We start from the raw sequence: 53,834 nt of genomic DNA on the forward strand, positions 1-53,834 counted from the left end.
GGGCTTCGGCAAGCTCCTCGCGGGTGAGGCCGATCAGCGACTCCTTGACGGGCGCAGCCGCGCGGGCGCGCAGCGCGTCTCGGGTAGCATCGGTGGTGAGGTCGAGCGAAAGGGTCATTCGGGCTCAGCTAGGTTCATATCGCGGCAAATGTAGGATTTTGGGGCGACATATCACAGGTCTGTCGCCGCGTCACGTTTTGGCGGCCATGCATTTGTGCCGCAGCTTTGCACTCTGTTAGGCATTGGCCGGGATGCTGGGCCGATGAGCAACATCTTCCATATCGTCATGGTGGTGCTCGCCGTCAACGGCGCTGCGTTCGCCGCTTTCTGGCTCGACAAGCGATGTGCACGCAATGGGGCGCGGCGAATCCCCGAAAAAACCCTGCTCTGGCTCGCCTTTGCCGGCGGCAGTCTCGGTGCGGTCGCGGCCCAGCATTTGTTCAGGCACAAGACGCGCAAGGAGCCGTTCCGGTCGCGTCTCTATGGCATCGTGTTGCTACAGGCGGTCGCCGTCACCGCATTGGCGATCTGGCTGATCGCGCCGCAATGGGTCGAAGGGCTGATGTTGCTGTCGCGCGGGCCGACAGTTTCTTGAGCCTTTCAGGCCAGGGGCAACACATAGCGCTTTTCCAACCGGCCGGTGCGGGCGTGCGGCACCGGCACTCCGTCGGCATGCCAGCCCATGCGCTCGTAGAGCCGCACGGCGCGCTCGTTGTCGGCATAGACAGATAGGCGAACCTCGTGGAAGCCGCCCCGGCGCAGCGGTCTCGGACACCAGCAGCAGCGCGTCAGGCCCGAGCACCCTCTCGATGACCGGCCGCGCCTCCTCGAGCGTCGCCGGATCGTCGTCATTGTCTCGGGCGGCGGTAGCTCGCGCCCAGATCGATGCTGCGGCATCGAGATGCGTCCGGGTGCCGTCGATGACCTTCAACTCGTTCCCCCAAAATGAAAAAGCCGGGCATTTGTTGCCCGGCTCTCGTGGATCCGCTTGTTTTGCGGTTCTTACTTGCAGGTGGCGATCGAGCCGAGCGCGGCTGAAATGCCCTTGAGCGAGAAGACATAGGTGGTGGGGTTGCCGCGGCCCGATTTGGCCGCCACCTTCATGTCCGAACCACCGCGCATGGCAGCAATCAGGGCCGGCTCTTCCGCAGCGTTCTCGACCCAGGCGGACTTGCCCTTGGTGAACATCGAAAACGACTTGTCACCGATGGTCACGGAGACCTTGGAGTTTTCCTGGAAATTGTAGCCGGCGATGAACTGCGGCTCGAACGAGACCTTCTGGCCCGGGCGCTGGCTGACGAAGAAGAACATGTCGCCATGGTCGAGCGTCGGCGGCTGCTTGTCGGTCGGCACCGTCAGCACGTAACAAACCTTGCCGTTCTGTGCCTGGTAGCTGTAGGTGCCCCAGGCGTTGTGCTGACCGATCTTGGTCGCCGACTGGGCGAGCGCCGGCATTGCCGACACGGCAAGCACCAGACCCGAAATTGTAGCTATCAAACCGCGCATCGCTTTTCCTGTACCTAAAATGGAGCGGGGCAGGCCGACTGCGCGCCCGCCCGTTCGCTTCATTTTGATTTAATCTGGGTTACCAAAGGGTGAATGTCCTTGCACAAAGGACACGCCGCCATGTGGAACCCCGCCTAACTGCCTGTCGAAAAACAGGCAACTTGTCCCTGATACGGTTGAAAACCACGAAAACGGCAACAGTTTGACTTTTCGTTTCAGGGTGAAACAGGCCGGCCCATGCCTTACCAGTCCTGCGACAGCGCTTCCCTGGCGGCAAGCCGGTGCGCGGGAGTCATGTGCGCGCGCACCGCGGTGATCGCTGCCGTCAACACGGCGATGTCGTCGGTGAAGCCGAGGCCGAGGATGACGTCGGGGATAGTGTCGACAGGCAGGATGAAATAGCCGAGCGCTGCCAAAAGGATGCCCTTGGCACGGAGCGGGGTCTGTTTGTCCATGGCGCAATAATAGGCCGCAACGACTTCTTCCATGAACGGCACATGACGCGCGGCGCGCTTGGCGGTGCGCCAGAACTTTTCGCGCACTTCTTCCTCGCTTGGCGCAGCATCGTTGGTGCCGCCGCGGAAGCCGTCAAAGCCAGGGATTTTCACCATCCAGACAGTCTCCTTTGTCCGAACCTATTTGCCATGGATGTGGGAAAGTCGAGGCCGCGCTGCAAGATGCCGCCCTCAGGAACCGAAATAGCTGTTCATGCGCTTTGCCAACTTGAAGTCGAGTTCGGTCAGCCCGCCGGCGTCATGGGTGTTCAACTTGACGTCGACGGTCTTGTAGACGTTGGACCAGTCGGGATGATGGTCCATCTTCTCGGCGACAAGTGCCACGCGGGTCATGAAGGCGAAGGCCTCGCTGAAATTCTTGAACACGAAGCTGCGCGACATCGACAGCCCATCGGCGGCTAGCGTCCAGCCACCGAGCTCCTCAAGGGCTCGTTTCAGTTCGGCGGGTTCAAGTTTCTCTCTGGCCATTTCACGCTCCCGTGGTAATCGAAGTCCCCCCTCACCAGCATAGCGCGGGAACGATGAGCGAGAAGCCGGTAAAATCCATCCTCTTCGTCTGCCTTGGCAATATTTGCCGTTCGCCGCTGGCCGAGGGCGTGTTTCGCGCCGTACTTGCCGAACGCGGCCTGGAAGACGCTTACACGATCGATTCCGCCGGAACCGGCGGCTGGCACGCCGGCTCGGCGCCCGATCCGCGCTCGATCGATATCGCCGCACTGCACGGCATCGACATATCGGCGCAGCAGGCGCGCAAGGTTGTGGCCAGCGATTTCGACAGCTTCGACCTCATCCTCGGCATGGACCGCTCGAATGTCGACGACCTCAACGCGCTCGCACCGCAACAGGGCAGTGGGCGGGTTGCGCTTTTCCTGGGTCACGCCACAGGCCGGGCACAAGACGTGCCCGATCCCTATTACGGCGGTGAAGACGGGTTCGTTGCGGTCTACCGCATGATCCGCGAGGCCTCGGAGGCGCTTGCCGAACGGCTCGCCGCGCGAGCGTCCGTGCCATTGAGCGGCCACGCCTCCTCGACGATGTAGGGACCGCCGCCGACCGAGTCGCGCGACGACATCAAGACGAAGCGGCCGACACGGAAGGGCAGGGTGGCGAAGTTGCCGCGCGCCGACAGGTAGTGCGCGACGTCGAGCGGGCTGGTGTTCCTCAGCCGAGCCAGCGTGACATGCGGAGTGAACTTGCGCGGATCAATCGGCAGACCGAGGCGCTTGCTGATGCGCTCGATTTCGGCCTGCAGAGCATTCAGGCCCGGTGACGGCATGACGCCCGCCCAGACCGCATGCGGCTTTTTCTGTCCGAAGGCTCCGACCCCCGACAGCGTGAGCGAAAAACCGGCGCGGTCGACACGGTCGAGCGCATCGACGATCTCGTCGGCGACATGGCCTTCGATATCGCCGAAGAAACGCAAGGTGAGGTGGTAGTTCTCGACATCGATCCAGCGAGCGCCCGACAGGCCGCCCCTGAGCAGGGACAACGATAGTGCGGCGTCACGCGGAATCTCGAGGGCGGTGAAAAGTCGCGGCATGGCCAGGCTCCCTTCCTCGAATCGCAATCCGTAGCCTCAGCGAATCATCGATCGCGGCGCTCGGCAAGTGGTTTGTTCAGCACTTGCTGTTTCGTTGCTACACGTGGTGTGTTGCAACGTCGCATTGTACAGTTCACTTGGTCGCAATTGCTTTCTCCACCGTCGGCAGCGCATTCTCGACCATGCGCTCGATACCTTCGGCGCTCGGGTGCATGCCGTCTTCGAGCAAAAGCTTCCGGTCGGCGACGACGCCGTCGAGGAAGAACGGGTAGAGCGCGACACCGTATTTTTCGGCAAGGCGCGGATAGATGCCGTCGAAGGCCGCCTGGTAGTCGGCGCCGAGATTCGGTGCCGCGCGCATGCCGGCGAGCAGCACCGGGATGTTGCGCTGCTTGAGGCGCGAGATCATCGCGTCGAGGTTCTTTTCGGTGATTCCGGGCGCGATGCCGCGCAACATGTCGTTGGCGCCGAGTTCGAGTATCACCAGTTGCGTGCCGTCTGGCACCGACCAATCGAGGCGCGAGAGCCCGCCGCTGGTGGTGTCGCCCGACACGCCGGCATTGGCGATCACCACATCGTGACCGCGGGCGCGTAGCGCGGCTTCCAGTTTTTCGGGAAAACCCTCGCCAGGGCCAAGGCCGTAGCCGGCCATCAGGCTGTCGCCGAGTCCTACGATACGAAACGGCTCCGCCGACGCCGGCGCGCCCAGAGCTGTAGCAAGAATAAACAGGGCGGCGGCGAACAGTTGTTTGAAAGCCATGAATTAGACCCGATATGACGAAGACGGTCCCCGCCCAGCAATTTTCATATAGGACATATTTGCCGTGACAGAAGCAGTCATCGAACTGAGAGACGTATCGCTGACGCTCGGCACGGGGCCCTCATCAGTTCACGTGCTCAAGGGCGTGAGCCTCGACGTTGCCGCCGGTGAGGCGACCGGGATCGTCGGACCTTCGGGATCTGGCAAGTCGACGCTGCTGATGGTGCTGGCCGGTCTGGAGCGGGTCGATTCGGGAACGGTACAAATCGCCGGCGAGCTGCTCAACGGCCGTAGCGAAGACCAGATCGCATCGTTTCGTGGCCGCAACATCGGCATCGTGTTCCAGTCTTTCCACCTGATCCCCAACATGACGGCGCTCGAAAACGTCGCCGTGCCACTCGAGCTGGCCGGCAAGCGCGACGCTTTCGCCATCGCCGCGCGTGAACTGGCAGCGGTCGGTCTCGCCGATCGCGTGACGCACTATCCCGGCGAACTGTCGGGCGGCGAGCAGCAGCGCGTGGCTATAGCGCGTGCCCTGGCGCCGGAGCCGCGCATCCTGATCGCGGACGAGCCGACCGGCAATCTCGACCAGGCGACTGGCCGCCAGATCGCCGACCTTTTGTTCGCCAAGGCAGCCGAGCGTGGCATGACCCTGGTTCTGGTTACGCACGATCCCGCTCTCGCCGCCCGTTGCGACCGGCAGGTGGCGATGCGCTCCGGGCGGATCGAGGTGCCCGCCGTGGCCCAAGTTGCCGAGAAAGTGCGGGCATAGACAATGGACGACGTGACCTACTCATTCGGCATTGCGGTGCGCCCATGCTGAAGGACCTGCCTCTCGCCTTTCGCTTCGCCTCGCGTGAAATGCGCGGCGGTCTGCGCGGCTTCCTGATCTTCCTGACATGCATTGCCCTTGGCGTGGCCGCCATCGGAGGGGTCAATTCGGTGGCGCGTGCCATTACCGCCGGCGTTGCCAGCGAAGGCCAGGCGCTGCTCGGTGGCGATATCCGCTTCCAGCTGATCCAGCGCGAGGCGACCACCAAGGAGCTGGCTTTCCTCGAAAGCCTCGGAACCGTGTCGCACAACGCCGGCATGCGCTCGATGGCGCGGCTGGAGGACGGTTCCGACCAGTCTCTGGTCGAGGCCAAGGCCGTGGACGGCGCCTATCCGCTCTACGGGGCGTTGATCACCGAACCGGCGCTGCCGCGCGACCAGCTGTTTGCCGAAAAGTCGGGCGTCTTCGGCGCCGTGGCGCCGGACCTGTTGTTCGAACGGCTCAATCTCAAGCTCGGTGATCGCATCAAGCTTGGCGGCTCGACCTTTGAGCTCAGGGCAACGCTCTTGAGCGAGCCCGATGCGGTTTCTGACGGCTTTGGCTTTGCGCCACGCTTGCTGGTTTCCATGGAGGGCCTGACCGCTTCCGGCCTGGTCCAGCCGGGCAGCCTTGTCGAGCACGCCTACAAGATCCGCCTGCCAGTGGGCACGAGCGAGGCCGAGGTCAACGCTGTGCGCGAACGCGCGAAGGCCGAATTCCCCGAGGCCGGCTGGAGCGTGCGCACCCGCACCAACGCCGCACCGGCACTTTCGGCCAATATCGAGCGCTTCACCGAGTTCCTGACTCTGGTCGGGCTGACGTCGCTCGTGGTCGGCGGGGTCGGCGTGGCCAACGCCGTGCGGGCCTATCTCGACGGCAAGCGCGGCGTCATCGCTACCTTCAAAAGCCTGGGTGCCTCGGGCGGTTTCGTGCTGAGCGTCTATCTCATCCAGATCCTGCTGATCGCAGCCGTCGGTGTTGTCATCGGGCTCGTGCTCGGCGCGCTGATGCCGTTCGCGGCAAGTGCCGCGCTGCAATCGGTCATCCCCGTTCCGGCCGAAGCGGGCGTCTATCCCGCCGCGCTTGCCATGGCGGCGCTGTTCGGCATCCTGGTCACGCTTGCCTTTGCCATTCTGCCGCTCGGCCGTGCCCGCGATGTACCCGCGACAGCACTTTTCCGCGAGATGGGGTTCGAGGGTCGCGGGCTGCCAAGGCTTGTCTATATCGCGACCGCGCTAGGCATTGCGGCTCTGCTTGCGCTGCTCGCCATCTGGTTTGCCGGCGACCGCCGCATCGCCACCATCTTTATCGGCGCCACCGTCTTTTCGTTCCTGGTGCTGCGTGCCGTGGCCAGTGCCGTGCAATGGCTGGCGCGCAAGAGCCCGCGTGTGCGCTCGACGGCCCTTCGGCTGGCGATCGGCAACATTCACCGGCCGGGCGCGCTGACGCCGTCGGTGGTGCTGTCGCTCGGTCTCGGGCTGACGCTTCTCGTGATGCTGGCGCTGATCGACGGCAATCTGCGCCGTCAGATCGCTGGCAGCCTGCCCGAACGCGCGCCGAACTTCTTCTTCGTCGACATCCAGCCAGGCGAGGTCGATGCTTTCGCCAAATTGGTCGAGGCCGAGGCGCCTGGCGGCAAGCTTGTGCGGGTGCCGATGCTGCGCGGCCGTGTCATGGCGCTCAACGGCACCGACGTGCAAAAGCTCAACGTGCCGCCGGAAGGCGCATGGGTGCTGCGCGGCGACCGCGGCCTGACCTACGCGAAGAACCTGCCGGAGAATTCGACTCTGTCGCAAGGCACGTGGTGGCCGGCCGACTATTCGGGCGAGCCGCTGGTGTCGTTTTCCGCACAGGAAGGGCGCGAACTTGGCCTCAAGCTTGGCGACATGGTGACGGTCAATGTGCTTGGCCGAAACGTCAGCGCCAGGATCGCCAATTTCCGCGAAGTGCAGTGGGAATCGATGGGCATCAACTTCGTCATGGTGTTTTCGCCCAACACATTCGCCGGTGCGCCGCACAGCTGGCTCGCCACGCTGACCGAAGACAAGGCGGCACCGGCCGACGAATCGCGCATCCTCAATTCGGTGACGCGCAGCTATCCCACGATCACCACGGTGCGGGTGAAAGACGCGCTCGACGTCGTCAACCGGCTCGTCGCCCAGCTTGGCACGGCAATCCGCGCGGCTGCCGGCGTGGCCCTGATCGCCTCGGTACTGGTGCTGGCCGGCGCGCTCGCCGCCGGCAACCGCGCGCGCATCCATGATGCGGTGATCCTGAAGACGCTGGGGGCGACGCGGCGGACGCTGATATCGGCGTTTTCGCTTGAATACATGCTCATCGGCCTTGCCACGGCGGTGTTTGCGCTTGCCGCCGGCGGGGTCGCCGCATGGTTCGTCGTGGCCCGAATCATGACGCTGCCATCGTCGTTCCTGCCCGAGGTCGCGGTCGCAACGATCGCCTTCGCCCTGGTGCTGACGGTCGGCTTCGGCCTCGTCGGAACCTGGCGCGTGCTTGGCCACAAGGCGGCACCTGTGCTGCGCAACGAGTAGCAAAATGGTTCTTTGGGCTGGACTTCAACGACATTTGTATGAGAAATGTGCCCTCACAGCGGGTTTCAAGCCGTAACGGGCCTTGTTTAGACCAGAAAGAACCATCATATTTCGCCGGAGGCATGCTGGAGTCCCGCCAGCGGCGCCTGGGTTTCGGCCTGACACCCGACGGGGCAGAAGCAACAGAGGAAACCATGTCCGACTTTAGAAACTACCAGACGCGCATGGCGACGGCAGGAAGCCGCATCGACGCGTCGATCGACGAGGGCCTGCGCGCCTACATGCTGAAGGTTTACAACCTTATGGCACTCGGTCTCGTCATCACCGGCCTGGCTGCGTTCGGCACTATGATGCTGGCGACCACCAATGATCCGGCCACCGCCGTGGCAACGATGGGCAACGGCAAGATGCTGACCAGCCTCGGCGTCGCGCTCTACGGTTCGCCGCTGAAGTGGGTCGTCATGCTGGCACCGATCGGCATGGTGTTTTTCCTGAGCGCCCGCATCCAGTCGATGAGCGTCTCCGGCGCGCAGACCGCGTTCTGGGTCTTCGCCGGCCTGATGGGCCTGTCGCTGTCGTCGATCTTCCTGGTCTACACCAGCGCAAGCATCGTGCAGACCTTCTTCGTGACCGCTGCCGCCTTCGGCGCACTGTCGCTGTTCGGCTACACGACCAAGCGTGACCTGACCGCCATGGGCTCGTTCCTGATCATGGGCGTGTTCGGCATCCTGATCGCGATGGTGGTCAACATCTTCCTGCAGTCCTCGGCCCTGCAGTTCGCCATCTCGGCGATCGGCGTGCTCGTGTTCGCGGGCCTGACGGCCTACGACACGCAGAAGATCAAGGAGATGTATTTCGACGGTGACGACGTGCTCGTTTCCGGCCGCAAGGCGATCATGGGCGCACTCACGCTCTATCTCGACTTCATCAACCTGTTCTCGTTCCTGCTGTCGTTCCTGGGCAACCGCGAATAACACTGCTGGACCAGTCTTGATTTGAAGGGCGGCCTAACGGCCGCCCTTTTCATTTGCGGCGATTTTTGCTCATATGAAGGCAGAAGAAATGGTTGCCTAAAAAATGAGCATTACAATACGACACGCCTTGCCGGACGACCTCGATCAGATCACGCGGATCTATGCCGATGCCGTGCTGAACGGCACGGCCAGCTATGAACTGGCGCCACCTAATCGTGCCGAGATGGGCGAGCGCTTCGAGGCGCTGATGGACGGCGGCTACCCCTATCTCGTCGCCGAACGCGATGGCGCGATCATAGGCTACGCCTATGCGGGGCCGTTCAGGGCGCGTCCGGCCTATCGGTTCATCGTTGAGGATTCGATCTACATCGCACCCGAGGCCAAGGGTGCGGGCATTGGCAAGGCGCTGATGCAGGCGCTGATCGACGAGTCGACCGCGCTTGGTTTCCGCCAGATCGTCGCCGTCATCGGCGACGGCCATGCCGAAAGCGCGTCGGTGCGGCTGCATGAGCGTCTCGGTTTCCACCACACAGGGCGCATGGAAGGCTCGGGCTATAAGCATGGCCGCTGGCTCGACACCGTGTTCATGCAGCTGGCGATGAACGGGGGCAACGCGCTTCCGCCTGATGCCAACTCAATGCCGGAGCGCAGGTTCCGGGCAAAGGGCGGCAAGGGCTAGCCAAGCCCCGCAATCAGCGGCACGAAACGCACGCCGACGAGGGCGCTTTGGCTGTAGGCGTTCTCGCCCAGGCGCGTGATCTTGACCAATTGCTGGTCGCCGAGCGGGCCGAGCGGCAGGATCAGTCGGCCGCCGGTCGCCAACTGCTGTTTCCAGGCCCGGGGTACCTTGCGGGTGCCTGCGGCCGACAATATGGCGTCGAACGGCGCGTGGCGGTCGCATCCCGCTGTTCCGTCGCCCGAGATAACTTCGACATTTGTGTAACCCAGCCGTTGCAACCGGGCCCGCGCGGCTTCAGCCAGCGTGTCGATGCGTTCGATCGTGACCACGCGCCCCGCGATCTCGGCCATCACGGCTGCCGCGTATCCCGAACCGGTGCCGATCTCCAGGACGGTGTCGCCGGCTCGCAGCTCCGCCGCCTGCGCCATCAGCGCCACGATGTAGGGCTGCGAAATCGTCTGGCCATGGGCGATGGGCAAAGCCGTATCTTCGTGGGCATGGTCGCGAAGCTGAAGCGGCACGAATTCCTCGCGCGGCACCGCAGACATGGCTTCCAGCACCGCCAGGTCGGTCATGCCGCGCCGGGCGATCTGGTATTCGATCATTCTGAGGCGTGCCGCCCGGTAGTCGATCATGGCCTGCCTGCCGTTGCCCTTTAACTGGGGCGGAGGCGCAAGGTTCCGTCATGGCGTGGTTGCCGTAGCGTTCCCTTGATGTTGCAATGCGACAGGCAGTGCTGCATTGCACAAAATGCAAAGCTCCTATGCAATATCAACACTTTAATTCCCGGCTCACCGGAGCTAGATATGGGGCATCGAATTTGTCGGGCCTACCTCCTCCCAGGTTTCCGACGAATAGGTCAGCGCCTACCTCCTCCCAGACGCTGGCCACAAATACGACACCCGCCGGACCTCCTCCCCCGGCGGGTGTTGTTTTTTCAGCCCCTCCCCAGCATCGACATCTTCGGCCCGCGATTCACCGCTGGGCTTGTGGACCACATCGGGCCAAAGCGCCGGTCAGCGTTCGCGCCGCAATGACTGGTGTGGCGCTCAGGGGGGCGAACAGGCTATAGGCAGTGCCAAGCGTCTCCCGGCTCGCTGCCGATGAGAAACGAAACGATGATGCCCCGGCTGGCAACGTGCTGGCAAAGCCGCGCCAAACGGCCCGGGGCGGGTGAGGAACGAGGAAAGGAATTCAGCATGAACGTGACCAGCGAAACGGCTGCCCTTCTCGAGCGGCTGGGTGTTGCCAGGGGCGATTTTGGCGGCGGCGACCTGATCGTGCGCAGCCCGGTGACGGGCGAACAGATCGGCGCACTGCGCTCGATTTCGCCTGTTGAGGCGGGCAAGGCCATCGAGTGCGCCGACAAGGCGTTCAAGGCCTGGCGCAACGTGCCGGCGCCCAAGCGCGGCGAACTGGTGCGCCTGCTGGGCGAGGAACTGCGCACTTCCAAGGCCGATCTCGGCCGCCTGGTATCGATCGAAGTCGGCAAGATCCCGTCCGAGGGCCTCGGCGAAGTCCAGGAAATGATCGACATCTGCGACTTCGCCGTCGGCCTGTCGCGCCAGCTCTATGGTCTTACCATCGCCACCGAGCGTGCCGGCCACCGGATGATGGAAACCTGGCATCCGCTCGGCGTCGTCGGCGTCATCTCGGCCTTCAACTTCCCGGTCGCGGTGTGGTCGTGGAACGCGGCACTCGCCTTTGTCTGCGGCAATTCGGTGGTGTGGAAGCCGTCGGAAAAGACACCGCTGACCGCCCTTGCCTGCCAGGCGATCTTCGAGCGCGCCGCAAGACGCTTCGGCACGGACGCGCCCGAAGGCCTGTCGCAGGTGCTGATCGGCGACCGTGCCGTCGGCGAGGTGCTGGTCGACCACCCCAAGGTGCCGCTGGTGTCGGCCACCGGCTCGACCCGCATGGGCCGCGACGTCGGCCCGCGCCTGGCAAAACGTTTCGCCCGCGCCATCCTCGAGCTCGGCGGCAACAATGCCGGCATCGTTTGCCCCTCGGCCAATCTCGACATGGCATTGCGGGCGATTGCCTTCGGCGCCATGGGCACCGCTGGCCAGCGCTGCACCACCATGCGCCGGCTGTTTGTCCATGACAGCGTCTACGACCAGCTCGTGCCGCGCCTGAAGAAGGCCTATGAGAGCGTTTCGGTCGGCAGTCCGCTGGAGACGTCTTCGCTCGTCGGCCCGCTGATCGACAGGGCGGCCTTTGACGGCATGCAGAAGGCGCTCAAGGGTGCGGCCGAGCACGGCGGCGCCATCACCGGCGGTGCGCGCGTCGACCAGGGCCATGACGGCGCCTATTACGTCAAGCCGGCCCTTGTCGAGATGCCCGGCCAGGTTGGCCCGGTGCTGGAAGAGACCTTCGCGCCGATCCTCTATGTGATGAAGTATTCCGACTTCGACGCCGTGCTCGACCTGCACAATGCCGTCGGTGCCGGCCTGTCGTCGTCGATCTTCACGCTCGACCTGCAGGAGGCCGAGCGCTTCTTGTCGGTCGAGGGTTCGGACTGCGGCATCGCCAACGTCAATATCGGCACCTCGGGCGCGGAGATCGGCGGTGCGTTCGGCGGCGAAAAGGAAACCGGCGGTGGCCGCGAGTCCGGTTCGGACGCCTGGCGCGCCTACATGCGCCGCGCCACCAACACGGTCAACTACTCCAAGGCCCTGCCGCTCGCCCAGGGCGTGTCCTTCGACATCGACTGAGCCGTAGCCCAGCCTGCCTGACATCAAGCGCCGTCCGCGAAAGCGGGCGGCGTTTTTGTCTCTGCGGCTCAGAGCGCGAGGCCGGGCACGATCCAGCCCGCCAGCTCGGCCTGCGCTGCCGGCGCGATGGGCAGCAGCCGGCGCGTTTCCAGGTCGAAGCAGATGGCGACCACCTCCATGGTGCCGAAGGCGTGGCCGGAGAACGGGTCGAGCATCCAGTTGACGATGTCCATGGTGCGGCCGTCGGCGCGGGCAAGGCCCGAGCGCACCTCCCAGCAATCGCCATTGCCAGGTAGGTCGTCGATCCGGATCAGGAATTCGAGCGCCGCAGCACCAAAGTGCGGTCCGCCGCGGTCGCTGTGGCGGGCACAGAGTTCGCGCAGCGGCGTGATGATGTTGCGGACGCTGTCGGCAATGGCGCCGACGAAGGCGTGCGGCAGCATCTTTCCATTGTTATCGCAGGCCGGTTGCAGCACGGCACCCTGGCCAAGCTGGCGCAGGCTCAGCTCATCCGCCCGCGCGCCGGAGGCCGATGTCTCGGCAAACAGTTCTCCCGTGCCGCGAGGCATCGCCAGCTTCGGCGTCTCCACGAGTTCGTCTGCGATCCGGGTCGCAACGGCTTCCGGCCAGGCACGTGCAGTGCGGTCGGCAACGGCGATGTGGCCGAGCCCGATGCGGAAGGTCGCCGCGCATTCGCCCGATGCGCTGTCGAACATCATGGCGACGACTTCCGCAGTACCGTCGCCGACTGACGTAAAGCCAGCGGAAATGTGCATCGACGTGCCGGCACGTGCTTCGCGCAGGAAGCGTATGTGCATGGTCCTGATAGCCAACGTCGTATCGGAGCCGGGCGCGAACAGGCGGGGCAGACCGGAAAGCCCGAATAGCATGGCGGCGGCTTCCACGCAGCGCGCCACATAAAAGCGCGTGTTCATGTGGCCCATCTCGTCGCATTCCCAGGTGGCGACGCCGCCACGCCAGACATCGCGCAGCCCCGATGTGCTTGCCGTCATGGCCTTCCTCCGGTTCCTGATGCGATCAGGCTAGCGGCGGTGACGGGCAGGCTCATCGTCGCATCGGACGATGCCAGGGGCACGGCAATGTCGGGTTCTCGACCGGTTCAATGCGCCAGATCAAAGAATATGTCGCAGTATCGGCTAATTTCGCGGCCATGCCGTCGATGCTATGAACGGCCCATTGAAGCTGAAGGTCACGACGCTTGGTCGGATATCGCCGCAAGGGAGCAGGGTTTGGGGTCGCGCTTGCCGCGGCGCTGATGCTCATCCTGCAGACGGTGGCCGGCGCCGTGGCGCTCGGGCAGGGCACACCGCCGCTCGATATCTTCGGCAACCCGCTCTGCATCAGCTCGGCAGGCGGGCACACCGCGCCGGCTAAAAGCGAACATCCGAGCCTGCCGGAATGCTGCACGCTCGGCTGCAACATGACGTCTGCGGCGTTCTCCACGCCGCCCGAAGGCGTGGCGTTGGCGACAGCGTTGCCCGTCGAGCTGGTCGTTCGGTTTCCCGCGACATGGCTCGACCTTTCGACGGCGCCAAAATATGCTCCCGGCAATCCGCGCGCGCCGCCACTGGCAGCCTGACCTTGCCTGCCGCGCGTGACCGCGCGGATCTCGCTACCAAAACGAACATTGCGCCACGCGCATTGGCGCCGCATATCATGTTGGAGAATCCAATGACCACTTCCGCTCGCGCCTTCGCGCGTCCGTCTTTCCGCAGCATCGAAGAGCGCCTTGGCATGGTCGTCCTTGCCGCGATGCTGCTGTTTGCCTCGACCCACGCCTTCGCCCATGGCTTCAAGGTTGGGGATCTCGAGATCGGCCACCCCTGGTCGCGCGCAACGCCTGCCGGCGCCAAGGTCGCGGCCGGCTATCTGACCGTCAAGAACAACGGCAGCCAGCCGGACCGGCTGGTCTCGATCCAGTCCGACGTCTCCGACAAGGCCGAGATCCATGAGATGGCGGTCGATGCCAAGGGCGTTATGACCATGCGCCAGATCACCGGCGGCGTCGAAATCCCAGCCGGCGGCGAAGTCGCATTCAAGCCGGGCGCCTATCACATCATGTTCATGGGCCTGAAGGCGCCGGTGAAGGAAGGCGAAAAATTCTCCGGCACGCTGACCTTCGAGAAGGCGGGCACGGTGACGGTCGAGTTCCAGGCCGACAAGATGGGCGGCCAGAGCCAAGACCACTCCGGCCACTAAGAGATGGGCGCGGACAAGCCACTGCCTCGCCGTGGCAGCCTCGTGCTGCCCGATGGCGTACGCCGGTGGCTTGCTGGCCTGATGCTTGCGGCTGCTGCCCTCGTCGGCGCTACGGCAGCGGCAAGCGCCCATGCCTCCCTCATTCGTTCGACACCTGTCGAAGGCGCTGTCGTCGGGCAGATGCCGGCGCAAATCATGCTGACATTCAGCGAGCCGGTGACCCCGCTGGTGGTCTTGCTCATGCGTCCGGACGGCCGCTCCGACCGGCTCGAGGGCGTTGACTCCGGTGACGGTGTCGGTGTCGACTTGCCGGCGACGGATATGCCTGATGGCACTTATCTGCTGTCGTGGCGGGTGGTGTCCTCAGACGGGCATCCCGTCGGCGGTACCGTGACATTTTCGGTGGGCTCTGCGAGCGCGACGGCGCCGGCGATGCCAGTCGCGGCCGACGAGAGGCTGCGCGCGGCACTTTGGGCTGCAAAGCTCGCGCTCTATCTCGGGTTTTTCTTTGGTGCAGGCAGCGCCTTTGCCTCGTGCTGGCTCACGCCGAAAACCCGCCATGGCGCTGGCGCTGCCACCGCATTCACCATTCTCGGCCTTGTCGCTGCACCGGTGTCGTTCGGCCTGCAAGGACTCGATGCGCTCGGCGCACCACTAGGCTTGTTCGGCCAGTCGCTGGCCTGGCAGGCTGCGGCTGCGACCAGCTATGGCTTCACCGCGGCAATCGCCTTCATTGCATTGGCGCTCGCGCTGCTGGCGCTGGTTGCCGAAGCAGGATTGGCGCGCTTGATGTCGCTGGCTGCGCTCGCCGGCGTGGGTTTCGCATTCGCGGCCAGCGGTCATGCCAGCGCCGCTGCGCCGCAATGGCTGGCACGGCCGATGGTCTTCGTCCATGGCGTGGGGATCGCATTCTGGCTTGGCGCGCTCCTGCCTCTCGGTCTCAGCCTCCGCCAAACCCCTGATGCCTCCGAGGCGCTGCGGCGTTTCTCCGCGACGATACCTTACGTGTTCGCCGCCCTGATCGGGGCGGGCATCGTGCTCGCGCTGATCCAGGTCGGCAGTTTCGCGGCCCTTTGGCAAACCGCCTATGGCGAGTTGCTGATGGCCAAGCTTGCCTTAGTCACGCCGCTGCTTTTGCTTGCGGTCGTCAATCGCTGGCGGCTGACCAAGCCGGCACTGGCCGAACAAGCAGATGCGCAGCGCCGCTTGGCGCGAAACATCGCGGCCGAGGCGCTGCTGATGGTGGCGATTCTTGGCGTGGTCGCCGGCTTCCGCTTCACCCCGCCACCGCGTGTTCTCGCTGTCGAAGCGGCCGAACCAGCGTCGATCCACATCCATACCGCCGATGCCATGGCCGAACTCAGCATCACGCCCGGCCACACCGGCAAGGTATCCGCCTCGATCGTGGTGATGACCGGCGATTTCGGACCGCTCGATGCGGAGAGCGTCGTCCTGCGGCTCGGCCACCTGGACGCGGCGGAAATCACGGCCAGCGCATACAAACCCGGCGACGGCACCTGGCGGGTCGACAATATCGACCTGCCAATGCCGGGAAAGTGGACGGTGTCGATCGATATCGGAATTTCCGGGGCACAACGGACATCGCTTGCCGGAGATGTCACCATCCGGCCATAGTGCCGGTTCGCGGGCAGGGCCTGCCTCTGGCAGCACGCGACTGGCAGTGCCGCGCCGCAGCTTCAGAGTTTCGCATTCCGGTTGCGAATCCGGCGCATATCTCCCACAAATGGTGTCTGGAGTGTCCTTTGCGCACCGAACGCGCGGCGCTCCAGGGCGAAGGGAGCAGGCATGGCCGAGGGAAAGACCAAGCGTTTCGACGCGACGCTGGTAGCGTTGCGCGGCATTCTGATCGTGGCCGCCGCACTGGTGGCGTTCTTCTATCCCGTTCAGGCGGTGCAAGTTCTGGTCATGGTCGGCGGCGGGCTTTTGCTCGTCGATGGCATCTTGGGGTTGGCGACGATCGACTATGCGGCGCCGCGAACAACCGGCCACTGGCTGGCGCTCGCCCGCAACCTCTTGTCCATCGCGGCCGGCGTGATCGTCTTGTGCAGCGGCTTGCTCGTCAGCGTCTTCACTTTGACTTTCCTGGCCCGACTTGTCGGGTTGCTCGCTCTGCTCGTCGGGCTGATCGAGATGGCATCGAGCTTCCTCGGCAGCGACCGCCAGACGCGGCTGTGGCCGACCCTGGTGGGCGGCGCTGTCTATGCCGCCTTCGGCCTGGCGCTGATGTTCGTGCCGCTGACAAGCGCTTCGACGCTGATGCGCATCGCCACCATCCTGATGCTGCTCTACGCCTTGCTTTTGCTCTATCGGGCCTGGCGCATCCGCACCGCCGTTTGATCAGTTCGTGCCGGCAAAGCTGGTGAGGAAGGCGGTCAAATTATCGCCCAGGGCGTCGCAGAGGTAGCCGCCTTCCTGGACGATGACGGTGGGCAAGCCAAGCTTGGCGATCGCCTCGGCGATGCGCGAAAAGCCTGACGTTGTCACCGACAGCCCGCCGAACGGGTCGCCTTCGAAGGCGTCGAGCCCCAGCGCCACGACGAGCGCGTCGGGGGCGAAGGCCCGGATGCGGCGATTGGCATGGCCGAGGGCTTCGAGGAACTCGGCGTCGCCCGATTTGCGCGGCAAGGGCAGGTTGCAGTTGTAGCCGAGGCCGGCACCTTCGCCGCGCTCGTCGGCGTGGCCCCAAAAGAAGGGGTAGAAGCGGCTCGGGTCGGCATGCAGCGACACGGTCAACACGTCGGCCCTGTTGTAGAAGATACCTTGCGTGCCATTGCCGTGATGGAGGTCGACATCGAGGATGGCCACGCGCGCGGCCGTGGCGCGCAGCCGTTGCGCGGCGATGGCCGAATTGTTGAAGAAGCAAAAGCCGCCCGCGACATCGGCAAAGGCGTGGTGGCCGGGCGGGCGGCACAGCGCATAGGCCGCTGGCTCGCCTGAAAGCACGGCCTCGGTGGCAGCTACAGCACTCCAGGCGCTCCAGCACGCGCTTTCGAAGGTTTCGGCCGAGATCGGGCACGCCGTGTCGGCCATGTGATAGCCGGCCTGGCCAGCGGCGCCCGCCGGATAGGTACCATTGCGGGCGATCGGGTGGATGTTGGGAATGACTTCGGCCGAGGCGCCTTCCATGCGCTGCCAGCGTTCGAATATGTGGGTCAGGAACTCGATATATTCCGGCGTGTGGACCGCGGCGATCGGTCCAAGGCCGTAATTTGCCGGGCGATGGATCGCGGAGCCTGCGCCGCGCGCGCCCAAAAGCAGGCGCTCGACACGCTCGGGCTGTTCCGGATTGGGCTTCTGCGCGCCCATCGACAGGAAGGCCTTGGGGTCGTGGCGTTTCTGCTCTGCGGCGTAGAAGGTCTTCATTTCGGCTCCGGGATGGCTTCGCTCAATGCTGTGAAAGTCCGTTCGTCGGCAATGTAGGAGCGCTGGTCGCTCGTCCATTCAAAACCGAGCCGGGCATAGAAGTCGCGCGCACGCGGCTTGGCCTCGTCCACCGCGAGTCTCATGTAGACGCCGGCTCGGTCTTGGGATCGCCTTGCCACCGTAAAAGGCGCTCGCCAATGCCGAGGCTGCGGAACTGCCCGTCCACGAAGAGGTCCTGCACAAACACGCCAGGACGGCCATACCAGCTCGAAAAAATCGGGAAAAACAGGCACATGCCGGCGAATGCGCCGTCGGCCTCGGCAATGACCGCCTCAAAGGCCGGGTTTTCGCCGAAACCGAAGCGCTGGAGGTCGGCCTCGGTGCATGCCACCTCGTTGGCCTCGCCGACATGGCCGGCAAGGTCGAGGATCGCTTGCATCAGCTGCGGCACGTCGTGAGAATTCGCCGAGCGAATGGTGACGGCTGGTCGGGTGGTGATGCTCATTTTTCCAATTCTGCCTGGACGCGGAATTGACAGCATTCGAGCGGCGGTAGCGAGGGAAAACAGCTCCTGGCCGCAAGGATCCTGCCGCCATGGCCCGATGGGTCTACGCCTCGACGAGCTTCAATCGCTTGTCGAAGACGCCAAGCACGCGGGCCAACTCATGGCCGCGCTTGAGGATCAGTCCGCCAGCGGCAACGACGCTGAACGCGCCCTGCTTGCGGGCGAGCTTCGGGTCCTTGACGATCTGGAATAGCGGGGTTTCGCTGGTGCGGCGGAAAACCGAGAAGACGGCGCGGTCGCTGAGATGGTCGATCGCGTAGTCACGCCACTCGTTGGCGGCGACCATTCGTCCGTAGAGCCTGAGAATCTGGTCGAGTTCGCGTCGTTCGAAAGCCACCGGGAGGTCCTGGCGCTCCCTGCGGGCCTCATGGAGCGGGATTAAAACCGCGGATGGCTCTCCATCCTCCGCCCCAGCGCCGCGATCAATCATCAATCGTTCCCTTGCAGAATACGACTTCGGCTCGTGCGTGAGGCGTTTGCGCGTCTCATTGGTGCACGGCTAACAAAGAATCGCGCATTCAGACCCCAATTGCAAGCCGCAGCCGCGAAGGATCGAATCGAAGGGCGCGCAAGCTTCCAGTTGCGGTAACGGTTGCAAGACAAACTGTTGGAATTGGTGATGACTCGCCACATTCCTGCCGTTTTTTATCCGCGCTGACGCCCCAATGTCCGACGAATTTACCCGTGTTGCCTGAGACGGTTCGGTCCGGCACCGGCTCGTAAACCCCAAGCCCCCCGCCCACGGGTCTGAGTCGGATCGAACCAACCTCGGTTCTGTTGCAGAGCCAGAGGCGACGATCCCAAAATCTGAAGCCGACGTCTGGCCCCAAGTCGACGTCGGCTTTTTTGCGTCACAGAGCGGTCACCGGCTTGCGCACGACAGCTGCACCGAGGATCGGTCCAGGCAAGCCATCCTTGCCGACCGCCTGCAGCAGCACCGCGCAGCCGCCTTTCTTTTCCACCTCGCTCTTGGGCAGTTCAAAACGCTGCGCCTTGCCGTGCCACATGCCGGCTGTGTGCAGGTCGGTGACGGCGTTCCAGTAGGTGACGCTGCGACCCTTGTTTTCGCCCTTCTGCAGGTCGACGACCTGTGGCGGCTGGTAATGCACGACAACGACATGGGCGGCCTCGTTCGCCCCTTTGGCTTCACCGACGTCGATGGTGTAGGTGTCGCCATTGTCGGTGACCTTCAGGGCGACATTCATGCCCTGTCCGGTCTTGGCAAGGTTGTCGAGCGCTGCGGTGACTTCCTCGCGCTTGGCGCCATTGACATGGGTGCGGCCGTTGATGACCGCCTGGGGCGTGTAGACGGAGCGCGAGCCGAAGGCGCGCATATACGCATACTGACGTTCGGTGTTGTCTGTGCTGCCGAGCTTGTCCTGCCAGCCGAGATAATCCCAGTAGGTGACGTGATAGGCGAGCGCCACCATGTCGTCCCTGGCGGCGAATTCGGCAAACAGCTCGTCGGCAGGTGGACAGGAGTTGCAGCCCTGGCTGGTGAAGAGCTCGATCACGCCGAGCGGGCGTGTCGGTTCGGCATCGGCCGCGCGCCCAAGCCCAACAAGGGCCAGCGCTACGGCTGCCAGCCGAAAATATCTGCGAAACTCCATGACCAATCCGCATCCTCAGCCGGCGTAACCGGCCTTTTTTGTGATTGCCGAAATATGTGGCAGATGCGCCCTTCAACGGGAAGTCACGTTGCGGTGAAAATTTGACAGGAGGCCGGTTCCGCAGCGTCACCTCGCAATGACGGAATTTCTTATCGGAAATACCCCGATCGGGTTAGAATTCGCAAACCGGCGGGGGAAGCTTTTGATGCTGGAACAATTCAGCCAACATCTCGACCTTTATTGCGAGCGCACGGATATCGGGCTCTGGGCCGAACCGCTCAACGCGTTGAGCAATCTTGCTTTTTTCGCGGCGGGTCTGTGGGGCGTCTACGAAGCCCGGCGGCGCAATGCCGGAGCTTTCGCCGAAGTGCTGGGTTGGTGGGTGGTAGCTATCGGCATAGGCTCGACGCTGTTCCACACCTTCGCCACCGAAGGCACGAAATGGGCCGACATCATCCCCATCGCCGGCTTCACGCTTGCCTATACGTTGTTCAATCTTCGTCGTTTCGCCGGCATGGGCTGGCCGAAGGCGCTTGCCATCTTCCTCGGCTTCTACATCGCCGTCGGTTTCCTCACCTACATGGTTCCAGGCTGGCTGCGCGAGGCGTCCAACGGAACCACGGGCTATCTGCCGCCGTTCCTGGCGCTGGTCTTCTTCGGTGGCCTGGTCATCGCCGCAGGGAGCCGCGCCGGCTGGTACAACATCGTCGCCGCGGGGATTTTCCTCGGTTCCATCACCTTCAGGGTTGTTGATCCGCTGGTCTGCGCCGCCTTCCCGCTCGGCTCGCATTTCATGTGGCACGTGCTCAACGGACTTATGCTCGGTGTGCTGCTGGCCGCGACCACGCGGTATGGGCATCCCCGGCCAGGGAGCCGGGCTGGCATGCAGGCCGTGAGCGCGTGAAGGGGCGCCGGGTTTATCCAGCCAGGGGCGCCACCGGCTTCGAATGTTTCTCGGCCCAGGCATCGAGCCATTCGCTGCCCTGCATCTCGATCAGACGCGACGAGGTCCGGTCGAATTCGAACGCCTCGTGGCCGCGCTTGCCGGCATAAAGCTTGTCGGGCGATGCCGCAGCGCTCAGCACCAGCCGCGCATGCTGGTCATAGAGCGCGTCGATCAGCAGGATGAAACGCTTGGCCTCGTTGCGGTTGGCTTCCGCCATGACAGGCACATGGTCGACAAAAACGGTGGGATATTTCGCCGTGATCGCCAGATAGTCGCGTGCCGCAAGCGGTTTCTCGCAGAGATCTGAGAAGGAAAAGCGCGCGCATCCATCGACGGCTGCCGGCACATGCACCTTGCGGCCCTTGACGGCGACGATGGCCGGTTCGGCGGCAAGGCCGTGCGTCACCTTTGCCCAGGCCTTGTCCATCGCCTGGTCCGCGGCTTCGCCGAGAGGCGTCAGATAGACCGGCACGCGGTCGAGCTTTTCCAGCCGGTAGTCGGTGTCGGCATCGAGATTGAGCACCACGGTGTTTTGCTCGAGCATGCCGATGAACGGCAAGAACAGCTGGCGGTTGAGCCCGTCACGATAGAGATCGCGCGGCGCCACGTTGGAGGTGGCGACAAGGACCACGCCAAGCGCAAACAGCGCCGAAAACAGCCTCGACAGAATCATCGCGTCGGCGATGTCGGTGACCGAGAATTCGTCGAAGCACAGAACCCAGGCTTCATCGGCAATGGCCGCTGCCACGGGCGGGATCGGGTCGTCGTCGCGCGAGGTGCCGTTCTTGCGTGCCGCGCGCTGCTTTTGGATGCGGTCGTGCACATCGGCCATGAAATCGTTGAAATGGACGCGGCGCTTGTGCTTGACCGGCACCAGTTCGAAGAACATGTCCATCAGCATGGTCTTGCCGCGACCGACGCCGCCATGGACGTAGAGGCCCTTCACCGGCTCGTGGCGCGGCTTGCGCTTGGCAAACAGCCAGCCCAGCGCGCTCGACTTGCGCGCCAGCCTTTTATCGGAAATCTCGTCGATCAGGCGGTCGAGGGCCGCGACGATCGCAAGCTGCGCCGGATCGCGGCGAACGCTGCCCAATTCGACCAGGTGGTCGTAGCGCTGCCTGACGGTCACATGGGTCTGTAGGCCGTCACGCAGGTGCATGGCTCACTCTGGCCGCTAAGATGCCGCGTCAGCGGTTGAGAGAGATCGGCAGGCCGTTCGAGGTCTGCCCGTCGAAGCGGCCTTCGCCCGACGAATAGAGCCTGGCCAGCGCGGAGCCGCCTTCATCGTAAAGCGTCAGCTGCTTGCCGGCGACGTTCCACGACTTGACGCCATCGATCGGTGCCGGGCAGCGCAGAGGGCCGGCGCGGAAGCCCTGGCCGAACTTGGTCTGCGGCGTCGCCACCTTGCAGCTCTGGCCCGAAACCGAGGCACTCCACACGCCGGCAACGGAGGTTGCGGTCAGGTCGGGTGCGTTGGCGGCAGCTGCACCACCGTCGGCGGGCAGGGCCGCCACCTGGGTCTGCTGCTGCGGAGCTGCCGGGAATTGCGAGGCACCGGCGGCACCGGGTGCCACGGGCGGAGGCAGCTGGCCGCTGGTCACCGTACCTGCGGGAGCCGCGGGCAGTGGGGCCGGCTGGGTGTCCATCGACGAAAGGCGCGTGCTGTTACAGCCGGCGGCCGCCAAAAGCGCCACCAGCGATGCGGCCAGCAGGCCGGTTTTCGAAAAAGCCATTGGATTCCCTCCGTGGGGCATTTCTGGGGGCGCCCCCGCGCGATCGATAATTCGCCTGTAAAGCGGCGAAGTTGGCACAATTTCAACCGCATATGGTTAAAATAGGGTTTGCGTTAGAATTTGTTGCAAAATTGTCGCAAGCCTTGAGCGGCCCGCCAAGACTGGTAATTCGCAGACGTTTCCGCCATATAGGCGCCAAACAGCCGCGAGAAATTTCCACCATGGCCAATATGGCCCCATTCGCCAAGATGAACGGGCTCGGTAACGAGATCATCGTTGCCGACATGCGCGGTCGCGCCGACCGCGTCACGCCTGCTGCCGCGGTGGCGCTGAACGCGGATGCGGCGACCAAGTTCGACCAGATCATGGCGATCCACGATCCTCGCACGCCAGGCACCGCGAACTATATCGAGATCATCAATTCCGACGGCAGCCATGCCCAGGCCTGCGGCAACGGCACGCGCTGCGTGGTGCAGGCGCTGGCGGCCGAGACCGGGCAGAAGGTGTTCACCTTCGAGACTGTCGCCGGCATCCTCAATGCCGAGGAGCATGAGGACGGCTTGATCTCGGTCGACATGGGCATTCCGCGCTTCGGTTGGCAGGACATTCCGCTGGCCGAGGAGTTTCGGGACACGCGCGCCATCGAGCTGCAGATCGGGCCGATCGACGCGCCTGTGCTGCACTCGCCCTCGGTCGCCTCGATGGGCAATCCGCACGCCATCTTCTGGGTCGACAACGACGTCTGGTCCTACGACCTCGACCGTTTCGGCCCGCTGCTCGAAAACCATCCGATTTTCCCGGAACGCGCCAACATCTCTATCGCCCAGGTAACGTCAAGGGAGACGCTGAACCTGCGCACCTGGGAGCGCGGCGCCGGGCTGACGCTGGCCTGCGGTTCGGGGACCTGCGCGGCCGCCGTTTCGGCCGCGCGTACCGGCCGCACCGGACGGACTGTCGCGGTCACCGTGCCGAGCGGCGGCACGCTCAAGATCGACTGGCGCGACGACGATCACGTCGTCATGACCGGCCCGGCCGAATGGGAATTCTCCGGCAGCTTCGACCCGGCCACCGGCGCCTCGCGCCGCGACCAGCAGGACGTCGCCTGATGGCAGTGGATGTCGTTACCTTCGGCTGCCGCCTCAACACCTACGAGTCAGAGGTGATGAAGCGCGAGGCCAAGGCCGCCGGACTCGAGGAGCTCAAGGGCGGCGCTGTCATCTTCAACACCTGCGCGGTGACAAGCGAAGCGGTTCGCCAGGCCAAGCAGTCGATCCGCAAGGCGCGGCGGGAGAACCCGGACGCCCGCATCATCGTGACCGGCTGTGCTGCCCAGACCGATCCGGCCGCTTTCGCCGACATGGCCGAAGTCGACCTGGTGCTGGGCAATGAGGAAAAGCTCAAGGCGCACAATTACCGGGCGCTGCCCGATTTCGGCGTCAACGATTTCGAGAAGGCCCGGGTCAACGACATCTTCTCCGTGCGCGAGACCGCCGGCCACATGGTCGATGCCATCGAGGGCCGGGCGCGGGCGTTCGTGCAGGTGCAGAACGGCTGCGACCATCGCTGCACTTTCTGCATCATTCCTTATGGGCGCGGCAATTCGCGCTCGGTGCCGATGGGCGCTGTTGTCGAGCAGATCAAGCGCCTCGCCGGCAACGGCTATGCCGAGGTGGTGCTGTCGGGCGTCGACATGACCAGCTACGGCGCCGACCTGCCGGGTGCGCCTCGGCTGGGCAAGCTGGTCAAGACGATCCTGCGCCAGGTGCCGGACGTTCGCCGCCTGCGGCTTTCCTCCATCGATTCCATCGAGGCCGACGAAGACCTGCTCGAGGCCATCGCTACCGAAAACCGGCTGATGCCGCATCTGCACCTGTCGTTGCAGTCGGGCGACGACATGATCCTGAAGCGCATGAAGCGCCGCCATTTGCGCGACCAGTCGATCCAGTTCTGCCAGGACGTGCGGAGCTTGCGCCCCGACATCGTCTTCGGTGCCGACATCATCGCCGGCTTCCCGACCGAGACAGACGAGATGTTCGAGAACTCGATCCGCATCGTCGAAGAATGCGGGCTGACCCATCTCCACGTCTTCCCGTTCTCCCCGCGCGAGGGCACGCCCGCCGCGCGCATGCCCCAGGTTAGGCGCGAGATCGTCAAGAAGCGCGCCGCAAGGCTGCGCGCCGCCGGCGAGGCGGCCTATCTGCGCCATCTCGAAGCTCAGGCCGGCACACGCCAGCAGGTGCTTGTCGAGCGCGAAGGGCTTGGCCGCACGGAGGGCTTCACGCTTGTTGCGCTCGATCAGGGTGCGCCGGGCGAAATCATAGAGGTCGACATCGCCGGACATGACGGCGAGCGGCTTACAGCGGCATCGGCCGCCGCACGCGCGGCCTGACGAAAGCGACCGCATGGCATTCGGGTTCATCAAGAAAGTCTTTTCCTTCGGCAAGAAGGAAGCTGTCGAGCAGCCGGCCGAAGACGAGGCCCTGCCGCCGCTGAATTTCGATGCGCTCGAAGCGTTGAAGCCTGCCGAAGAAGCGCCTGCAGCGGCGGAAACGCCCGTTGCCGTGGACACGCCGGCCATCCCGGTCGAGGAACCCAAGCCGGAACCGGCGCCGCAAACCCCGCCTGCGCCGCCTGTCGTGCCCGAGCCGAAGCCTGCCGAACAGCCGGTGCCGGTCGAGCCTGAGCCGCAGCCTGTGCCTGCCGAGGAGCCCAAGCCCGAAGTCGAGCCGGAGGTTCCGGCGACTGAGCCCGCAAAACCTGCCGAGCAGCCTGCGCCCGCGCCGACCCCTGTGGAGCCCGAGCCTGCTCCTGCGGAGGTTCCGCTACCGCCGGCAGAACCGTCCGCGCCCGATCTGCCCGACGAAGTTCCTGCGCAGCCGGCCCCCCCGGCAGCGGAGCCCACGATGCGCGCTCCCGAGCGGCCCGCGATATCCCTCCCCCTTGAGGGGAGGGTGGCCGTGGAACGGCCGGGTGGGGTCGCCCAATCATCGGACGCGACGCCGAGCCCTGCCGAGGTGACCCCCTCTGGTCCTTTGGACCATCTCCCCCTCGAGGGGGGAGAGGAGGTCGCGCCAGTCGAGACCGCTCCGGTTGAGTCCGAGCCAGCGCCACCCTCGACAGAGCCAAAACCTTCCGCCGGCAAGGTTACCGTCAGCAAGAAGGTCGAGCAGAAAGCCGAGGTCGTCGAGACCGCCGCACCAGCACCCCGGGTCAGCTGGTTCCAGCGCTTGCGGCAGGGCCTGTCGCGCTCGTCCAAGGAACTGTCTGGCAACATCGCCGGCATCTTCACCAAGCGAAAGCTCGACGAAGACACGCTGCAGGACCTCGAAGACGTGCTGATCCGCGCCGATCTCGGCGTCGAGACAGCCCTTCGCGTCACTGACGCGCTTGCCGCAAGCCGCTATGGCAAGGACGTGTCCGACCACGAGGTCCGCTCGATCATGGCGGTCGAGGTCGAAAAGGTATTGAAGCCGGTGGCGTTGCCGCTGGAACTCGACCTGTCGCACAAGCCGCATGTCATCCTGGTCGTTGGCGTCAACGGCACCGGCAAGACCACCACCATCGGCAAGCTCGCGGCAAAACTGACCGATGGCGGGCTGTCGGTAATGCTGGCTGCCGGCGACACGTTCCGAGCTGCTGCCATCGAACAGCTCAAGATCTGGGGCGAGCGAACAAAATCTCCCGTGATCGCCACCAAGCTTGGCGCCGATGCCGCCGGGCTTGCATACGACGCTTTCGAAAAGGCCAAGGAAGCCGGCTCGGACGTGCTGATCATCGACACGGCCGGACGCCTCCAGAACAAGGCCGAGCTGATGGCGGAACTCGAAAAAATCGTGCGGGTGCTCGGCAAGCTCGATCCTGAGGCGCCACATACGGTGCTGCAGACGGTCGATGCCACCACCGGCCAGAACGCGCTCAACCAGGTCGAGATCTTCCGCAACATAGCGGGGGTGAACGGGCTCGTGATGACAAAGCTCGACGGTACGGCGCGCGGCGGTATTTTGGTCGCAATCGCCGCCAAACATAAGCTGCCGGTCTATTTCATCGGCGTCGGCGAACAGGTCGACGATCTCGAACCATTCTCGGCAAGCGATTTCGCCAAGGCGATCGCCGGCGTTGCCTGACCAGGCAAGCCCAGCGACGCGGTAGCAAGGAAGCCAATGAACGCCCCCATCCTCGAAAGCGATCCTTCGGACCCGAAAACGAAGAAGGAAGAGATCAGCCCGTTGCTCAAGCTGGCGCTGGAACTCGGGCCGCTCGTCGTGTTCTTCTTCGCCAATGCGCGCGGCGAATGGCTGGCCTCGCATTTTCCAACCCTTGCCGAACTCGGCGGGCCGATCTTCATCGCCACCGGCCTGTTCATGGCGGCGACGGCGATCGCGCTGATCGCATCCTGGCTCCTGACCCGCTCGCTGCCGATCATGCCGCTGGTCTCGGGCGTCGTCGTCTTCGTCTTCGGCGCTTTGACGCTCTATTTGCAGGACGACGTGTTCATCAAGATGAAGCCGACTATCGTCAACACTTTGTTCGGCGCGATCCTGCTGGGCGGCCTGCTTTTCGGCAAATCGCTGCTTGGCTACGTCTTTGCCTCGGCATTCCGGCTGGATGCCGAGGGTTGGCGAAAGCTCACGTTCCGGTGGGGCCTGTTCTTCCTGTTCCTCGCCGTGGTCAACGAGGTGGTGTGGCGCTCGTTTTCGACCGACACCTGGGTGGCGTTCAAGGTGTGGGGCATCATGCCGATCACGCTGTTGTTCACCTTCAGCCAGATGCCGCTGATCATGCGGCATTCGCTGGACGATCATTCATCGAAATAGGAGAGAGATCAGTGGAGTTCATCACCGACCGCGAGACTCTGCGCCAGCATTACCGGGCGCCCGGTGACGGCGCGGTGAAGAAAGAACTCCACTGCCTCGATCATCACGCCAGAAGCTTCCTGGCGCGTAGCCCCTTCGTTCTGGTCGGCTCCTCCGACGGGAAGGGCAATGCCGACGTCACCCCCAAAGGCGACAAGCCAGGCTTCGTTGCCGTGCTCGACGATGTCACCATCGCCATTCCCGACCGGCCGGGTAACAACCGGCTCGACACGCTGGAAAACGTCGTCGTCAACCCGGCGGTGGGCCTGCTTTTCCTGATCCCGGGCATGAACGAGACGCTGCGCATCAATGGCGAAGCGCGCCTGACGGCCGATCCGGGCCTGCGCGAGCAACTCGCAGCCGAGGGCAAGCCGCCGGTCACGGTCATGGTCGTTGCCATCAAGGCGGTCTACATGCACTGCGCGAAGGCGTTCATGCGCTCTGAGCTCTGGGCCCCTGCAACCTGGCCCGACCGTGCCAGCCTGCCGACGCTTGGGCAGATCCTGCGCGATCAGCTGGCGCTTGCCGACAACGCCGAGGCGCTGGATCGCTCGCTGGACGAATCCTACCGCAAGACAATGTGGTAGCCCGCGCGGAAACCCATCCATACCGACATGTTGAGACTGCGTTAACTCGTTATGCGTGGTGTGCATTGCTGCGTTGCAGCATCTTATTTTGCGGCGCAGCAGTTCCTATGTCATCTATCAGATTGATCAGGGAGGTCATATCGCGCCGCGAAGAGCGGCATGATGAAAGGAACGAACATGTTTTTCGACAGCCTTCTGACCCGTGCCCGCGAAAGCGCTTCCAAGCGCAAGCAGTACAAGCGCCTCGTCGCCGAGATCGACAGTTTCTCCGGCCGTGACCTCGCCGATATGCGTGCTGACCGCAGCGAAATGCTGTTCCAGGCCTACAAGCAGGTTTACGGCTAAGCTTCGGCTAGAAGCGTGGGCCCCGGCGTCGGTTTCGCAAAGCGCGATGCGCGGGGCACGCTAAAGCCACTCCATCCAGCGGCCATGATAGTCGCAGCGGGCGAGCGCCCTTGTGGTGCCGCCCGGCCATGATGTCAGGCTGAGCGTGGCATAGGGGTCGCCCGCCGCAAGCGGCTCCATCCTGAGCCAGTAGAGCGGCGATCCGGCATTTACGGCAGATCCTTGCGTCTCCAACAGCTCGACGATCCTGGCCCGCGTGGCCGGCGGCATGTATTGCCACATGATCGAGTGAAACAGCACGAAGGCTCGATCCGGGCTTCGCGCCGACAGCCGCTGCTCAACAAACTCGGCGGCACCTAGCTTCACCAATGTTGGCGGTTCGCGCTCGGCGAGGCTGATCGCAGCGTCGAGCCGTTCGAGCCGCAACGTCTGGTCGGCCCAGACATAGGCCCGCAGCCTGAGCCTTTGCGCCGGGTCCGAGATGCGGATCGGCGCCAAATCGCAGCCCGCCCGGTCAACAATTTGCAAATCACCCGACATCGAAGGGGCCTGCCCCCTGACTTCGGGCGCGAGGCGTACCGGTGAGCCGGCATTTCCCCATTCATTTTTCCCGTAGCGGTAATGGAACCTGTCAAAGAGCAGGTTGAGCCCGGCACTGGCGCCGATCTCGGTGAGTTCCAGCGCCAGGCCACTTTCCCTCGCAATCGCCAGGAAGCCCGGCAGGAGCATGCCAGAGCGGGCGATCTCGTTTGTCTGCGGCGGGCTTTCGAGCATAGCAAGCAGATGGGCCTCGTTGCGCGCGAGGGCCGCTGGTAGAGCCAACGCGAGGTCGCGGTCGCCGGTCTTCTCAGGTGGATAGATCCTTGCCAACTCGGCGTCGGCACCTGACAGCACGAGCGCATGCAGGCCGCCGCAGAGCCTCAATGCCAGCGCGTCGGCGCGCGGGTCGCCGGCCCAGCCGAGCACCTTGCGTCCGACCGCGCTTTGGTCGTCGAGAACCTTCGCCAGCACCCGGCACAATCGCGCCGTGAATGGCGAGCCGAGTTGGTCGCAGGCATCGGCCTGATTGTGAAAATGGGTGCTGACGCGGGAGGGGAGATCGCTGTCGGACATGGCGGGCACACTAGCCCGCACTGCAGTTCATTGGGAAGCGGCGGCCGCCTTTTCGATCTCGGGCATCAGGGTCGTCGCGACAGCCTCGGGTGACAGAGGCCCGACATGCTTGAACGCGATCTTGCCGTCCTTGCCGACGAGGAAGGTCTCCGGAATACCGTACACGCCCCAGTCGATCGCCGCGCGGCCGTTGGGGTCGACGCCAACCGCATCGAACGGATTGCCAAGGTCGCCGAGGAACCGGCGCGCGTTTTCGGCCTTGTCCTTGTAGTTGAGCCCGACGATGGTCAATCGCTCGTCCTTGGCCAGGTTGACCATCACCGGATGTTCTTCGCGGCAAGGCGCGCACCACGACGCCCAGACATTCACCAATGTCACCTTGCCGATGAATTCAGCCGAGTTGAGGCCCGGAAGCGAAATACCTTCGAGCGGCGGCAATTCGGTCTTGGGTGCCGCATGCCCGATCAGCGCCGAGGGCACGACTGACAGGTCGCGGCCCGACAGAAGCTGCATCAGGAAAACAACCGCCAGCGCGAGGAAAACCAGCAGGGGCAGCAGTACGACGAGTGTGCGCGGCCGTGCCGGCCTTTCGGTCTCGGTGCTCATGCTTGCTTTCCCCGGTCGGAACGGCGGCGATGGCCTGCCGCCTCGAGTTCGGCCAGTTCTCGCTTGCGGGCACGCTGGTCAGCGAGGATCCACAGGATCAGCCCGGCGATGGCCAATGCCGAAACACCGTAGGCGGCAGTGACATAAAGGGCGTGCGCGCTCATCGAGCATCCTGGCAATATTCGTTCATGTCGCTGTATCCGAGCATGGTCCTTCACTTAGCCGTGGGTGTGACGCTAGGCAATCGGACGCCGCGCCGCACCGTGAAAGTTGAAGCGATCGTGATCAGTCGGTGCCCGAGCGCAAGGCGACCGCAGCGGCCAGCGGCCCGATGACGGCCAAAAACATGGTCAGGGCACACAGGATCATGAAAGGCGGGGTGAACGGGTCGGGATCGTTGACCGCACCGTAGGCGGCGGTGACGCCGAAGATCAGCACCGGGATGACCAGCGGCAGCACCAGCACCGAGATCAGCAAGCCGCCGCGCGGCAGGGCGACTGTGACAGCCGCACCGGCGGCGCCGATGAAGACGATGGCCGGTGTGCCGACGAGCAGCGTCAGCGCGGCAGCCCCGATGCCGAGCGGCGACATGTTCATGAACAGTCCGAGCAGTGGGGCCGCGATGACCAGCGGCAGCACGCTTGCCGTCCAGTGTGCCAGGCATTTGACGAACACCGTCAGCGCCAGCATGTGCCGGTCGGCGTTGAGTACCAGGAGATCGAGCGAGCCGTCCTCGCGGTCGGCCTGAAACAGCCTGTCGAGGCCGAGCAGGCTGGCGAGCAGGGCGCCGATCCACAGAATCGCCGGGCCGATGCGGGCGAGCAGGTTGAGATCGGGGCCGACGCCGAAAGGAATGGTGACGATGACCGCCAGGAAAAACAGCACGCCGGTCAGCGCTCCGCCGCCGGAGCGGATGCCCATGCGCAGGTCGCGAAGGTAGAGGGCTAGCATCAGTGCCCACCTCGCATGGCCAAATCCTTTGCGCCCACCAGCCCTAGCGGCAGATGCGTCGCGGCAATGATGATGCCGCCTGCCAGGCAGTGCGCCTTCATCAGCTCGGCGAACCGCGTTTCCGAAGCCTTGTCGAGGCCCGCGGTGGGTTCGTCGAGCAACCAGACCGGACGGTGGCTGATCAATAGCTTGGCGATCGCGGCACGGCGCTTCTGGCCGGTCGAAAGGTAGCCGAAGGGCAGGTGGCCAAGCCCGCCTAGCCCGACCTCTTCGAGAGCATCCGATGTGCCGAGCGCTCCGTCACCGCAAAAGTCGCGCCAGAAGGCGAGGTTTTCGTTGACGGTAAGGGCAGCTTTCATCGCGTTCTGATGGCCGAGATAGTGGCAGGCAGCGGCCACGGTCGAAAACTCCTCACCGCCGCCTTCGACAGCGATTCGTCCAACCGTATGCGGCAAAAGGCCGGCAATCACGCGCAGAAGCGTCGACTTGCCCGAGCCGTTCGGACCGGTGACGACAAGGGCGGCACCATCCTCGAGCGTAAAGCCGATGCCGGCAAAAACCGCCTCGCCGGCGCGTTCCCCGCTTAGATTTTCGGCGATCAGCCGCATCTGTTCCCCATCGCCGAAAGTCTTGTCGCCGCCACTTTGCGTTGCGGCAAAATAGGCGAATCTCGGTCTAGAACTATTCCAATAAATTCTCTATATGCCACTCGACCATGCCAGCGGTCGGCATGGAAACAGAATTTGCGCCGAACCAGCGCACGCGCCGCCTTGAACGGCTCGGGTTGCTTGGGACCGGACAGCGGAAATGGCCGTACCCGCACCTTTGCGCGTGATTGCATGCCATCGGAGTCCGTTCCCGTGTAGGCTGAACAGACAAGGATGGATCGCACGTGTCCAAATCACTCGACAGTTTCAATTGCCGCCGCACGCTTACCGCTGCTGGCACCGACTATGTCTACTACAGCCTCATCGAGGCTGAGAAGAACGGCCTGACCGGCATTTCGCAGCTGCCCTATTCGATGAAGGTGCTGCTCGAAAACCTTCTGCGTAACGAAGACGGCCGTACCGTCACCAAGGAAGCCATCCAGGCGGTTGCCGGCTGGCTGGTCGACAAGGGCACCGCCGGTGTCGAGATCGCCTACCGCCCGGCCCGCGTGCTGATGCAGGATTTCACCGGCGTTCCCGCCGTGGTCGACCTCGCCGCCATGCGTGACGGCATCAAGACCCTTGGCGGCGATCCAGAGAAGATCAACCCGCTGGTCCCGGTCGACCTGGTCATCGATCACTCGGTCATCGTCGACGAATTCGGTACACCGCTGGCATTTGCTCGCAACGTCGAGCTCGAATACGAGCGCAACGAAGAGCGCTACAAGTTCCTGAAGTGGGGCCAGCAGGCGTTCCGCAACTTCCGCGTCGTGCCGCCCGGCACCGGCATCTGCCACCAGGTCAACCTCGAATACCTCGCCCAGACCGTCTGGACGAACACCGAGGACGGCGTCACCACCGCTTATCCCGACACCTGCGTCGGCACCGATTCGCACACCACCATGGTCAACGGACTTGGCGTGCTGGGCTGGGGCGTGGGCGGCATCGAGGCGGAAGCGGCGATGCTCGGCCAGCCGGTCTCCATGCTTTTGCCCGAGGTCATCGGCTTCCGCCTGACCGGCAAGCTCAAGGAAGGCGTCACCGCCACCGACCTGGTGCTGACCGTTACCCAGATGCTGCGCAAGAAGGGCGTCGTAGGCAAATTCGTCGAGTTCTTCGGCCCGGGCCTCTCCAACATGACGCTCGCCGACCGCGCCACCATCGGCAACATGGCTCCGGAATATGGCGCGACCTGCGGCTTCTTCCCGGTCGACTCCGAGACCATTCGCTACCTCAATATGTCGGGCCGCGCCGAAAACCGCATCGCGCTCGTCGAGGAATACTCCAAGGCCCAGGGCATGTGGCGCGACGCTTCGTCGGCCGATCCTGTCTTCACCGACCTGCTCGAGCTGGACATGGCAACAGTCGTTCCCTCGATGGCCGGTCCAAAGCGTCCTGAAGGCCGCATTCCGCTCGAAGGCATCGCCTCGGGCTTCGCGACCGCTCTCGAAGCCGAGTACAAGAAGACCGTCGACACCGCCAAGCGCTATGCCGTCGAAGGCGAAAACTTCGACCTCGGCCATGGCGACGTGGTGATCGCCGCGATCACGTCCTGCACCAACACTTCGAACCCGAGCGTATTGATCGGTGCCGGCCTTCTGGCCCGCAACGCCAACCGCATCGGCCTGAAGCAGAAGCCGTGGGTCAAGACCTCGCTGGCACCCGGTTCGCAGGTTGTGGCCGAGTATCTCGAAAAGGCCGGCCTGCAGAAGGAGCTTGACCAGATCGGCTTCAACCTCGTCGGCTTCGGCTGCACGACCTGCATCGGCAACTCCGGCCCACTGCCGGCGCCGATCTCCAAGACGATCAACGACAAGGGCCTGATCGGTGCGGCGGTGCTTTCGGGCAACCGCAACTTCGAAGGCCGCGTATCGCCAGACGTGCAGGCCAACTACCTGGCTTCGCCGCCGCTGGTGGTTGCCTACGCGCTTGCCGGCACGGTCACCAAGGACCTGACGACCGAGCCGCTGGGCGAGGATCGCGACGGCAACCCGGTGTTCCTCAAGGACATCTGGCCGACCAATATCGAGATCGAGCAGTTCATCGCTGAAAACGTCACCCGCGAGCTGTTTGCCCGTAAGTATGCCGACGTCTTCAAGGGCGACGAGAACTGGCAGAACGTCCAGGCGCCGGAAGGCCAGACCTACACCTGGGACGACGACTCGACCTATGTGCAGAACCCGCCTTACTTCGTCGGCATGGGTGCAAAGCCGGGCCAGATCGGCAAGATCGAGGGCGCGCGCGTGCTCGGCCTGTTCGGTGACAAGATCACCACCGATCACATCTCGCCGGCCGGTTCGATCAAGGCTGCTTCGCCTGCCGGCAAGTACCTGACCGACAACGGCGTCGGCGTTGCCGACTTCAACCAGTACGGCACGCGTCGTGGCAACCACGAGGTGATGATGCGCGGCACCTTCGCCAACATCCGCATCCGCAACCACATGCTGGGCGAAAACGGCCGCGAGGGTGGCTACACCTTCCACTATCCCTCGAAAGAAGAGCTGCCGATCTACGACGCCGCCATGCAGTACCGCAGCGAAGGCACCCCGCTGGTGATCTTCGCCGGTGTCGAGTACGGCAACGGCTCGTCGCGCGACTGGGCTGCCAAGGGCACGAACCTGCTGGGCGTTCGCGCTGTCATCGCCCAGTCGTTCGAGCGTATCCACCGCTCGAACCTGGTCGGCATGGGCGTGATCCCGTTCACCTTCGAAGAAGGCACGTCGTGGAAGACGCTCGGCCTCAAGGGCGACGAACAGGTGACGATCGACGGTCTCGAGACGATCAAGCCGCGCCAGAAGATGGTCGCCAAGATCACCTTCGCCGACGGTTCGGTGAAGGATGTACCGATCCTCTGCCGCATCGATACGCTTGACGAGCTCGACTACTACAAGAACGGCGGCATCCTGCAGTACGTTCTCCGCGACCTGGCCGCGTAAGCAGCCCGAGACTCACGTGAAACAAACCGCCGGGGCGCAACTCCGGCGGTTTTTTTGTTTCCCTCGCCCGTTTACGGGGAGAGGGTGACCGAACGAAGCAACGCGTAGAGGCAGTCCATCCCGGCCTTGCCGGCCTCCGCCTTGCTCCGGTTTCCGGGATGAAGGTCAACGTTTGCGCCGACTTCCTTCACGATCGAGACCGTCCTCCCATCCTTCGACAGGCTCAGGATGAGGGAAGAGCAAGAGGCAAGCTTGTTCATCGCCACACCCCGTTTCCGGTCTGGCCATTGTCATCCTTCGGCGAGCTCATCCTTCGACAAGCTCATCCTTCGACAAGCTCAGGATGAGGGACTCGGGAAGCGGGGCGCGAGGCCGTGCCTTCCGATAGTTTGTATGTGGCGCGAACCTTCGCGCCCCGCCCGGTGTTCTTGCCCCGCTCAGTCGCCTCAGTGCTTGTCGCACCGCCAGCCGCCGCAAGGCCCGGGCTTGGGGGCTCATCACCCAGTGGGAGAACCGACCTCCCACCAGCCCGGCACCGACGCTTCCCTCCGACACCCGGTGCGCACCGGAGTCCCGTAGAAGATCGCGAGATGATGATACGGCGGGTTTCGAGGGCGTGGAAAAACCGGTGCCGTCTATCCACGGTGTCTGCTGACAAAGGGTGACAATTTGCCAGTCGGATCATGGCGTTGAAGTGCCTGGGGCATCTCCGGGCGTGCCTTAAATCGCACGCTGCGACGCCCAAACTGTTGCAGCGCGGCTACACGGGGCGCCTAAAAGCCACCGCTGACAGGACGGATCGGGTGTCCAGCGCCGCCGGGTATGCTATGTATTAGGCGGGGCTAAAGTGGAGTATGATCGTGAAGCAACTGTTCCTTACTTCCGCAATCTTGCTCGGTCTTGCCGGCGTAGCCTCGGCGGCTGACATAGCTGCGGTCGAGCCGGTACCTGCCCCCATCGAGGTGGCACCACCCATCTTCAGCTGGACTGGCGGCTATTTCGGCGTGCAGACCGGTTATCTCTGGGGTGACGGGTCCTTCGAAGTTCAGGGTCTGCCAGGCCTCTCCGCCGACGGTAGCCTTGATGGCTGGCTTGGCGGCATCTATGCCGGCTACAACTATCAATTCACCAACAATGTCGTGCTCGGCGTGGACGGCGATATCGCCTGGACGAATTCCGACGGTTTTGGCGAAGCGGCGCTGAACGGCGTTACCGGGCCGCTTGATGCCGGCGTTCTCTACGAGCTCAACTGGACCGGCGCGCTGCGCGCGAAGGCGGGTTATGCGATGGACCGCTTCCTGCCATACATCGCGGGCGGCCTGGCCTTTGGCGGTGTCGATGCGACAAGGTTCAATGCTGGCGGCGCGGTCGCGGCCTCCGCTGACGATACGATGGTCGGCTGGACGATCGGAGCGGGCCTCGAATATGCATTCACCGAGAGCCTGATCGGCCGGTTCGAGTATCGCTACACCGATTTCGGCAATTTCGACATGTCCGAAGGGATTGCTGCTGGCGAGGTCGGCCTGACGACCAACGATGTGCGGTTTGGCCTAGCCTACAAATTCTGATTGGCGCGCTTCCACAAGACAAAAACCCCGGCCTCGCGCCGGGGTTTTTGTATCCCGGCCGGGTTCCTCGGGGGCAGGCGCAGAGACATTCCACGCCTAGCCGGTCAGCCGTCTCTGTTGAGATCGTAGACATACATGACGAAGGTTTCCGCCGCCCCTGCTGCCGCCTTGCGTGAAGCGTAAAGCGCCCGGGCGGGGACATTGTCCAGTTCGGTGCCAAGCCAGGCCTCCTCGCAACCCGCTTCGCGCCCGGCAGCAACAGCGCATCCATGATCCGGGTAGCGATGCCGCGCCGCTGCCACGCCGGAGAGACGCCGATCTCATCGACATAAAGCTCGGACGCCTTGTCGGGATGACGGTGAACCATGGCCGCGGCCTGTGCCACACCCTGGCCATGATCGAGGGCCACGAAAAGAAGATGGCCTGGGGAAGCAAGGCATGCAGCGAGCCTGACAGGATCGACGGCTTCATCGAAGACGTCATCGGCGACGTTGTCGAGCAGGTGCTCGTCGCCAGGAGACAGCCTGCGGATTTCAATCGATGGCATCGTGCTTCTTCACCATTTCTTCGTAAAGGCGTCACCAAACTTTGACGTTTACGTAAATCCCGTTGTTTCTAACCGATTGAAAAAGTTGAGGTCGAAATAATCGGTTGAATTTTTTTGGCCGCGGAGCTATTGCGAGCCGCTATTTCTGGCTGCATTCTCGCGGCCTCTCTGGCCCAAACCTACTCCACCCCGCCGCCAAGGCGTCGTTAAAGGCAAAGGGAATTCCTTCATGGCACGCAACAAGATAGCCCTCATCGGCTCCGGCATGATTGGCGGCACGCTCGCCCATATGATCGGCCTCAAGGACCTCGGCGACGTGGTCCTGTTCGATATTGCCGAAGGCACCCCGCAGGGTAAAGGCCTCGACATCGCCCAGTCTTCGCCGGTCGATGGCTTCGACTCGCGCTTCACCGGCGTCAACGACTATGCCGGCATCGAAGGTGCCGACGTCTGCATCGTCACCGCAGGCGTGCCGCGCAAGCCCGGCATGAGCCGCGATGACCTGCTCGGCATCAACCTCAAGGTCATGGAACAGGTCGGCGCCGGCATCAAGAAGTATGCCCCCAACGCGTTCGTGATCTGCATCACCAATCCGCTCGACGCCATGGTCTGGGCACTGCAGAAGTTCTCGGGCCTGCCCAGCAGCCACGTCGTCGGCATGGCTGGCGTGCTCGACTCGGCGCGTTTCCGCTACTTCCTGGCCGAAGAATTCAAGGTCTCCGTCGAAGACGTGACGGCCTTCGTTCTCGGCGGCCACGGCGACACGATGGTGCCGCTGGTTCGGTACTCGACGGTTGCCGGCATTCCGCTGCCTGACCTCGTCAAGATGGGCTGGACCAGCCAGGAAAAGCTCGACCAGATCGTCCAGCGCACCCGCGACGGCGGCGCCGAGATCGTCGGACTGCTCAAGACCGGCTCGGCCTACTATGCCCCGGCCGCATCGGCGATCCAGATGGCGGAGGCCTATCTCAAGGACAAGAAGCGCGTTCTGCCCTGCGCTGCCCACCTGTCGGGCCAGTATGGCGTCAAGGACATGTATGTCGGCGTGCCGACGGTGATCGGCGCCGGCGGTGTCGAGCGCATCATCGAGATCGACATGGCCAAGAACGAGCAGAAGATGTTCGAGACCTCGGTCGCGGCCGTTGCCGGCCTCTGCGAAGCCTGCGTGAAGATCGCGCCGAACCTCGCCCAAAAGTAAGGATCACGCGCATGAACATCCACGAATATCAGGGCAAGCAGCTCCTGAAGGGTTTCGGTGCGCCCGTCGCTGACGGCGTGCCGGTGTTCAAGATCGAAGAAGCGGAAGCAGCGGCCAAGGCGCTGCCGGGTCCGCTCTACGTGGTGAAGAGCCAGATCCACGCCGGTGGCCGTGGCAAGGGCAAGTTCAAGGAACTGCCCGCCGACGCCAAGGGCGGCGTGCGTCTTGCCAAGTCGGTCGAAGAGGTCGTGGCGTTTGCCAAGGAAATGCTCGGCAACACGCTGGTGACCAAGCAGACCGGCCCGGCCGGCAAGCAGGTCAACCGCCTGTACATCGAGGACGGCGCCGACATCGACCGCGAGCTGTACCTGTCGATCCTCGTCGACCGTTCGGTTGGTCGCGTTGCCTTCGTGGTTTCGACCGAAGGCGGCATGGACATCGAAGCGGTCGCGCATGATACGCCCGAAAAGATCATCACAGTTGCGATCGACCCGGAAAAGGGCGTGACCGCTGACGACCTCAAGGCGCTGAATGCAGCACTGAAGCTTTCGGGCGAGGCTGCCAAGGACGGCGAGACGCTGTTTCCGATCCTCTACAAGGCGTTTGTCGAGAAGGACATGAGCCTGCTCGAGGTCAACCCGCTGATCGTCATGAAGAATGGCCGCCTGCGCGTGCTCGACGCCAAGGTGTCGTTCGACAACAACGCGCTGTTCCGTCACGCCGACGTGCTCGAACTGCGCGACACGACCGAAGAAGACGCCAAGGAAATCGAAGCGTCGAAGTATGACCTGGCCTATGTCGCCCTCGACGGCAACATCGGCTGCATGGTCAACGGCGCCGGTCTCGCCATGGCGACGATGGACATCATCAAGCTCTACGGCGCCGAGCCCGCCAACTTCCTCGACGTCGGCGGCGGCGCTTCCAAGGAGAAGGTGACCGCGGCGTTCAAGATCATCACCGCCGATCCGGCCGTGAAGGGCATCCTGATCAACATCTTCGGCGGCATCATGAAGTGCGACATCATCGCCGAAGGCGTGATCGCGGCCGTCAAGGAAGTGGGCCTCAAGGTTCCGCTGGTGGTTCGCCTCGAAGGCACCAACGCCGAGCTTGGCAAGAAGATCATCAACGAGAGCGGGCTGAACGTCGTTTCCGCCGACGACCTCGACGACGCGGCGAAGAAGATCGTCGCTGCGGTGAAGGGAAACTGAGCCAATGTCCATTCTCATCGACAAGAACACCAAGATCCTGGTGCAGGGCCTGACCGGCAACACCGGTTCGTTCCACACCGAGCAGGCGCTGGCCTATCACGGCACCAAGATGGTCGGCGGCATCCACCCCAAGAAGGGCGGCGAGAAGTGGGACGGCTCCGTGCCGCTGCCGATCTTCTCGACGGTTGCCGAAGGCAAGGAAAAGACCGGCGCGAATGCTTCCGTCGTCTACGTGCCGCCGGCAGGGGCCGCCGCTGCGATCATCGAGGCGATCGACGCCGAGATCCCGCTGATCGTGTGCATCACCGAAGGCATCCCGGTCATGGACATGATCAAGGTCAAGGCGCGTCTCGACCGCTCGACCTCGCGCCTGATCGGCCCGAACTGCCCGGGCATCGTCACGCCCGACCAGTGCAAGATCGGCATCATGCCGGGCAACATCTTCCGCAAGGGTTCGGTGGGCGTTGTTTCGCGCTCCGGCACGCTTACCTATGAGGCGGTGTTCCAGACGACGAACGCCGGTCTCGGCCAGTCGACGGCTGTCGGCATCGGCGGCGACCCGGTCAAGGGCACGGAATTCATCGACATGCTCGAGATGTTCCTGGCCGACGACGAAACCAAGTCGATCATCATGATCGGCGAAATCGGCGGTTCGGCCGAAGAGGACGCAGCGCAGTTCCTCATCGACGAAGCCAAGCGCGGCCGCAAGAAGCCGATGGCCGGCTTCATCGCCGGACGCACCGCACCGGAAGGCCGCACCATGGGCCATGCGGGTGCTGTGATTTCCGGCGGCAAGGGCGGCGCGGAAGACAAGATCGCGGCCATGGAGGCAGCGGGCATCCGCGTGTCGCCATCGCCTGCACGTCTCGGCACTACGCTGGTCGAGGCGATCAAGGGCTAAGTGAATAGCCAATAGAGAGTAGCGAATAGTGAGTAGAGAAGAGCGATGAGCGACCACGCACAAGCGAAGTCCTACTCGCTATTCGCTACTCACTATTCGCTCTGAAAAGGAGAGGAGCCAGAGGCTCCGAGCGATAAGATGGCACGATCAGATCAGGCCAACGACCAATTTTCCCTCACTTCGTTCCTCTATGGCGGCAATGCCGACTATATCGAGGCGCTGCACGCCGCCTATCTCGACGACCCTGAATCGGTCGATTCCGAATGGCGAGACTTTTTCGGCGCGTTGAAGGACGACGCCGGCGACATCCGCAAGAACGCCAAGGGCGCTTCGTGGTCGACGCCGAGCTGGCCGCTGCAGGCCAATGGCGAACTGGTTTCCGCACTCGACGGCAACTGGGGCATGGTCGAGAAGCTGATCGAAAAGAAGGTCAAGGACAAGGCCGTCGCCGCGACCGGCACCGCGCCGTCCAAGGCCGACGTGCTGCAGGCGACGCGCGATTCCGTGCGCGCCATCATGATGATCCGCGCCTACCGCATGCGCGGCCACCTGCATGCCAATCTCGACCCTCTCGGCATCGCCAAGCCGCTGGAAGACTATAACGAGCTGTCGCCGGAGGCTTATGGCTTCACCGACGCCGACTACGACCGGCCGATCTTCATCGACCACGTGCTGGGGCTCGAATACGCGACCATCCGCGAGATGCTCGAGATCCTGAAGCGCACCTATTGCTCGACGCTTGGCGTCGAGTTCATGCACATCTCCGATCCCGAGGAGAAGGCGTGGATCCAGGCCCGCATCGAGGGGCCGGACAAGGCGATCGAGTTCACGCCCGAGGGCAAGAAGGCGATCCTGTCGAAGCTGATCGAGGCAGAGGGCTTCGAGCAGTTCATCGACGTCAAGTACAAGGGCACCAAGCGCTTCGGCCTCGACGGTGGCGAGTCGCTGATCCCGGCACTCGAGCAGATCGTCAAGCGCGGCGGTTCGCTCGGCCTCAAGGAGGTCGTGCTCGGCATGGCCCACCGCGGCCGTCTCAACGTGCTTACCAACGTCATGGCCAAGCCGCACCGCGCCGTGTTCCATGAGTTCAAGGGCGGCTCCTACGCGCCTGACGACGTCGAGGGCTCGGGCGACGTGAAGTACCATCTCGGTGCCTCGTCCGACCGCGAGTTCGACGGCAACAAGGTCCACCTGTCCTTGACCGCCAACCCCTCGCACCTCGAGATCGTCGATCCGGTGGTGATGGGCAAGGCACGCGCCAAGCAGGACCAGCTGTTCGGCCGCGCGCGCGGCGAGATCGTGCCGCAGGAAGAGCGCGCCAAGGTGATGCCGCTCTTGCTGCACGGCGATGCGGCATTCGCCGGCCAGGGCGTGATCGCGGAAATCCTCGGCCTGTCTGGCCTGCGCGGCCATCGCGTGGCCGGCACGCTGCACTTCATCATCAACAACCAGATCGGCTTCACGACGAACCCGCGCTTCTCGCGCTCGTCGCCCTATCCGTCCGACGTTGCCAAGATGATCGAAGCGCCGATCTTCCACGTCAACGGCGACGATCCGGAAGCGGTGGTGTTCGCGGCCAAGGTCGCGACCGAATTCCGCATGAAGTTCCACAAGCCGGTCGTCGTGGACATGTTCTGCTACCGCCGCTTCGGCCACAACGAAGGCGACGAGCCTGCGTTCACGCAGCCGATCATGTACCGCAACATCCGCACCCATAAGACCACGGTGCAGACCTATGCCGACAAGCTGATGGCCGAAGGCCTGATGAACCAGGCCGAGCTCGACAAGATGCGCGCCGACTGGCGCGGCCATCTCGAGGCTGAGTTCGAAGCCGGCCAGGCCTACAAGCCCAACAAGGCCGACTGGCTGGATGGCGCGTGGTCGGGCCTGCGCACGGCCGACAACCAGGACGAACAGCGCCGCGGCAAGACCGCGGTGCCGGTCAAGACGCTGAAGGAAATCGGCAAGAAGCTGACCGAGGTGCCGAAGGACTTCGAAGTCCACCGCACCATCGGCCGCTTCCTCGAAAACCGCCGCCAGGCGATCGAATCCGGCGAAGGCATCGACTGGGCAACGGCGGAATCGCTGGCGTTCGGCTCGATCCTGCTCGACGGCAATCCGATCCGCCTGTCGGGCCAGGATTCCGAGCGCGGCACGTTCTCGCAGCGCCACACCGTGCTTTACGACCAGCGCGACGAAAACCGCTACATCCCGCTCAACAACCTGTCGGCGGCACAGGCCGGCTACGAGGTCATCAACTCGATGCTCTCGGAAGAGGCCGTGCTCGGCTTCGAATATGGCTACAGCCTGGCCGAGCCCAAGGCGCTGACGCTCTGGGAAGCGCAGTTCGGCGACTTCGCCAACGGCGCGCAGGTGGTGTTCGACCAGTTCATCTCGTCTGGCGAGCGCAAGTGGCTGCGCATGTCGGGTCTCGTGTGCCTTCTGCCGCACGGCTATGAAGGCCAGGGTCCGGAGCATTCGTCGGCACGCCTCGAGCGCTTCCTGCAGCTTTGCGCCGAAGACAACATGCAGGTCGCCAACGTGACCACGCCGGCCAACTATTTCCATATCCTGCGCCGGCAGCTGAAGCGCGACTTCCGCAAGCCGCTGATCCTGATGACGCCGAAGTCGCTGCTGCGCCACAAGCGCGCCGTGTCTTCGCTGTCGGAGATTTCGGGCGAAAGCTCGTTCCACCGCCTTTTGTGGGACGACGCCCAGTATCTCGGCAATCAGCCGATCAAGCTGGTCAAGGATTCGAAGATCCGCCGCGTCGTGTTGTGCACCGGCAAGGTCTATTACGACCTCTACGAGGAGCGCGAGAAGCGCGGCATCGACGACATCTACCTGTTGCGCGTCGAGCAGCTCTATCCGTTCCCGGCCAAGGCGCTGATCACCGAACTCAGCCGTTTCCGCAATGCGGAGATGGTGTGGTGCCAGGAGGAGCCCAAGAACATGGGCGCGTGGTCGTTCATCGACCCGTATCTGGAATGGGTGCTCGCCCATATCGACGCCAAGCACCAGCGCGTGCGCTACACCGGCCGTCCGGCCGCCGCCTCTCCGGCGACGGGCCTGATGTCCAAGCACCTGGCGCAGCTCCAGGCATTCCTCGACGACGCCCTCGGCGAATAACAAAGAACGGACAGGCAAAAAAATGGCTACCGAAATCCGTGTCCCCACCCTCGGCGAATCCGTCTCCGAGGCAACCATCGGCAAGTGGTTCAAGAAGGCCGGCGATGTGATCGCCGTCGACGAGCCCTTGGTCGAGCTCGAGACCGACAAGGTCACCATCGAAGTGCCGGCGCCTGCAGCTGGCGTGCTGGTCGAGCTGACCGTCAAGGAAGGCGAAACCGTCGGCGTTGGCGCGCTGCTCGGCACCATCGGTGCCGGTGACGGCGCAGTGGCTGCTCCCAAGCCCGCCGCCGTCGCCCAGGCCTCGGCGCCCAATGCCGCTTCGACGGTCAAGGAAGCCGCCGTGCAGACGGCATCGGTTGCAGGTGCGCCGCCGATCGAAGAGCGCAAGATGCCGCCGGCACCGGCAGCCGCCAAGCTTTTGGCCGAGACCAACCTGTCGGTCGACCAGGTCGCAGGCTCCGGCAAGCGTGGCCAGGTGCTGAAGGGCGACGTGCTCGAAGCCATAGCCAAGGGCGTTTCGGCGCCTGCCGCCGCTCCGGCTCCGGCTGCAGCACCTGTGGTTGCGCGTGTGCCGTCGCCCACCGCAGACGCTCCGCGCGAAGAGCGCGTGCGCATGACCAAGCTGCGCCAGACGATCGCGCGCCGCCTCAAGGAAGCGCAGTCGACCGCAGCCATGCTGACCACTTTCAACGAGGTCGACATGAGCGCGGTCATGGCGCTGCGTTCGAAGTACAAGGACATCTTCGAGAAGAAGCACGGCGTGAAGCTCGGCTTCATGGGCTTCTTCACCAAGGCGGTGACGCACGCGCTGAAGGAAATCCCGGCGGTCAACGCCGAGATCGACGGCACCGACATCATCTACAAGAACTTCGCCCATGTCGGCGTTGCCGTCGGCACCGAAAAGGGCCTGGTGGTTCCGGTCGTGCGCGATGCCGACCAGATGTCGATCGCCGAGATCGAAAAGGAAATCGGCCGCCTCGGTCTTGCCGCGCGAGATGGCAAGCTGTCGGTCGCCGACATGCAGGGTGGCACCTTCACCATTTCCAATGGTGGCGTGTACGGTTCGCTGATGTCGACGCCGATCCTGAACGCGCCGCAGTCTGGCATCCTCGGTATGCACAAGATCCAGGATCGTCCGGTCGTGGTCGGCGGCCAGATCGTCATCCGCCCGATGATGTATCTCGCGCTCAGCTACGATCACCGCATCGTCGACGGCAAGGAAGCCGTGACCTTCCTCGTCCGCGTCAAGGATAGCCTGGAAGATCCGGAGCGCCTGGTTCTCGATCTCTGATCGGACAAGCTTCGAGGGGCCCGGCTGACCGGGCTCCTTTGCTTTCCCTGACCTTCGTCGGACTTGCCAGCGGTCGGAAACGCCGTACTGATCAGCTATCTTGCGCTTCGGGGCGGAGGGATGATGGAAGCTGCAGCGGAATCGACTGAAATCTGGGTGCTCGGCTGGAGTGCGGTGCTTGTGATCGCGCACATACTGGCGCAGGCGCTGTCCCTCGATCTCTCCGGCGATCTCAGTACAAAATACCTGCTCGGCCCGCGCGACGAACAGCGCGTGTCAAAAAGCGTTGTGGCGGGGCGGCTCATGAGGTCGCTCAACAACATGCTGGAGACCTACCCGGTCTTCATCGGGCTGGCACTGGCGCTGGCCGTCACCGGCAAGACCGGCGATCTGGGTGAAGTCGGGGCGGTGGTGTGGATCGTCGCGCGCGTTGGCTATACGATCCTCTACGTGACCGGCGTGCCGGTGCTGCGCTCGATCGTCTGGTTCGTTTCGATCGCCGGGCTGGTCCTGATGGTCGTCCGCCTGATGACGTAAGCCTGACGCCTGAAGAAACGGAAACGAGACGTTCGCATGGCATTCGAACCCGAAATTCCCCCGATCCAGGTGCACCTCTGCGTCAAGGATGGCAAGGATGCGATCGCGTTCTACGAGAAGGCCTTCGACGCGGTCGAGACCTTCGAACAGATGGCTGATGACGGGGTCCGCGTGCTGCATGCGAACCTTGCCATGTTCGGCGGCGAAGTGATGCTGCACGACGAGTTTCCCGAATTCGGCGCCGATGTTCTGTCGCCGCTGAGCCGGGGCGGCGCCGGCATGACAGTCAACATCAATCTGAAGCTGCCGGGTGAAGTGGACGCCGCCATCGAGCGCGCGGTCGCCGCCGGGGCCGAGATCACCATGGAACCGGACGACGTCTTCTGGGGCGCCCGCTACGGTCGCATCCGAGACCCGTTCGGCCATGTCTGGGCCTTCAACGCGCCCCTCGGCAACGCCGCCCTGGGCGCACAGGCGGGGAGTGACAAGGCATGACGCAATACGCGTTCGAATTTGCCGGCCTGATGGCGGTGTTTTCGGTGCTGATGGTGATGCCGGGCGCCGACTTCGTCATGGTGGTGCGCCAGAGCGTCGTGCATGGCCGCCGTGCCGCCATCATCACCAGTTTCGGCATCGGCGTGTCGCTTTTGTTTCACGTCAGCTATACGATCCTGGGCATCGGGCTGATCGTGTCGAAGTCGCTGCTGCTGTTTTCGCTGATCAAGTGGGCCGGTGCGGCCTACCTCGTCTATCTCGGCATCAGGGCGCTGCGCGCGGGCCCGATGGAAATGGCTTCCGTCGACGTGCAAGAGAGCGCCAGCGAGGCCAGGGAAATTTCGGCGGTGCGCTGTTTCCTCATGGGGTTCGTCACCAACGCGCTCAACCCCAAGGCCGTGTTGTTTTTCCTTCCGTTGTTCACGGCGATGGTCAGCCACGAGACGCCGGCTGCGGTGAAGGGCGTCTACGGCCTGCTGATGGCCGTGGTGCTGATCGCCTGGTTCGTCGGTGTGTCGATGTTCTTCACCATGGCCTCGGTGCGTGAGCGCTTCGTTGCCTGGGGACGCTGGTTCAACAAGGCGACCGGCATGATCTTCATCGGGCTTGGCGTCAAGCTCGCCACGGTGCAGGCCGGCTGATGCGGATTCAGGCGCTGATCACGGCTGTGGCGATGCTGTCGGCGACGACGGCCCATGCCGCATGCCCGGTCGAGCTTGCCGTCTATGGCGACCGCGACAAGGTCGCCGAGATCGACTTCAGGCCGACGCTGGAATCGGCAACCGTGACCAATAGTTTCAAGATGGTGCTGGACAATGACGTCGTGCTTGACGGCGTCGTGATGTGGTCGCAGGACGTGGCGCGGCCGAACGGCATGCTGATGCACCAGTGCCCGGAAGGCGACGTGACCGGCGAGGAGATCGAGGCCTGCACGGTGTGGCAGGGCGTGATCTACAGCGTCGACGATGAGGGCAATGTCGGGCTCCTGCCACGCGAACGCACCGCCTCGGCCGCGCCCAGGAAACTGATCTTCTCCGACCTCGGCCATGCGTTGCGGACATCCGCCGCCTATGGCCCCGACGGGTTCTCCAAAGTGCCGTGGGACGTGTTCGAGATAAAGGGGTGCCAGGAATGAGCGCTCAAGGCAAAGTTCTGCTGGTGACCGGCGGCAGCCGCGGCATCGGCGCCGCCATCTGCCGGCTGGCGGCAAAGGCCGGCTACCGCGTCGCGGTCAACTACGCCTCCAACGAGACCGCCGCCAATACCCTGGTGGCCGAGATCAAGGCTGCCGGCGGCGAGGCGTTCGCCGTCAAGGGCGACGTCGGCAACGAGGCCGACGTCCTTGGAATGTTCGGCGCTGTCGACGCCGCCTATGGCAGGCTCGACGCCTTCGTCAACAATGCCGGTATCGTCGACATGAAGGCACGCGTGGACGAGATGGATCTGGCGCGGCTGGAGCGCATGATGCGCATCAACGTCATCGGCTCGATCCTGTGTGCCCGCGAGGCGGTCAAGCGCATGTCGAGCCTGCATGGTGGTGCAGGCGGCGCGATCGTCAACATTTCCTCGGCTGCGGCCCTGATCGGTTCGCCCGGCGAATATGTCGACTACGCCGCCTCGAAGGGTGCCATCGATACCTTCACCATCGGGCTTGCCCGCGAGGTTGCCACCGAAGGCGTGCGCGTCAATGCCGTGCGCCCAGGCATCATCGACACCGAAATCCATGCTTCAGGCGGCCAGCCGGACCGAATCGCCGCCATTCGCGGCGCAGTCCCGATGAAGCGCGAAGGCAAGGCCGAAGAAGTCGCACACGCCGTCATCTGGCTTTTGTCGGATGAGGCATCATATACGACGGGCTCAATTTTGAACGTGAGTGGCGGCCGCTGAGCGCGCCAGGCAAGAAGGACAGAACAATGGCATATGACGTCGTCGTTATCGGATCGGGCCCAGGCGGCTATGTGTGCGCCATCAAGGCGGCACAGCTCGGATTGAAGGTCGCCGTGGTCGAGAAGAACGCGACCTTCGGCGGCACCTGCCTGAATATCGGCTGCATTCCCTCCAAGGCGCTGCTGCATGCTTCGGAGATGCTGGCCGAGGCACAGCACTCGTTCGACGCGCTCGGCGTCGAGGTCGGCACCCCCAAGCTGAACCTCACCAAGATGATGGCCCACAAGGATGCGACGGTTGCCGCCAACGTTAACGGCGTGTCGTTCCTGTTCAAGAAGAACAAGATCGAAAGCTTCCAGGGTACCGGCAAGGTGTTGGGCGCCGGCAAGGTTGCCGTCACCGGCGCGGACGGCAAGACCCAGGAACTCGAGACCAAGAACATCGTCATCGCCACGGGTTCCGACGTCGCCGGCATTCCAGGCGTCGATGTCGCCTTCGACGAGAAGGTGATCGTGTCGTCGACCGGCGCGCTTGCGCTGGAGAAGGTGCCGGGCCACCTGGTGGTCGTCGGCGGTGGCGTCATCGGCCTTGAGCTCGGCTCGGTGTGGGCACGCCTCGGCGCCAAGGTGACGGTGGTCGAGTATCTCGACACCATCCTGGGCGGCATGGACGGCGACGTCGCCAAGCAGTTCCAGCGCATGCTGGCCAAGCAGGGCTTCGAGTTCAAGCTCGGTTCCAAGGTGACGGGCGCCGCCAAGGCCAAGAAGGGCGCTGTCGTGACCTTCGAACCGGTCAAGGGCGGTGCGGCGGAAACCATCGAGGCCGATGTCGTTTTGGTTGCCACCGGCCGCCGGCCCTACACCGACGGCCTCGGCCTGAAGGAAGCCGGCGTCGAGATGGACGAGCGCGGTCGGGTCAAGACCGACGGCCATCTGCGCACTAACGTCGCTGGCATCTATGCGATCGGCGACGTGGTGGTGGGTCCGATGCTGGCCCACAAGGCCGAGGACGAGGGCGTGGCCGTTGCCGAGATCATCGCCGGCCAGGCCGGGCACGTGAACTACGACGTCATTCCCGGCGTGGTCTATACCAGCCCCGAGGTCGCTTCGGTCGGCAAGACCGAGGAAGAGCTGAAGAAGGCGGGTGTCGCCTATAAGGTCGGCAAGTTCCCGTTCACCGCCAACGGCCGGGCACGCGCCATGCTGCACACCGACGGCTTCGTGAAGGTTTTGGCCGACAAGGACAGCGACAAGGTGCTGGGCGTACACATCGTCGGCTTCGGCGCGGGCGAGATGATCCACGAAGCGGCGGTGCTGATGGAGTTCGGCGGCTCGTCGGAAGACCTCGGCCGTACCTGCCATGCGCACCCGACGATGTCGGAAGCCGTGAAGGAAGCGGCACTCGCCACCTTCTTCAAGCCGATCCACATGTAGGACCGGCGAACATCGAAAGATACGAAACGGCCCGCTCGATGAGCGGGCCGTTTGCGTTTGATATCGACTTCAGCCGCCGGACGGCGCTGGAGCAGTAGTGCCGCCACCTGAAGGTGCTGCCGGAGCCGGTTCGGTGGTGGTGCCGCCGGAAGGCGCTGCGGGTGCAGGGGCCATGGTGCCCGATGGCGCGGGTGCCGCAGGCTCGGCCGGAGCGGGAGCGATGGTGCCCGATGGCGCGGGCGCCGCGGGCTCGGCCGGAGCGGGAGCCATGGTGCCCGATGGCGCGGGTGCGGCTGGTTCTGCAGGCGCTGGGGCGGTTGCGGCCGGCGGTTCGGCTGGAGCGGGCGCCTCGGCCGACCTGGGGCCAAAGATGTAGTAGGCCACGGCAGCCAGCAGCACGACGATGATAGCTATCAGCCAATTGCTGCCCATGCTCGACTGCCTGGCGGTAGGGCGTCCTGGATCTGGATTGTTCACCATTGAGAGTCTCCCTCAGCTGCGCCCCGCAACCATTGTTGAACATGTCATTCAACGCGCGATTGGCATTTCGGTTTCACATTGACGTGAATTTTCGAAACGAACATTCCAGCGGCGGCGTTTCGCCACACGTGAAGGGCGATGAATCGGATAAGCTCGGCCAGATTGCAATGAACGGAGGCGAGAACCCGTGGTGACTGTCCTGCCCATTGCCGAGCAAATTTTACCCGGAGCGAGTTTCACCGATCGTTTCGCGATTGTGGTCAGTGGCCAGCGCCTTGATGTCGGGGCGGCTGCCGAGCGGGTGTTCCGTCACCGTCCGGGCTGGATCGGCGCCCTGATGGCGCTGCGCAACATATTGGTCAGGCCTTTCGGCTTGAAGACGCGGGATGAGGACCTTGCGCCGGAGCTGGAACGGAAGGGCATGTTTCCTGTGCTGAGCCAGTCCGGGCAGCGGATGGTGCTCGGGCTGGACGATCGCCACCTCGATTTCCGCCTGCTTGTCGAATTGAAGGAACTCGGCGACGAGCGGCAGGAGGTAAGCGCTACGACGCTGGTCAGGCCGCACAACTCGCTGGGGCGGGCCTATCTCGCAGCGGTGATGCCATTCCACAAGATCATCGTGCCGGCGATGCTGGCGCGGGCTGCCAGGCCGTAGCTGCAATCAGCGATCGGCCACCGTCACGATGTAGCCGGCCTTGCGGAACAGCTCGACCAGCCCGTCGGGCCCGGGCAGATGCAGCGCGCCGACAGCCATGAAGGCGTCGCCTTGGGCAAGCAACGGTTCCGCGCGCTCGACCATGGTCTTGTTGCGTGCCGTCACCATTGCTTCTTCGAAGGCCGCGTAGCCCGAATCGTCGCCTGCAGCGCCGGGCAGGGCATTGCGGAACAGCGGCCAGAACATGCCGGTGTCGCCGCGCTCGTAGAGCACGACCATGGTTTCGATGACGTCGTCCATGCGCTCGCCAAGCTTGAGGGTCTCGACGAGGCCCTTGATGTGGAACTCGAGCGGCAACGAGGCCATCGCCGACAGCTGGTCGGCGGCAGTCTCAAGCCCTTTGACCTCCTTGCCGGCGGCCTTGGCCTGCTGGGCCAAAAGGATGTCGAGCACGGGAGCGCCCCCCGCCTTGCGGGTCAGTTCGCAGGCTGGCAGGGCCACCATCGCCGAAAGCATCCACGGCTTCATCTTGGTGACGCTGGCAAACGGAATGCCGCGCGCTTCGAGTGCGGAATTGACGAGTTTGGCGTCTTCCGGCGACAGCAGCGAAGGCAGCGTCGTGGCGTCGGTGAACATCATCAGTTCGGGCTGCTTCATCAGGCTGGCGAGCATGGCGTTCTGGTCGAGAACGTCGGTGGTTTCGATGACCAGCGTATGCGCGCCGTCGAACGCAGTGTGGGCCTGAGGTTCAAGCCTGGTGACGCGCGCGTCGGTGACATGCATGGTGCCGTAGAGCCAGGACGGCTTTTGGCCGGGCTTTTCGAGCTTCCACAGCAGGCCTTCGCCGTTGAGCGTATCCTTGGCCTCGGCCTCGATCTTGGCGAGCAGTGCCGGATTGTCCCTGGCAAGAGCTGCCAGCATGTCCGAACCCGTGCAGGCGGGAGCTTCGGCATGCGCCTTGCCCGCGAGCAGGAGCGCAACGGTGAAGAAGAGGATAAAGAACAGCACGTTGAGCGCTGCAAGCAGCTTCAGCGAGAAAGTCGCGGCGCGGTCTGTGAAGTCGGTCGTGCGTCTCATAGACATTTGTGTAGCCATCAAAAGCGGCAAAACGGTTAATTCCGCAGCGACAATTGTCGGGCTTCGCGTGCGTTTTGCTAGGCACGCGGGTGGGCTGCCTCGTAGATCTCCAGCAGTCGGGCCGTGTCGACGCCGGTGTAGATCTGGGTCGTCGACAGGCTGGCATGGCCAAGCAGCTCCTGAATGGTGCGCAGGTCGCCGCCGCGGCCAAGAAGATGCGTGGCGAAGGAATGGCGCAGCGCATGCGGGGTGGCCGTATCCGGTAGGTTCAAGGCCGAGCGCATCTTGCGCATGTCGCGCTGGATGATCGCAGGGTCGAGCTTTCCGCCGCGCGCGCCACGGAACAGCGCGCCATTGGCGTCGAGATGGTAGGGGCACAGCCTGCGGTATTCGGCGACGGCGGCGAGCGCCACGGGCAGCACCGGCACGAGCCGCGTCTTGCCGCCCTTGCCCGATATGCGCAGTACCGTGTCTTCGGGCGAAGCCAATTCGGCCCCGGATAGATTGAGCGCTTCGGAAATACGCAGGCCGGCACCGTAAAGCAGGGTCAGGACAGCGGCATTGCGCGCGGCGATCCACGGCTCTTCGGCAAGCTGTTCGTCGGCCGAAACGACGCGCTTGGCGTCGACCGCCGTCAGCGGCTTGGGTAGCGATTTCGGCTGCTTGGGTGCGCGCAGTGCAGCGGAGCCAGCGGCGTTGACCAGGCCCTGCCGCTCGAGAAAGCGCAGCAGCGACCGCACGCCTGCCAGGCCGCGCCCGAGCGTGCGCGCACCGGCACCATTGGCACGGCGCGAAGCGAGGAAGCCGCGCAGATCGGCCGGGCGCAGGTCGCGGATGTCAGCGATGCCGGGCGCACCGCCGCAATGGCCGGTGAGGAACTGCAGGAACTGGCGCGTGTCGCGCTCGTAGGCGTCGACGGTCGCGGCGGAGAGGCGCCGTTCGCCGGCGAGTGACTTGAGCCAGCCCTCGCGGGCCGACTGCAGGTCGGGTTTTGCGGCGATGAGGAATTCCTGCATTGGCAGTGGGCGTCCGATTGGAATAAGGCAGTGTTGAACGAGTGAAGTTAGCAAGCAGTGAAGCAGGCGATGGCCAAACCCCAAAATCCTATCCAGATGGCCGTGATCGGCGCCGCCCATGGCATCAAGGGCGAACTGCGCGTCAAGACCTTTACCGGCGACCCGCTGGCCTTGGCCGACTATGGGCCGCTTTATGCCAAGGACGGTCGGGCCTTCGAGATCGCCGCCATCCGGCCGGCCAATGAGGTGGTGGTTGTGCGATTCAAGGGCGTCAACGACCGCAATGCCGCAGAAGCGCTGACCAACACCGAGCTGTTCGTCGACCGTTCGGCGTTGCCTGACGATGGTGACGAGGGCGAGTTTTACTATACCGATCTGGTCGGGCTTGCGGTTCGCAACGAAAATGGCGAGCCGGTCGGCAAGGTGTTTGCCGTGCAGAATTTCGGCGGCGGCGACATTTTGGAAATCCAGTATCAAGGCCGCAAGGGTGTGCTGATCCCGTTCACCAAGGCCGCGGTGCCGGTGGTCGATGTGGCAGGCGGTTTCGTTGCCATCGACACGGTCGCTGCGGGGCTGGTCGAGGACGAGGACGACGATGACGCGCCCTCTGATGGCGAATTCGACAAGCGCCCGCGCGGACCGAAGGACGCCGGGGGCAATCGCTGATGTTCCGAGCCAGCGTACTCACGCTCTATCCCGAGATGTTTCCCGGCGCGCTGGGGCTGTCGCTGGCGGGGCGGGCGATGGAGCGCGGCGACTGGGCGCTGGAGGCGGTGCAGATCCGCGACTTCGCCACCGACAAGCATCGTACAGTCGACGACACGCCGGCTGGCGGCGGTGCAGGCATGGTGATGCGCGCTGACATTGTGGCCAAGGCGATCGACCATGCGTCGCCTGAGGGCGATGAGCGCCCACGCATCCTGATGAGCCCGCGCGGCAAGCCGCTGACGCAAGAGCGCGTGCGGGAACTCGCGGCCGGGCCGGGTGCGGTGATCCTGTGCGGACGTTTCGAGGGTGTCGACCAGCGTGTCATCGACGCGCGGGAGCTGGAAGAGATCTCGGTCGGCGACTTCATCCTGTCGGGTGGCGAGCCGGCGGCACTGGTGCTTCTCGATGCGGTCGTCAGGCTTTTGCCTGGCGTGATGGGCAATGAGGTGTCAGGCGACGAAGAAAGTTTCGAAGGCGGGCTGCTGGAGCACCCGCACTACACCCGGCCGCAGGAATTCGAGGGGATGGCTATTCCCGAGGTGTTGACCTCGGGCAATCACGGCAAGATCGCCAAATGGCGACGTGCCGAAGCCGAGAAGCTGACGGCTGAAAGGCGGCCGGACCTTTGGGCCGGGCGGGTTGAGAAGAAGGGGTAAGGTCGTCACCGGGACACTTGGGTCTTACGAAGCCCTCTCCGCCTCGCTGTGCTCGGCACCTCTCCGCAGGGGGCGACGAACCCAAATCCTGCGAGGTTGCCTAAGACCTGTGACTGACAGAGGCGACCTGACGCTTCGCTTGTTTCCTCGCGGGGCGGCCGGCATCCGCAGCTGCCAGGTGATAAGGCTGGACAAGTGTCTCCGCCGGTATCTTCCAGTGCGCGTGCAGCCGCTGGATCATGTCGACATTGAGCATGCGCTTGCGGTTGACGATCTCAGACGCCCGCGACGCTGAGCCGAGGACTTCGGCAAGATCGCGCTGCTTGAGGCCTCGCATCTCCATATGCGAGACGATGGCAGTGACGGGGTCAGGCGTTTCTATCGGATAGTGCTTGTCCTCATAGGCCTCGATGAGGGTGGACAGCACGTCGAAGCGCGCCGCGTCGGCGCTGCCGGGCGCGGGCTCGTGCTCGAAATAGCGGGCAACTTCCGCGACGGCCC

At 64.0% G+C, this 53,834-nt stretch carries 60 protein-coding genes and 1 pseudogene (2 of these 61 only partly in view); 34 read left to right on the top strand and 27 right to left on the bottom strand.

Annotated features, from left to right (window positions below):
- Positions 1-118 carry the beginning of a 23S rRNA (adenine(2503)-C(2))-methyltransferase RlmN gene (gene rlmN / locus C8K44_RS02410; protein ID WP_109574169.1) on the bottom strand. Its footprint begins 1,118 nt before the window's first position, so 118 of the gene's 1,236 nt are visible here — the first part of the coding sequence; its start codon is at positions 116-118; the stop codon falls past the left edge of the window.
- A gap of 144 nt (positions 119-262) precedes the next feature.
- Here rlmN and C8K44_RS02415 point away from each other — a divergent pair, with 144 nt between their 5' ends.
- Complete coding sequence (locus tag C8K44_RS02415) at positions 263-595, top strand: DUF1294 domain-containing protein (RefSeq protein ID WP_109574170.1); 333 nt, start codon at positions 263-265, stop codon at positions 593-595.
- A gap of 407 nt (positions 596-1,002) precedes the next feature.
- On the opposite strand, the gene C8K44_RS02420 is transcribed toward C8K44_RS02415, so the two are convergent.
- The 3 genes from C8K44_RS02420 to C8K44_RS02430 form a co-directional block, all read right to left on the bottom strand.
- On the bottom strand, positions 1,003-1,506 hold the full coding sequence (locus tag C8K44_RS02420) for an invasion associated locus B family protein (protein WP_109574171.1): 504 nt from the start codon (positions 1,504-1,506) through the stop codon (positions 1,003-1,005).
- 242 nt (positions 1,507-1,748) lie between these two features.
- The gene (locus C8K44_RS02425; RefSeq protein WP_109574172.1) at positions 1,749-2,117 is read right to left on the bottom strand and encodes a YkvA family protein; all 369 of its coding nucleotides are present in this window, start codon (positions 2,115-2,117) and stop codon (positions 1,749-1,751) included.
- A gap of 75 nt (positions 2,118-2,192) precedes the next feature.
- On the bottom strand, positions 2,193-2,489 hold the full coding sequence (locus tag C8K44_RS02430) for a 4a-hydroxytetrahydrobiopterin dehydratase (protein ID WP_109574173.1): 297 nt from the start codon (positions 2,487-2,489) through the stop codon (positions 2,193-2,195).
- Between the two features lie 53 nt (positions 2,490-2,542).
- Between C8K44_RS02430 and C8K44_RS02435 the strand changes: the two genes are divergently transcribed.
- Positions 2,543-3,061, top strand: a complete 519-nt coding sequence (locus tag C8K44_RS02435; RefSeq protein ID WP_109574174.1) for a low molecular weight protein-tyrosine-phosphatase — start codon at positions 2,543-2,545, stop codon at positions 3,059-3,061.
- On the opposite strand, the gene thpR is transcribed toward C8K44_RS02435, so the two are convergent.
- Positions 2,965-3,561 carry an RNA 2',3'-cyclic phosphodiesterase gene (gene thpR, locus C8K44_RS02440; protein WP_109574175.1) on the bottom strand — a complete coding sequence of 199 codons (597 nt, stop codon included), beginning with the start codon at positions 3,559-3,561 and terminating at the stop codon, positions 2,965-2,967. The two genes, C8K44_RS02435 and thpR, sit on opposite strands and share 97 nt — an antisense overlap.
- Positions 3,562-3,694: 133 nt before the next feature.
- Positions 3,695-4,321 (bottom strand): arylesterase, encoded by a 627-nt coding sequence (locus tag C8K44_RS02445; protein ID WP_109574176.1) that lies wholly within the window; start codon positions 4,319-4,321, stop codon positions 3,695-3,697.
- 64 nt (positions 4,322-4,385) lie between these two features.
- On the opposite strand from C8K44_RS02445, the gene C8K44_RS02450 reads away from it, so the two are divergent.
- The 4 genes from C8K44_RS02450 (at position 4,386) to C8K44_RS02465 (ending at position 9,334) form a co-directional block, all read left to right on the top strand.
- Entirely contained in the window at positions 4,386-5,093 is a 708-nt protein-coding gene (locus C8K44_RS02450) for an ABC transporter ATP-binding protein (RefSeq protein WP_109574177.1), read from the top strand.
- 44 nt (positions 5,094-5,137) lie between these two features.
- Complete coding sequence (locus C8K44_RS02455; protein ID WP_109574178.1) at positions 5,138-7,681, top strand: ABC transporter permease; 2,544 nt, start codon at positions 5,138-5,140, stop codon at positions 7,679-7,681.
- 194 nt (positions 7,682-7,875) lie between these two features.
- Positions 7,876-8,655 (top strand): Bax inhibitor-1/YccA family protein, encoded by a 780-nt coding sequence (locus C8K44_RS02460; protein WP_109574424.1) that lies wholly within the window; start codon positions 7,876-7,878, stop codon positions 8,653-8,655.
- 103 nt (positions 8,656-8,758) lie between these two features.
- Positions 8,759-9,334 carry a GNAT family N-acetyltransferase gene (locus C8K44_RS02465; RefSeq protein ID WP_109574179.1) on the top strand — a complete coding sequence of 192 codons (576 nt, stop codon included), beginning with the start codon at positions 8,759-8,761 and terminating at the stop codon, positions 9,332-9,334.
- Here the strand turns inward: C8K44_RS02465 and C8K44_RS02470 are convergent.
- Positions 9,331-9,969 carry a protein-L-isoaspartate(D-aspartate) O-methyltransferase gene (locus C8K44_RS02470; RefSeq protein ID WP_109574180.1) on the bottom strand — a complete coding sequence of 213 codons (639 nt, stop codon included), beginning with the start codon at positions 9,967-9,969 and terminating at the stop codon, positions 9,331-9,333. The two genes, C8K44_RS02465 and C8K44_RS02470, sit on opposite strands and share 4 nt — an antisense overlap.
- A gap of 564 nt (positions 9,970-10,533) precedes the next feature.
- Between C8K44_RS02470 and C8K44_RS02475 the strand changes: the two genes are divergently transcribed.
- On the top strand, positions 10,534-12,048 hold the full coding sequence (locus C8K44_RS02475; RefSeq protein WP_109574181.1) for an aldehyde dehydrogenase family protein: 1,515 nt from the start codon (positions 10,534-10,536) through the stop codon (positions 12,046-12,048).
- Positions 12,049-12,116: 68 nt separating this feature from the next.
- On the opposite strand, the gene C8K44_RS02480 is transcribed toward C8K44_RS02475, so the two are convergent.
- On the bottom strand, positions 12,117-13,061 hold the full coding sequence (locus C8K44_RS02480; protein WP_109574182.1) for a thioesterase family protein: 945 nt from the start codon (positions 13,059-13,061) through the stop codon (positions 12,117-12,119).
- A 206-nt stretch (positions 13,062-13,267) separates the two neighbouring features.
- Between C8K44_RS02480 and C8K44_RS27655 the strand changes: the two genes are divergently transcribed.
- The 4 genes from C8K44_RS27655 to C8K44_RS02500 all read left to right on the top strand — a co-directional run bounded on the left by C8K44_RS27655 (position 13,268) and on the right by C8K44_RS02500 (position 16,626).
- Complete coding sequence (locus C8K44_RS27655) at positions 13,268-13,648, top strand: hypothetical protein (protein ID WP_199226991.1); 381 nt, start codon at positions 13,268-13,270, stop codon at positions 13,646-13,648.
- A 92-nt stretch (positions 13,649-13,740) separates the two neighbouring features.
- Positions 13,741-14,268, top strand: a complete 528-nt coding sequence (locus C8K44_RS02490) for a copper chaperone PCu(A)C (protein ID WP_109574425.1) — start codon at positions 13,741-13,743, stop codon at positions 14,266-14,268.
- A gap of 3 nt (positions 14,269-14,271) precedes the next feature.
- On the top strand, positions 14,272-15,903 hold the full coding sequence (locus tag C8K44_RS02495; RefSeq protein ID WP_109574183.1) for a copper resistance protein CopC: 1,632 nt from the start codon (positions 14,272-14,274) through the stop codon (positions 15,901-15,903).
- Positions 15,904-16,074: 171 nt separating this feature from the next.
- On the top strand, positions 16,075-16,626 hold the full coding sequence (locus C8K44_RS02500) for a DUF308 domain-containing protein (protein WP_109574184.1): 552 nt from the start codon (positions 16,075-16,077) through the stop codon (positions 16,624-16,626).
- Here the strand turns inward: C8K44_RS02500 and C8K44_RS02505 are convergent, their stop codons facing one another.
- From C8K44_RS02505 to C8K44_RS02520, 5 genes are all read right to left on the bottom strand, one after another.
- A complete protein-coding gene (locus C8K44_RS02505; RefSeq protein ID WP_109574185.1) occupies positions 16,627-17,652 on the bottom strand; it encodes a histone deacetylase family protein in 1,026 nt (341 codons plus the stop codon).
- A complete protein-coding gene (locus C8K44_RS27840) occupies positions 17,649-17,795 on the bottom strand; it encodes a hypothetical protein (RefSeq protein ID WP_245417332.1) in 147 nt (48 codons plus the stop codon). Before C8K44_RS27840 ends, C8K44_RS02505 begins: the two co-directional genes overlap by 4 nt.
- Positions 17,792-18,157: a GNAT family N-acetyltransferase gene (locus C8K44_RS27845; RefSeq protein WP_245417333.1), complete on the bottom strand. Its 366-nt coding sequence runs from the start codon at positions 18,155-18,157 to the stop codon at positions 17,792-17,794. Before C8K44_RS27845 ends, C8K44_RS27840 begins: the two co-directional genes overlap by 4 nt.
- Positions 18,158-18,260: 103 nt before the next feature.
- Complete coding sequence (locus tag C8K44_RS02515; protein ID WP_109574186.1) at positions 18,261-18,647, bottom strand: DUF2794 domain-containing protein; 387 nt, start codon at positions 18,645-18,647, stop codon at positions 18,261-18,263.
- A 421-nt stretch (positions 18,648-19,068) separates the two neighbouring features.
- Positions 19,069-19,827, bottom strand: coding sequence for a thioredoxin family protein (locus C8K44_RS02520; protein WP_109574187.1), 759 nt, complete (start codon positions 19,825-19,827; stop codon positions 19,069-19,071).
- 205 nt (positions 19,828-20,032) lie between these two features.
- On the opposite strand from C8K44_RS02520, the gene C8K44_RS02525 reads away from it, so the two are divergent.
- Positions 20,033-20,731: a ceramidase domain-containing protein gene (locus C8K44_RS02525; RefSeq protein ID WP_109574188.1), complete on the top strand. Its 699-nt coding sequence runs from the start codon at positions 20,033-20,035 to the stop codon at positions 20,729-20,731.
- Positions 20,732-20,744: 13 nt separating this feature from the next.
- Here C8K44_RS02525 and zapE read toward each other — a convergent pair whose 3' ends face one another.
- Positions 20,745-21,932 (bottom strand): cell division protein ZapE, encoded by a 1,188-nt coding sequence (gene zapE, locus C8K44_RS02530; protein WP_109574189.1) that lies wholly within the window; start codon positions 21,930-21,932, stop codon positions 20,745-20,747.
- 28 nt (positions 21,933-21,960) lie between these two features.
- On the bottom strand, positions 21,961-22,506 hold the full coding sequence (locus C8K44_RS02535) for a protease inhibitor Inh/omp19 family protein (RefSeq protein ID WP_109574190.1): 546 nt from the start codon (positions 22,504-22,506) through the stop codon (positions 21,961-21,963).
- A 221-nt stretch (positions 22,507-22,727) separates the two neighbouring features.
- On the opposite strand from C8K44_RS02535, the gene dapF reads away from it, so the two are divergent.
- The 6 genes from dapF (at position 22,728) to C8K44_RS02565 (ending at position 28,291) form a co-directional block, all read left to right on the top strand.
- Positions 22,728-23,612: a diaminopimelate epimerase gene (gene dapF / locus C8K44_RS02540; RefSeq protein ID WP_109574191.1), complete on the top strand. Its 885-nt coding sequence runs from the start codon at positions 22,728-22,730 to the stop codon at positions 23,610-23,612.
- A complete protein-coding gene (gene mtaB / locus C8K44_RS02545; protein ID WP_109574192.1) occupies positions 23,612-24,895 on the top strand; it encodes a tRNA (N(6)-L-threonylcarbamoyladenosine(37)-C(2))-methylthiotransferase MtaB in 1,284 nt (427 codons plus the stop codon). Before dapF ends, mtaB begins: the two co-directional genes overlap by 1 nt.
- Before the next feature lie 13 nt (positions 24,896-24,908).
- Complete coding sequence (ftsY, locus tag C8K44_RS02550; RefSeq protein WP_109574426.1) at positions 24,909-26,630, top strand: signal recognition particle-docking protein FtsY; 1,722 nt, start codon at positions 24,909-24,911, stop codon at positions 26,628-26,630.
- Positions 26,631-26,666: 36 nt separating this feature from the next.
- Positions 26,667-27,320, top strand: coding sequence for a septation protein A (locus C8K44_RS02555; RefSeq protein ID WP_109574193.1), 654 nt, complete (start codon positions 26,667-26,669; stop codon positions 27,318-27,320).
- An 11-nt stretch (positions 27,321-27,331) separates the two neighbouring features.
- The gene (locus tag C8K44_RS02560; protein WP_109574194.1) at positions 27,332-27,946 is read left to right on the top strand and encodes a pyridoxamine 5'-phosphate oxidase family protein; all 615 of its coding nucleotides are present in this window, start codon (positions 27,332-27,334) and stop codon (positions 27,944-27,946) included.
- A gap of 159 nt (positions 27,947-28,105) precedes the next feature.
- Entirely contained in the window at positions 28,106-28,291 is a 186-nt protein-coding gene (locus tag C8K44_RS02565) for a hypothetical protein (protein WP_199227005.1), read from the top strand.
- A gap of 60 nt (positions 28,292-28,351) precedes the next feature.
- On the opposite strand, the gene C8K44_RS02570 is transcribed toward C8K44_RS02565, so the two are convergent.
- The 5 genes from C8K44_RS02570 to ccmA all read right to left on the bottom strand — a co-directional run bounded on the left by C8K44_RS02570 (position 28,352) and on the right by ccmA (position 31,569).
- Positions 28,352-29,404 (bottom strand): DUF2332 family protein, encoded by a 1,053-nt coding sequence (locus C8K44_RS02570; RefSeq protein ID WP_109574195.1) that lies wholly within the window; start codon positions 29,402-29,404, stop codon positions 28,352-28,354.
- Between the two features lie 27 nt (positions 29,405-29,431).
- Positions 29,432-30,010: a DsbE family thiol:disulfide interchange protein gene (locus C8K44_RS02575; RefSeq protein WP_109574196.1), complete on the bottom strand. Its 579-nt coding sequence runs from the start codon at positions 30,008-30,010 to the stop codon at positions 29,432-29,434.
- Positions 30,007-30,174 (bottom strand): heme exporter protein CcmD, encoded by a 168-nt coding sequence (ccmD, locus tag C8K44_RS02580; RefSeq protein WP_109574197.1) that lies wholly within the window; start codon positions 30,172-30,174, stop codon positions 30,007-30,009. The genes C8K44_RS02575 and ccmD overlap by 4 nt, the downstream gene beginning before the upstream one ends.
- Positions 30,175-30,295: 121 nt before the next feature.
- The gene (gene ccmB, locus C8K44_RS02585; protein ID WP_109574198.1) at positions 30,296-30,961 is read right to left on the bottom strand and encodes a heme exporter protein CcmB; all 666 of its coding nucleotides are present in this window, start codon (positions 30,959-30,961) and stop codon (positions 30,296-30,298) included.
- Complete coding sequence (gene ccmA, locus C8K44_RS02590; protein ID WP_109574199.1) at positions 30,961-31,569, bottom strand: heme ABC exporter ATP-binding protein CcmA; 609 nt, start codon at positions 31,567-31,569, stop codon at positions 30,961-30,963. Before ccmA ends, ccmB begins: the two co-directional genes overlap by 1 nt.
- Positions 31,570-31,853: 284 nt before the next feature.
- On the opposite strand from ccmA, the gene acnA reads away from it, so the two are divergent.
- Complete coding sequence (acnA, locus tag C8K44_RS02595; RefSeq protein ID WP_109574200.1) at positions 31,854-34,544, top strand: aconitate hydratase AcnA; 2,691 nt, start codon at positions 31,854-31,856, stop codon at positions 34,542-34,544.
- A 71-nt stretch (positions 34,545-34,615) separates the two neighbouring features.
- On the opposite strand, the gene C8K44_RS02600 is transcribed toward acnA, so the two are convergent.
- The gene (locus C8K44_RS02600; protein WP_109574201.1) at positions 34,616-34,804 is read right to left on the bottom strand and encodes a hypothetical protein; all 189 of its coding nucleotides are present in this window, start codon (positions 34,802-34,804) and stop codon (positions 34,616-34,618) included.
- A 594-nt stretch (positions 34,805-35,398) separates the two neighbouring features.
- On the opposite strand from C8K44_RS02600, the gene C8K44_RS02605 reads away from it, so the two are divergent.
- Complete coding sequence (locus C8K44_RS02605) at positions 35,399-36,112, top strand: outer membrane protein (protein ID WP_109574202.1); 714 nt, start codon at positions 35,399-35,401, stop codon at positions 36,110-36,112.
- Between the two features lie 104 nt (positions 36,113-36,216).
- Here the strand turns inward: C8K44_RS02605 and C8K44_RS27850 are convergent, their stop codons facing one another.
- Positions 36,217-36,414: a hypothetical protein gene (locus tag C8K44_RS27850; RefSeq protein WP_245417356.1), complete on the bottom strand. Its 198-nt coding sequence runs from the start codon at positions 36,412-36,414 to the stop codon at positions 36,217-36,219.
- Between the two features lie 14 nt (positions 36,415-36,428).
- A pseudogene (locus C8K44_RS28215) lies at positions 36,429-36,659 on the bottom strand (GNAT family N-acetyltransferase); the annotation flags it as partial.
- Positions 36,660-36,888: 229 nt separating this feature from the next.
- On the opposite strand from C8K44_RS28215, the gene mdh reads away from it, so the two are divergent.
- The 11 genes from mdh to lpdA all read left to right on the top strand — a co-directional run bounded on the left by mdh (position 36,889) and on the right by lpdA (position 48,741).
- Positions 36,889-37,857 (top strand): malate dehydrogenase, encoded by a 969-nt coding sequence (mdh, locus tag C8K44_RS02615; protein ID WP_109574203.1) that lies wholly within the window; start codon positions 36,889-36,891, stop codon positions 37,855-37,857.
- Positions 37,858-37,868: 11 nt separating this feature from the next.
- Positions 37,869-39,065 (top strand): ADP-forming succinate--CoA ligase subunit beta, encoded by a 1,197-nt coding sequence (sucC, locus tag C8K44_RS02620; protein ID WP_109574204.1) that lies wholly within the window; start codon positions 37,869-37,871, stop codon positions 39,063-39,065.
- Between the two features lie 4 nt (positions 39,066-39,069).
- Entirely contained in the window at positions 39,070-39,966 is an 897-nt protein-coding gene (sucD, locus tag C8K44_RS02625; RefSeq protein WP_109574205.1) for a succinate--CoA ligase subunit alpha, read from the top strand.
- Positions 39,967-40,104: 138 nt separating this feature from the next.
- A complete protein-coding gene (locus tag C8K44_RS02630) occupies positions 40,105-43,095 on the top strand; it encodes a 2-oxoglutarate dehydrogenase E1 component (RefSeq protein WP_109574206.1) in 2,991 nt (996 codons plus the stop codon).
- A 22-nt stretch (positions 43,096-43,117) separates the two neighbouring features.
- Positions 43,118-44,389: a 2-oxoglutarate dehydrogenase complex dihydrolipoyllysine-residue succinyltransferase gene (gene odhB, locus C8K44_RS02635; RefSeq protein ID WP_109574207.1), complete on the top strand. Its 1,272-nt coding sequence runs from the start codon at positions 43,118-43,120 to the stop codon at positions 44,387-44,389.
- 123 nt (positions 44,390-44,512) lie between these two features.
- Entirely contained in the window at positions 44,513-44,926 is a 414-nt protein-coding gene (locus C8K44_RS02640; protein ID WP_109574428.1) for an MAPEG family protein, read from the top strand.
- A 36-nt stretch (positions 44,927-44,962) separates the two neighbouring features.
- Complete coding sequence (locus C8K44_RS02645; protein WP_109574208.1) at positions 44,963-45,421, top strand: VOC family protein; 459 nt, start codon at positions 44,963-44,965, stop codon at positions 45,419-45,421.
- Positions 45,418-46,062 carry a LysE family transporter gene (locus tag C8K44_RS02650; protein WP_109574209.1) on the top strand — a complete coding sequence of 215 codons (645 nt, stop codon included), beginning with the start codon at positions 45,418-45,420 and terminating at the stop codon, positions 46,060-46,062. The genes C8K44_RS02645 and C8K44_RS02650 overlap by 4 nt, the downstream gene beginning before the upstream one ends.
- Entirely contained in the window at positions 46,062-46,556 is a 495-nt protein-coding gene (locus C8K44_RS02655) for a hypothetical protein (protein WP_109574210.1), read from the top strand. The genes C8K44_RS02650 and C8K44_RS02655 overlap by 1 nt, the downstream gene beginning before the upstream one ends.
- Entirely contained in the window at positions 46,553-47,308 is a 756-nt protein-coding gene (locus C8K44_RS02660; RefSeq protein ID WP_109574211.1) for an SDR family oxidoreductase, read from the top strand. The genes C8K44_RS02655 and C8K44_RS02660 overlap by 4 nt, the downstream gene beginning before the upstream one ends.
- Positions 47,309-47,334: 26 nt before the next feature.
- A complete protein-coding gene (lpdA, locus tag C8K44_RS02665; protein ID WP_109574212.1) occupies positions 47,335-48,741 on the top strand; it encodes a dihydrolipoyl dehydrogenase in 1,407 nt (468 codons plus the stop codon).
- A 69-nt stretch (positions 48,742-48,810) separates the two neighbouring features.
- Here lpdA and C8K44_RS02670 read toward each other — a convergent pair whose 3' ends face one another.
- Entirely contained in the window at positions 48,811-49,221 is a 411-nt protein-coding gene (locus tag C8K44_RS02670; protein ID WP_245417334.1) for a hypothetical protein, read from the bottom strand.
- Between the two features lie 187 nt (positions 49,222-49,408).
- Here C8K44_RS02670 and C8K44_RS02675 point away from each other — a divergent pair, with 187 nt between their 5' ends.
- Positions 49,409-49,876, top strand: coding sequence for a DUF2867 domain-containing protein (locus tag C8K44_RS02675; RefSeq protein ID WP_109574213.1), 468 nt, complete (start codon positions 49,409-49,411; stop codon positions 49,874-49,876).
- A 6-nt stretch (positions 49,877-49,882) separates the two neighbouring features.
- On the opposite strand, the gene C8K44_RS02680 is transcribed toward C8K44_RS02675, so the two are convergent.
- On the bottom strand, positions 49,883-50,953 hold the full coding sequence (locus C8K44_RS02680; RefSeq protein ID WP_109574214.1) for a TraB/GumN family protein: 1,071 nt from the start codon (positions 50,951-50,953) through the stop codon (positions 49,883-49,885).
- A 77-nt stretch (positions 50,954-51,030) separates the two neighbouring features.
- Positions 51,031-51,969 carry a tyrosine recombinase XerC gene (locus C8K44_RS02685; RefSeq protein WP_109574215.1) on the bottom strand — a complete coding sequence of 313 codons (939 nt, stop codon included), beginning with the start codon at positions 51,967-51,969 and terminating at the stop codon, positions 51,031-51,033.
- Between the two features lie 69 nt (positions 51,970-52,038).
- Between C8K44_RS02685 and rimM the strand changes: the two genes are divergently transcribed.
- A complete protein-coding gene (gene rimM, locus C8K44_RS02690) occupies positions 52,039-52,635 on the top strand; it encodes a ribosome maturation factor RimM (RefSeq protein ID WP_109574429.1) in 597 nt (198 codons plus the stop codon).
- Entirely contained in the window at positions 52,632-53,333 is a 702-nt protein-coding gene (trmD, locus tag C8K44_RS02695) for a tRNA (guanosine(37)-N1)-methyltransferase TrmD (RefSeq protein WP_109574216.1), read from the top strand. Before rimM ends, trmD begins: the two co-directional genes overlap by 4 nt.
- A gap of 100 nt (positions 53,334-53,433) precedes the next feature.
- On the opposite strand, the gene C8K44_RS02700 is transcribed toward trmD, so the two are convergent.
- Positions 53,434-53,834: the 3' portion of an XRE family transcriptional regulator gene (locus C8K44_RS02700; RefSeq protein ID WP_109574217.1), read on the bottom strand. The gene runs 43 nt beyond the window's last position; 401 of the gene's 444 nt are visible here — the last part of the coding sequence; its start codon lies off the right edge, out of view; its stop codon occupies positions 53,434-53,436.

It is taken from the genome of Aminobacter sp. AP02, assembly GCF_003148805.1.
In the GTDB taxonomy this organism is placed as follows: Bacteria; Pseudomonadota; Alphaproteobacteria; order Rhizobiales; family Rhizobiaceae; genus Aminobacter.

What these genes read in the sequence shown, in the direction of transcription:
- C8K44_RS02415 (WP_109574170.1), top strand. Translation starts at nt 263, where the DNA reads ATGAGCAACATCTTCCATATCGTCATGGTGGTGCTCGCCGTCAACGGC.
- C8K44_RS02420 (WP_109574171.1), bottom strand. Translation starts at nt 1,506, where the DNA reads ATGCGCGGTTTGATAGCTACAATTTCGGGTCTGGTGCTTGCCGTGTCG.
- C8K44_RS02425 (WP_109574172.1), bottom strand. Translation starts at nt 2,117, where the DNA reads ATGGTGAAAATCCCTGGCTTTGACGGCTTCCGCGGCGGCACCAACGAT.
- C8K44_RS02430 (WP_109574173.1), bottom strand. Translation starts at nt 2,489, where the DNA reads ATGGCCAGAGAGAAACTTGAACCCGCCGAACTGAAACGAGCCCTTGAG.
- C8K44_RS02435 (WP_109574174.1), top strand. Translation starts at nt 2,543, where the DNA reads ATGAGCGAGAAGCCGGTAAAATCCATCCTCTTCGTCTGCCTTGGCAAT.
- thpR (WP_109574175.1), bottom strand. Translation starts at nt 3,561, where the DNA reads ATGCCGCGACTTTTCACCGCCCTCGAGATTCCGCGTGACGCCGCACTA.
- C8K44_RS02445 (WP_109574176.1), bottom strand. Translation starts at nt 4,321, where the DNA reads ATGGCTTTCAAACAACTGTTCGCCGCCGCCCTGTTTATTCTTGCTACA.
- C8K44_RS02455 (WP_109574178.1), top strand. Translation starts at nt 5,138, where the DNA reads ATGCTGAAGGACCTGCCTCTCGCCTTTCGCTTCGCCTCGCGTGAAATG.
- C8K44_RS02460 (WP_109574424.1), top strand. Translation starts at nt 7,876, where the DNA reads ATGTCCGACTTTAGAAACTACCAGACGCGCATGGCGACGGCAGGAAGC.
- C8K44_RS02465 (WP_109574179.1), top strand. Translation starts at nt 8,759, where the DNA reads ATGAGCATTACAATACGACACGCCTTGCCGGACGACCTCGATCAGATC.
- C8K44_RS02470 (WP_109574180.1), bottom strand. Translation starts at nt 9,969, where the DNA reads ATGATCGACTACCGGGCGGCACGCCTCAGAATGATCGAATACCAGATC.
- C8K44_RS02475 (WP_109574181.1), top strand. Translation starts at nt 10,534, where the DNA reads ATGAACGTGACCAGCGAAACGGCTGCCCTTCTCGAGCGGCTGGGTGTT.
- C8K44_RS02480 (WP_109574182.1), bottom strand. Translation starts at nt 13,061, where the DNA reads ATGACGGCAAGCACATCGGGGCTGCGCGATGTCTGGCGTGGCGGCGTC.
- C8K44_RS02490 (WP_109574425.1), top strand. Translation starts at nt 13,741, where the DNA reads ATGACCACTTCCGCTCGCGCCTTCGCGCGTCCGTCTTTCCGCAGCATC.
- C8K44_RS02495 (WP_109574183.1), top strand. Translation starts at nt 14,272, where the DNA reads ATGGGCGCGGACAAGCCACTGCCTCGCCGTGGCAGCCTCGTGCTGCCC.
- C8K44_RS02500 (WP_109574184.1), top strand. Translation starts at nt 16,075, where the DNA reads ATGGCCGAGGGAAAGACCAAGCGTTTCGACGCGACGCTGGTAGCGTTG.
- C8K44_RS02505 (WP_109574185.1), bottom strand. Translation starts at nt 17,652, where the DNA reads ATGAAGACCTTCTACGCCGCAGAGCAGAAACGCCACGACCCCAAGGCC.
- C8K44_RS27840 (WP_245417332.1), bottom strand. Translation starts at nt 17,795, where the DNA reads ATGAGACTCGCGGTGGACGAGGCCAAGCCGCGTGCGCGCGACTTCTAT.
- C8K44_RS27845 (WP_245417333.1), bottom strand. Translation starts at nt 18,157, where the DNA reads ATGAGCATCACCACCCGACCAGCCGTCACCATTCGCTCGGCGAATTCT.
- C8K44_RS02515 (WP_109574186.1), bottom strand. Translation starts at nt 18,647, where the DNA reads ATGATTGATCGCGGCGCTGGGGCGGAGGATGGAGAGCCATCCGCGGTT.
- C8K44_RS02520 (WP_109574187.1), bottom strand. Translation starts at nt 19,827, where the DNA reads ATGGAGTTTCGCAGATATTTTCGGCTGGCAGCCGTAGCGCTGGCCCTT.
- C8K44_RS02525 (WP_109574188.1), top strand. Translation starts at nt 20,033, where the DNA reads ATGCTGGAACAATTCAGCCAACATCTCGACCTTTATTGCGAGCGCACG.
- zapE (WP_109574189.1), bottom strand. Translation starts at nt 21,932, where the DNA reads ATGCACCTGCGTGACGGCCTACAGACCCATGTGACCGTCAGGCAGCGC.
- C8K44_RS02535 (WP_109574190.1), bottom strand. Translation starts at nt 22,506, where the DNA reads ATGGCTTTTTCGAAAACCGGCCTGCTGGCCGCATCGCTGGTGGCGCTT.
- dapF (WP_109574191.1), top strand. Translation starts at nt 22,728, where the DNA reads ATGGCCAATATGGCCCCATTCGCCAAGATGAACGGGCTCGGTAACGAG.
- mtaB (WP_109574192.1), top strand. Translation starts at nt 23,612, where the DNA reads ATGGCAGTGGATGTCGTTACCTTCGGCTGCCGCCTCAACACCTACGAG.
- ftsY (WP_109574426.1), top strand. Translation starts at nt 24,909, where the DNA reads ATGGCATTCGGGTTCATCAAGAAAGTCTTTTCCTTCGGCAAGAAGGAA.
- C8K44_RS02555 (WP_109574193.1), top strand. Translation starts at nt 26,667, where the DNA reads ATGAACGCCCCCATCCTCGAAAGCGATCCTTCGGACCCGAAAACGAAG.
- C8K44_RS02565 (WP_199227005.1), top strand. Translation starts at nt 28,106, where the DNA reads ATGATGAAAGGAACGAACATGTTTTTCGACAGCCTTCTGACCCGTGCC.
- C8K44_RS02570 (WP_109574195.1), bottom strand. Translation starts at nt 29,404, where the DNA reads ATGTCCGACAGCGATCTCCCCTCCCGCGTCAGCACCCATTTTCACAAT.
- C8K44_RS02575 (WP_109574196.1), bottom strand. Translation starts at nt 30,010, where the DNA reads ATGAGCACCGAGACCGAAAGGCCGGCACGGCCGCGCACACTCGTCGTA.
- ccmD (WP_109574197.1), bottom strand. Translation starts at nt 30,174, where the DNA reads ATGAGCGCGCACGCCCTTTATGTCACTGCCGCCTACGGTGTTTCGGCA.
- ccmB (WP_109574198.1), bottom strand. Translation starts at nt 30,961, where the DNA reads ATGCTAGCCCTCTACCTTCGCGACCTGCGCATGGGCATCCGCTCCGGC.
- ccmA (WP_109574199.1), bottom strand. Translation starts at nt 31,569, where the DNA reads ATGCGGCTGATCGCCGAAAATCTAAGCGGGGAACGCGCCGGCGAGGCG.
- C8K44_RS02600 (WP_109574201.1), bottom strand. Translation starts at nt 34,804, where the DNA reads ATGAACAAGCTTGCCTCTTGCTCTTCCCTCATCCTGAGCCTGTCGAAG.
- C8K44_RS02605 (WP_109574202.1), top strand. Translation starts at nt 35,399, where the DNA reads ATGATCGTGAAGCAACTGTTCCTTACTTCCGCAATCTTGCTCGGTCTT.
- mdh (WP_109574203.1), top strand. Translation starts at nt 36,889, where the DNA reads ATGGCACGCAACAAGATAGCCCTCATCGGCTCCGGCATGATTGGCGGC.
- sucC (WP_109574204.1), top strand. Translation starts at nt 37,869, where the DNA reads ATGAACATCCACGAATATCAGGGCAAGCAGCTCCTGAAGGGTTTCGGT.
- sucD (WP_109574205.1), top strand. Translation starts at nt 39,070, where the DNA reads ATGTCCATTCTCATCGACAAGAACACCAAGATCCTGGTGCAGGGCCTG.
- C8K44_RS02630 (WP_109574206.1), top strand. Translation starts at nt 40,105, where the DNA reads ATGGCACGATCAGATCAGGCCAACGACCAATTTTCCCTCACTTCGTTC.
- odhB (WP_109574207.1), top strand. Translation starts at nt 43,118, where the DNA reads ATGGCTACCGAAATCCGTGTCCCCACCCTCGGCGAATCCGTCTCCGAG.
- C8K44_RS02640 (WP_109574428.1), top strand. Translation starts at nt 44,513, where the DNA reads ATGGAAGCTGCAGCGGAATCGACTGAAATCTGGGTGCTCGGCTGGAGT.
- C8K44_RS02645 (WP_109574208.1), top strand. Translation starts at nt 44,963, where the DNA reads ATGGCATTCGAACCCGAAATTCCCCCGATCCAGGTGCACCTCTGCGTC.
- C8K44_RS02650 (WP_109574209.1), top strand. Translation starts at nt 45,418, where the DNA reads ATGACGCAATACGCGTTCGAATTTGCCGGCCTGATGGCGGTGTTTTCG.
- C8K44_RS02655 (WP_109574210.1), top strand. Translation starts at nt 46,062, where the DNA reads ATGCGGATTCAGGCGCTGATCACGGCTGTGGCGATGCTGTCGGCGACG.
- C8K44_RS02660 (WP_109574211.1), top strand. Translation starts at nt 46,553, where the DNA reads ATGAGCGCTCAAGGCAAAGTTCTGCTGGTGACCGGCGGCAGCCGCGGC.
- lpdA (WP_109574212.1), top strand. Translation starts at nt 47,335, where the DNA reads ATGGCATATGACGTCGTCGTTATCGGATCGGGCCCAGGCGGCTATGTG.
- C8K44_RS02670 (WP_245417334.1), bottom strand. Translation starts at nt 49,221, where the DNA reads ATGGTGAACAATCCAGATCCAGGACGCCCTACCGCCAGGCAGTCGAGC.
- C8K44_RS02680 (WP_109574214.1), bottom strand. Translation starts at nt 50,953, where the DNA reads ATGAGACGCACGACCGACTTCACAGACCGCGCCGCGACTTTCTCGCTG.
- C8K44_RS02685 (WP_109574215.1), bottom strand. Translation starts at nt 51,969, where the DNA reads ATGCAGGAATTCCTCATCGCCGCAAAACCCGACCTGCAGTCGGCCCGC.
- rimM (WP_109574429.1), top strand. Translation starts at nt 52,039, where the DNA reads ATGGCCAAACCCCAAAATCCTATCCAGATGGCCGTGATCGGCGCCGCC.